The organism is Mucilaginibacter sp. 320_HR, from assembly GCF_059691875.1.
Genome location: NZ_JCAWAI010000002.1, coordinates 1 through 57,671 on the forward strand (window position 1 = coordinate 1; position 57,671 = coordinate 57,671).

Below are 57,671 nucleotides of genomic sequence, written 5' to 3' on the forward strand. Positions count from 1 at the left end.
CATCAATGATCTTTTGCTCCTTACTTCTTTTCATCGTTTACTCCTTTTACCGTGTAAACTCATTCCAGGACAAGTCAGATGATGTTACAGTGGTTCTTGCAGCTCCTGCTCAACTTGATAGAGGTCGGCAGCTAAATTTTGTTCCTTATTAAAATAATACATTAACAGCAGGCCCGCACAAACCGCGCAGCACACCGCCACCAGCAGCCACCACAATAATGTAAAGCCGCCAAGTCCGATAACCTGCGCGCCCACAGCTGGTGCTACTACCTGCGCTGCGGCCCAGCTCATGGCGTACAAGGCAGCATACTGCCCACGATTATGCTCCTGGGACCGCGCCACCCAATAAGCATTCATAAAAGGCATGCTCAGCATTTCTCCAAGCGTGATGATCAACACGATTGCGATACCTGCAATAGCACCTGGCGGCAGAACATTCAGCAGCGAAAAACCAGCGCCGGTAACCAGCACACCAATGCTGATGAATATCAGCGGGTGCCGCTTTCCTTCCAGCTGATTGATCATCACCATCTCCACAAGTGCGATGAAGATACCGTTCAGTGCAAGCAGGGCGCCAATAAAACGCTCGTTAAAGTGCCACTCTAACTTATAAAATACGGGCTCCATTACAAAGAACTGGAAAAAGCAGATGTTGAACAGCGTGATCAGTACAATAAAGGTGACGAAAATCTTATCCCGGTAAGGAGATGATTTACGCGTGGTTGACTTTGCTGCGCTTACGGGTTTAATGAATTGTGATCTTGGCATTAGTTTAAGCAGGATGAGCGCAGCTAATATATTGGTGCAGCCATCTACCCAAAAAAGCAAATGATAGTTAATAGATGCCAGGAAACCGCCAGTAGCAGCCCCAACTGCCCAGCCCAGGTTTACCGCCAGCCGGTGAAGCGAGTAGGAGCGGGTTTTATTCTCGGGCTTGCTGTAGTAAGCTATTGCCGTTGAGTTGGCCGGCCTAAAAGCTTCGTTGCATAAGCTTAAGATAAAGGTACCTGCACCCAGCGTAGTAAAGGTGTGCTGAAAACCCAAAACAATGAACATAATGCCGCCGCTTAGGAGTGTGCCTGTCTGCATGTCGTAAAAGCCGATACGATCCGACAGTTTTCCACCTATGAAGGCCCCGACTATAGCACCAACACCAAACAGCGCCATGATGTAGCCAGCCTGTTCTACACTAAAATGCAGCTGTTTAACGCAGTAAATAGTCAGGAAAGGAACTACCATGGTGCCGCTCCGGTTAATGAGCATAACTATACTCAAATACCAGTTGTTACGGGAGAGGCCGCTGTAGGCGTTTTTATATAGCTGAATGATGGAGGGCATGGCTTGCGATAGTAGGATAAGTCAATGTATAACGGTTTAAGGCCACTGCTTAATTGCGCCCTTAACTTTCCACATTAGTTCGTCCAAATCAAGGGCAAAATCTCCTTCTTTGCGGGTGTTCACCATTACTGCCCAACAAAAGTTTTGGTTAATGCGCGCAGCTAGCGCCTGCTCGCCGGGTAGGCTGCCGTTGTGCCAATAGTTATTTGCCGTATTTACCGCCCAGCCTTTTGCATAGTCCGGACTTACTACAGGTGCCATAAACATTGTATTAAGCGTTTCCATTTTCAGGATGTCGGGCTGCTGCGGGAATTTGTCCACCCGGATCAGGAACTTAACCAAATCCGTAGGTGTAGCTATCCATCCGCCGTGACTGTCCATCCGGCGCTGGTCCATTGTGTAAGGGTCTTCAGCTTTATCATAGTAAAGTACTTCTTTGGGCTTCCTTTCAGCAAGTGTATTTCCGCCTGTTTCCATTGTGGTAATGCCGCAGGGCTGCAGTATGTTCTTTTGCACGTAATCGGCGTATTTCATTCCGCTTACTTTTTCTATAACGCGGCCAAGCAGGCAGTAACCAAAGTTGGAGTATTCGAAATTAGTTCCGGGCTGATGGCCAAGCGGTTGATTGTCCAGCGTCCAACTGATCAGTTTTGACTGGCTCATTTCCGGGTGCATAAACATAGGGTCTTGGCTACTGTTGCCCCAGCCGCCGCCCAAATGTTCCAGCAGGTTCTCAACCGTTATTGCTTTTACACGATCGGAATAAGGTTTGCTGCCGTATGTGGTGCCCAATAATGCCCCTTTACCAAAAATGCGGTCGGTAAGCTTTAGCTTTCCCCGCTCTACAAGCTGCATAATAGCGGCTGATGTAAATGGTTTGCTCACGCTTGCGATTCTAAAGCGGCTGTCCGGATCAACTTGTTGCTTTTTAGCGGAATCGGCAAAACCATACGTGCGCAGCAATTTGATAGTGTCCCGCTGGGCTATAACTAATGATAGTCCCGGAACATCATACTTGCGCATAAAGGTGTTTACGATGCTATCTGCCGCTTGGATATCTTTGGAACGAAAGCCAACAGGAGCGGGTTGATTGGCGAAGGTCTGGGCAAAGCAGCCGGCAGTCAGGATAAAGCATGAAAATAAAAGCAGGGACAACTTCATGGCGATAAGTTACTATGGACAGGTAAAGTAAAGATATGAAGTAGCCCGGTATTATTAATCCAGCCGTACGGTTTTATTCCGCAGCCAATGGTCGGCAATAACCAGGGCAGCCATTGCTTCTACAATTGGTACTGCGCGTGGCACTACACAAGGATCGTGACGCCCCTTGCCGGATATTTCGGCCGAGTTGCCTTCGCTGTTTACCGTTTGCTGGTTATGCATAATGGTGGCAACGGGTTTAAATGCAACCTTAAACTCTATAGGCATACCATTGCTGATACCGCCTTGTATACCACCGGAGAAATTTGTACGGGTGGCAACCTCTCCATCAGCGTTCTTTATAAAAATGTCATTATGTTCAGATCCCCGCATCTCGCTGCCGCTAAAACCGGAGCCAAATTCAAAGCCATGTACGGCATTTATGCTCAGCATAGCCTTTCCCAGGTCTGCGTGCAATTTGTCAAAAACCGGGTCGCCTAACCCAACAGGGCAGTTTTTAATATAGCAGCTTACTTTGCCGCCAACCGTATCACCATCCTTACGTACACTGTCTATAAAGGCTATCATTTCCTCTGCAGTAGCAGGGTCTGCACAACGGACAATGTTCTTCTCGCGCTCGGCAATAAATTGCTCCGCGTCATTTATAAATACATTTGGCGCATCTATCCGGCCTACGCTGCTTACGTGGGCCACAATGTATATACCTTGTGTTTTGAGTAACAGCTTGGCTAACGCGCCTGCAGCAACCCTGGCGGCAGTTTCGCGTGCAGAAGAGCGGCCGCCGCCGCGGTGATCGCGGATGCCGTATTTACTAAAGTAAGTATAATCTGCATGCGAAGGGCGAAACACATCTACGTTGTGGCCGTAATCTTTTGATCGCTGATCTTCGTTAGGGATCAGCATCATTATAGGCGTGCCGGTGGTTTTTCCTTCAAACGTTCCGGAGAGGATCTTAAAGGTATCGCTTTCCTTGCGTTGAGTAGTGATTTTACTTTGGCCGGGCTTGCGTTTATCCAATTCGCCCTGTATGTAATCCAGGTCTACGCTGAGCCCTGCCGGGCAGCCATCTATAATAACGCCAATAGCCTCGCCATGCGATTCGCCAAAAGTTGTTATCCTGAATAATTGCCCGAATGAGTTACCTGCCATGCCCCCTGACCCCCTGAAGGGGGAATTTAAAATTTAAAAGTAATAAATATTTATTGCTGAAGCCCTTCTGCTCCCCCTTCAGGGGGGCGGGGGGTAAATCCCACGCTTTTAAGATCGTCCCAGAATGCAGGATACGATTTTTCTACCACGTCGGCGTCTTCTATTTCCAGTTGTGGTATTACACTTGCAAGCGGTGCAAACGCCATTGCCATGCGGTGATCATCATAAGTGTTGATGAATACGCTCTCGGGAATATGCTTTTCGCTGCAGTCCAGTTTATACACCTGGCCTTTTTCTATCAACTTTACGCCAATCTTTGCCAGTTCGGTTTGCAGTGCCAGTACACGGTCCGTCTCTTTAATCTTTAAAGTTTCCAGCCCTGTGAACGTAGCCTCGTGCCCCAATGCAGCGCAAACAACAATTACGGTTTGTGCCAAATCGGGGCACTCCTTCATGTCGAATATTTTGCGGAAGACTGGTTTAACTTCCTTAGTAAGGTATACGCCTCCATCCTTAAATTGTGAAGTGATGCCGAAGTTGGCCATTATCTCTGTAATGACGCTATCGCCTTGCAGGCTGTATGGCGTTAGTCCCGGCAGAAAAAGCTCAGCCTCGTTGCTCAGTGCTGCTATAGCATACCAGTACGAAGCCGCGCTCCAGTCCGGTTCTGTGTAAAGGGATGTTTCTGCAAACTCCTGGTGCGCTATTGATATCACATTTCCTTGCCAGCTGTGCTGTATGCCGGCTTGCTTAAGCATAGCAAGGGTCATTTCTACATACGGGCGTGAGGTAAGCTCACCTTCTATTTCCAGTGTTAAGCCCTGGGGTAACGTTGATGCGATAAGCAGCAAAGCTGTAATATACTGGCTGCTGATATCACCCTTAATGCTTATACGGTTTGCCTGCTGCTTAAAACCGCTGTGGATTTTAATAGGAGGGTAACCCTCGTTATTCACATACTCTATCTCCGCACCCAGTTTGCGCATAGCATCTACCAGCACACCTATTGGGCGCTGCTGCATCCGCTCAGAACCTGTAAGGGTTACCGTAGCGTCTTGCAGTGGAAGAAAAGCCGTTAAAAAGCGCATGGCTGTGCCTGCCGGACCGATGTTTATCACTGATTGTGAATCGTGACCGGTGAGTGGTGAGTGATTGCCGTGCAATTGCTCACTTGTTGAATCGACCTCATATAACTCGCCTGCGCCAACTGCCAATTGTACGCTGCCAACTCCTGCACTTAACACCTTTTGCAAGGTCACCGTATCCGCAGCATCAGATATATTTTCTACTTTAACCTTGCCTTTGCTTAGCGCCTGTATCATGAGCGCGCGGTTGCATTCGCTTTTAGATCCGGTGAGCTGCACCGTTCCTTTAAGCGTTTTGCCCGGCCGGGTAAGTATAATGTTATGTTTTGCCATAATTAAACCGATCAGTTAACGATTGCACTGACAGCTTGTAAGATTAGCGGTATCGGGTATGCTAATCTGATCGCTTATCAACCAATCACTAATAATTTAATTTACGCGTGTGTTAGTTTTTCTTCTGCCTGGCCTGCTTCAGCGTTCATGATCTCGGTTTGTTTACGGATCGATTCGCTGTGCATCAATTCTAATAGCTTCTCGGTAAACTCCGTGCTCAGTTTAAGCGCTTTGGCGTAACCGGTACGTTTATGCAGGATTTCGTCCCAACGGTTTACCTGTAAAATGGTTATGCCGTTATCTTTTTTGTAGTTGCCAATTTTCTCAACAATCTGCATGCGCTCTGCCATTTTCTGGATAACCAGGTCGTCAATCTTATCTATCTGGTTGCGCAGTTCTGCAAGTTTATCATTTACAGCAGCGTTGCGCACTTCCGGCTTACGTAATGCCAGGTGATCAATAATCTCCGACAAAGCAGCAGGAGTAACCTGTTGTTTAGCGTCTGTCCAGGCAACGGTAGGGTCAATATGCGACTCTATCATCAGTCCCTGCATATCAAGGTCAAGCGCTTTTTGAGAGATGTAACCGATCAGGTCGCGGTTACCGGTAATGTGGCTTGGATCGTTTATGATAGGCAGTTCAGGCGCGATGGTTTTCAAGCCGATTGCCAAATCCCACATTGGTTCGTTACGGAAAGCCGATTTCTCGTATGATGAGAAGCCACGGTGAATAGCTGCTAATTTAGTTATACCTGCATTGTTTATACGCTCTAACGCGCCAATCCATAACGACAAGTCTGGGTTTACCGGGTTTTTTACCATAACCGGTACATCAACGCCGCGTAGCGCATCAGCAATTTCCTGTACGGTGAACGGGTTAACGGTAGAACGTGCACCTACCCAAAGGATATCTACACCTGCAGCAAGGGCTTCTTCTACGTGTTTAGCAGTAGCTACTTCTACAGCGGTTGGCAAGCCGGTTTCTTCTTTAGCACGTTTAAGCCACTCCAGGCCGATGCTGCCAATGCCTTCAAACTCACCCGGACGGGTACGTGGTTTCCAGATGCCTGCACGCAAAGCGCTTATTTTACCGGTTTTTGCCAGCAAGTGGGCAGTTGCTACTAATTGGTCCTCGGTTTCGGCGCTGCAAGGGCCGGCGATTACCAAAGGTTCTTTGCCCGATTTGTTAATCCAGGTGTTCAGTGGTTGTATGTTCAAGTTAAGTTTCATGATCTTGTTTTTAGGCCGGAAGTCGGAAAGACCGAAAGTCCGGAAGATTTTTGTTTGTTGTGTTATGTAATTGTTATATTCTGTTTTCTATGTCTTCCGGACCTACCAACTTTCGGTCTTTCCGGACTAGCATTATTCTATTCTTTTCATAGTAATGTACTTTCGGGGGCGCTGTGCTTTAGGCAATAACACCGCTGTTTCTTCTTCCCAGCGCTCATACTCGCCAAGTATGTTGAAATTGTGCGTATATTTTAATATCTGGCGGATTGCAGCATCGTAGTGCTTGGTTTCCGTCCATTCAATATCTACGTAAAAGTTGTATTCGTTACGTTTGCCCAGCACCGGCATGCTCTGTATTTTGCTCATGTTCACATTTTCCTGGGCAAAAATATTGAGCACCTTGGCAAGCGAACCCACCTCATTACTTACCTGGAAACATAGCGATGCTTTATTGCCCGGTTTCTTTTTAGCGTTCTCGTGCGTGGTAAGAATAAGGAAACGCGTGTAGTTCTTTTTATTGGATTCAATGCGGCGTTCGATGATATCCAGCCCATAAAGCTGGGCGGCCAGTGAATTGGCAATCGCAACCGTATCGGTAAGTTGCTCATCGCGGATTCGTTTGGCGCAAGCTGCAGTATCGCTGCTTTCTACAATCTTGAGGTCCGGGTATTCATCAAAGAAATCCACACACTGGCGTATCGCAATAGGGTGCGACGTTACAGTTTTGATGTTCTCGAACTTAACACCAGGCAACGCCATTAAATGTAACTGAATAGGAACATACACCTCGCCCACAACCGGGAAGCTGTAATTCATCAGCAGCGAGTAGTTGGGCAGTATGCTGCCGGCTATGCTGTTCTCTATAGCCATTACAATATAATCTGCCTCCTGGCGCTGTAACGCTTCAAAGGTTTGTTTAAAAGAGTTGCACTCAACGGTGATTATCTTTTCGCCAAAGAACTTAAATGCGGCCTCTTCGTGGAAGGAAGCGCGGATCCCCTGTATGGCAACTCTTGGCAGTTCGTTCTTTATCATAGTGGTAAAGCAAAAAGTCCCGGCTTATTGGGCCGGGACTTTTTTGATTTTGTATGTTTTGTTAGTACATATCAGTCCCGGCTCTTACTGCTAAAGTAAAAGTAGAAACCATAAAAATATGCACGTGATGTATTCATGTTTTTGTTATGCTGTAAATGTACAAGTAAAAAACAAATTGTCAATAGATAATTTTATTTTTTGCAAATATTGTTGAGTGAACCAAATTTAGTTTGGTAAATGCAACTGAAAACAAATTAGGGGTTAAATCCAAAAGCTTTGAAGCCACCTTAGGAAACTTTCTTATACTCTCTTTGCAAAGCTCTCGCTGTTTGTGTGCTGCCATCATGGCTCCATCCGGGGGGATTGATTATGTAGCCGAGTTTATTGCGCAGGCCAGGAGCTTTCTTTACATCCTGTATTAGTGCTTTCCATTCATGAAAGAGGATATTTACGGGTCCCAGCTTCTCCGGCTGCTTGGTTAAACCATATTTTACAGGCTCTGCAGGGTCCTCGTCATGGAAGGTGCCAAACATACGGTCCCAGATGATGAACATCATACCCATATTTTTGTCCAGGTAGCGCAGGTTTGAGGCATGGTGTACCCGGTGATGTGCCGGCGTGACAAAAATGAATGAATACCACCTTGGCAGATTTATTTTGTACTGCGTATGTACAATATTGCCGTATAGCTGGGTGATAAGGTAAGCGTAAAGCACGTCTACAGCGTTGAAACCCATAAGCGCCAGTGGCAAATAAAAGAAGGTGCGGTAAAGTGGTTCGAAAACAGTAGAGCGAAAGCCGGTTGTTAAATTAAACTTTTCTGACGAGTGATGCGTTACATGCACTGCCCAAAATAAGCGGCAGTAATGCCCGGTGTAATGTAGTACCCAGTAGAGGAAATCCTGAACAGTAACCAGCACCAACCAGTATACAACTCCGTTACTTATCTCAAATAAACGATACTGGTAAGTGAAATTAAGCAGATAAAACGCTGCACCATTTACCGCCAGGTTCATGATGAAGGCTAGGGTAGTAAGGTAAATGTTGGTAAGGGTATCCCGCTTCTCGTAGTACTGCCTGTTCTCGCGATAGCTAAGGTACATCTCCACAAGGGTGAGTATTACCAGTAAGGAAATAAGTAAAGCAACAGCTTCGCTTCGCGGTGTTATGAGCATGTTAAAGTGCAGCGTAGTATCTCAGACTAGCGCAAAGTTCGTCCTCCGTACAAATATTATCAATACTAAAGCAGCCGATCTTGGTCAGCAATGTGCAATTAATTTGTTTTTCGGTGTTCTTCTTGTCTTTTTGCATCAACTCGTAAAGCACATTATGACAGGTATCCGGCACGGGATATTTAGGATACAGTCCGTTGAGAACAGTGCTTATCTCGTGCAGCTGCTCTTCAGGCAATCCGGCTTTTTTATGGGATAACCAGGCTTCGCATATCATGCCAATAGCTATCGCCTCGCCATGGGTAAGCGGCCGTTCATCGTTCAGGATAGAGTTAGTCTCTACAGCGTGGCCAATGGTGTGGCCAAAGTTGAGCGCCTTACGAATGCTCTTCTCCTGCGGATCTTCTATTACCACGGCGTTTTTTATCTCTACCGAACGGTATATCAGTTCTACAGACGGAAGGGTAAGATCGCTGTTCTTTAATTCTTTCCAGTAGTCGGCATCGCATATCAGGCCATGTTTAAGCATTTCCGCCAGGCCGGATAATATCTGGCGCTCCGGCAGAGTCTTTAAAAAAGCAGCAGACATAAACACCGCCTTCGGCTGGGTAAACGTCCCTATGATGTTCTTGATGCCGTCCATGTCTACTCCGGTCTTACCGCCAACAGAAGCGTCGACCTGTGATAACAGCGTAGTGGGAACCTGCACGAAGTCTATCCCGCGTTTATAAGTAGATGCGACAAAGCCGCCAAGGTCTGTTACCACACCGCCGCCGAGGTTTACCATTAAAGCTTTGCGGTCGGCACCAAAGTCAATCAGCATTTTCCAAACGCCTACGCAAAAGTCAATGTTCTTGCTTTCCTCGCCAGCGTTTATCTCGATCAGGTCGTAATTGTCCAGCTCAGCTAAAAGTGGCTCCAGGAGGGGCAAACACTGTGCAGATGTATTTTCATCTGTAAGTACAAACGTACGCGAGTACTTGCCCTGCTTTATAAAAGTAATAAGTTCAGAAAGGCTGTCATCAAAAAAAATAGGGTAGCTGTCGCTTTGAATAGTATCCATTGTGTATCAGGTCACGTTGATCTTTTTACCGCGGAATTCTACAACATCGCCTGGTTTTACTTTAAGGCGTTTGCGGTAATCTACCTGGCCATTGTATTTCACCTCGCCATCTTCCACCACAATTTGCGCTTCGCCGCCTGTTTGTACCAGGTTAACAGCTTTAAGCAGTTGTATCATTGGGATATAGTCGCCGGTTACTTTAAATTCGATCATGATGGGCAAAAATAAACTATTCGTGTGATAATGGTTATCATTTTATAATTTTGCGGCTGGTTCATAGTTTATGGATTATAGTTCATGAGTTTGCTTGCCCACTATTAATTGCTAATGGTCTGCAACTGCCATGATCCCACAAACAATTACTTGTGAACGTTTCAGCATGAATAATAAACTATCTTTCGAAGATACCGAGATTGCCTTTAAACATTCTTCTAATACCGATCTTAACCGCGCTTACTGGCTTTTCAGGGCTATAAACGTTAACTTTTTGGTGAAGATTGGCCCGCCGATCACTAACTTTTTCATGAAGGTAGGCCTGCCTATAAAAAGCCTGATTAAAGCCACCATCTTTAAACATTTTTGCGGCGGGGAAACTATTGATGAGTGCAACCCAACCATAAGAAATTTGGCTGTTGGCGGCGTGGGTACCATTTTAGATTACTCGGTAGAAGGGGAGGATGAAGAAAGCGTATTTGATAATACCCGCGACGAGATTATCCGTACTGTAATAAAGGCATCGAAAGACAAAGCTATTCCGCTTACTGTATTTAAGGTTACCGGTGTTGGCCGTTTCGCACTGCTGGAAAAGTTGGATGAGGGGCTTAAGCTGAGTGTAGACGAGCAGATAGAGTGGCAGAAAGTACAGGACCGTGTGCTGGCAATTTGCGAGATGGCACATTCTGAAGGGGTACCGGTGATGATTGATGCTGAAGAAAGTTGGATCCAGAAAACGATTGATGACCTGGCGCTTAATATGATGCGTTTCTTTAATAAAGAAACGAACATAGTATATAATACCTACCAGATGTACCGCCACGATAAGCTGGCATCGTTAATAAACGACTTTGCCGTTGCGGAGGACGAAGGGTTTATCCTTGGTGCTAAAATAGTACGTGGTGCCTACATGGAAAAGGAAAGGAAGCGCGCGGAAGAGCGTGGCTATACTTCGCCTATACAACCGGATAAGGCCTCAACCGATCGTGATTACAACGACGCGCTGGTTTTTTGTGTTGATCATGTAGATAAAATAGCTTTTGTAGCAGGTACCCACAACGAAGAAAGTTCGCGCCTGCTGGCAGAGTTGCTGAACGGCAAGAAAGTGCCGCATAACCACCCTCACGTTTATTTTTCGCAATTACTTGGCATGAGCGATAACCTAAGCTTTAATCTGGCAGATGCTAAATACAATGTAGCTAAGTACGTGCCTTATGGTCCCATAAAAGCAGTTCTGCCATACTTGTTCCGCCGGGCGCAGGAAAATACCGCTATAGCCGGGCAAATGAGCCGCGAGTTGGGGTTAATTGTTAAGGAGAAAAAAAGAAGAGGCATTTAATCAGCCAAAGCTATTGATTGAGTTTAATTGTAATATAACTAACTGTCCACATCCGCTTTATTCTCTAACCACATCACTATCTACAGGGATGTAACCTAGCTGCCGGCTCATGTTAACCACCTGGCCTTTGTGATGAAATTCATGCGTTATAACATGGGTGAAAATTTCGAAAGGCGACCGCAAGAGTGTGCTGCCGTCCGGCCGGGTAATAACCTGCTGTTCCTGAAGCGAGTTGGCGAATTGGCGCAGGAACTCATTCACAATTAAATCTACCTGCCCGTACGCTCTTTTTATAGCTTCCAAATCTTGGTGGTCTTCAACTACAAACTCAGGCCGTTGCTCCTGCATAAGGCTTTTTGACAACCAAAAAACATAACAGTTAGCCACATGTATCAGTTGGGTGATCATGCTCTCATTATTAAACGATGGCAAGGGAGTAAGTAAATGCTCTTTAGACACGGTTTCACAATAATTAAGAAGTGAACTACGTGCCGACAGAATTAATTGATATTGTTGCAAAAGAGTAGTATACATAGCCGCGGATAATATTAAAAGGTACAAGCAGCCGCATTATCTTGCTTACAGCTACATAAATTAAATTAGGTGTTCGCGTTTTGCAAACGCCTGCAGTGTGTCCGGGGCAGTCATCAAAAACGTTTGTATCCCTAGTGTTTTTGCCGCCTCCAAATGTTGGGGGCTATCATCAATAAACAGCGTTTCTTGCGGGATCAGGTTATTTTCATCCAGTACCTGCTGAAAAAAGTTGATCTCCGGTTTACGTTTGCCCTGCAGGTGCGAGTAATAGGTACGTTCGAAAAGGTGCTCGTTATTGTCGAAGTTAAACTCATCCTTTAGGTACTTCATTATGTAGTTGTAGTGGATGTCGTTAATGTTGCTCAATAAAAAAGTACGATATTTACTTTTCAACTGCAGCAATAAATCATGGGTACCCGGTGCTATGCCCAGTAGCAAACTGTTCCAGGCATGATCAATCTGCTTATTAGTAACATTAGGGTCGCCTATAACCTGCCTGATGTAGGTACGGAACTCATCACCGGAAACTTCGCCACGATCGAACTTGTCAAATATTTGGTCTTGCTGCCGGTGCCCGTAGAATTCTTCGGCGTTGGTTAAACCCAATTTTGCAAATGCCTGCTGCGCATTACGAAAGTCGATGTTAAAAATAACGTTGCCATAATCGAAGATGATGTTTTTTACGTTCTGCATAAGTGAGATTGAACGCAAATATGCCAAATTGATGTGAAACTAAGCCGATTAAATTGCTGATTACAGGGTAGGAGAGTGTTGGTCTAAGTTGCTTATTTCAAATTCTTCCTGATGTGAAAACATCCGGCCGTCATGTTCCCAGTCAAGTGTTAACTTCCATTTTCCCTTGCCGCAATCATCCACCGGTATCTCTAGTGAATTATCGTTCAAACTTGTTACTTTCAGACGTTGGCACGAGCTGCCGGTGCAGGTTATAGGGGTTAAAACTGCGTTGCCGTTTACCGGATGGTTGAAGTTGAAGCGTATAGTTTTCATATCGGCCTGATTTAATTACATAAATGTACCATAAGTTAAAAGTCAAAAAAATGACAGGCATCACAACTTACTAGATGATAGCTGGGTAAGATTATTTAGTAATGCACTTTCAAGAAAGTTAAGTTGGTCTTTCAGTTCTGCTGCTGAAATAAAATTGTCTGTAAATAAATTCTTATAGTAGTTTATCCCGCTTAACAGTTGCTCTTTAAAAGCCTGTAATTGATTAGCCTTTTTCTGGGTGAGCTTGTTGATATGCTTTTGTAAGTCTTTTTGCAGATAATTTATATAGAGCTCAAGTTCTTTGATGAAAAAGTGCGGACGTTTATTGTCGGTAAGCAGATTAATTTTTCCGTAGATATGGCCAATCATTTCCTCCAGCGAAAAAGTTTTATGAAAATAGGCCAGGTTTGGACCGGGGCATATTGCAACCGCGGTATTTTCCTTCGGTTTGGTAATATTGTACTTCAGGTAAGCCGATGCGCACAACCCCTCGCACAGACAAATTTTCTCAGTGATTTCGTTAAAGGCAGCCTGGTGTTCTGTATCTGCTAAGTGCAAATTGTTAAGTTGTTTAATTTTAAGGCTTTGATACTCGCGGGAAGCTGTACAAATAGCTTCGTCAGTAAATTCGGTATTGCTGCACAAAAACTTTTTAGTACAGGGGCTGCCCGGGCGGTTAAGCGCAATGCGCTGAAGCCTTTGTTGCTCTACAGTACTTTGCTTAAAATTACTGAACAAAATGCCCAAAGGCGAGGAGTCACTTAAGTAGTAATCCTCTTCTGCAGCACTCGTTAGTTTAGCCAGGGTCTCGTCATCTACGTTTGTTGCTTCGGGTACCAGTAGGAAGGGGCTGCCCCAACCGGTGGCATCTACATGATAATACTGCCTTAAAAAGTTGTTCTCCTCGGCTGTCCCAATGCCCCCCTGCACGGTTATTCTTAGTGACTGAGGTTTCGCTCCAAGGAGTCCTTTCTGTAATAACGCGTTAATATATAAGTTGCAAAGTTCAGCATGCATTTCCGCGCGCCGGTCTTTAAACTCCTGCAAAATGGGGCCGAGCAAATAACCTTCAGTTGCAAACGCATGGCCGCCACAGTTAAGTCCTGATTCTACCCTGAACTCAGAAACCCATATTCCTTTTTTTGCCAGAAACTTCGCCTGGATAAAGGCTGAGCGAAAATCACTCACTTTAAGAATTACTCTCTTATTTATTTCCCCACTTTCGTTAGGATAGAAGGCGGCAAAGTTCTCAAGATGACTATATAGCTTAGGGTTCATACCTGCGGACAGGATTACAGCAGAGTGCAGGTCACTCTCTGCAAATCCCCGTAATGCGGCAAGCGCATCTGTGTTTTCAGCCCCTAAATACGTACCATCCGCAGCAAAATTCATTTTGTCTACTTTGGCCATAATATTTACATCAATAGATCCCTTGGTTATACTATTACGCAGTACAAGCTGAAACATCTGTTTTTGTGGACCTTCCGGATATTCAAGCATCAGGTCGTACCCTTGTTTAAGGGGAGAGGTGTCGGGCAAGAGCTCAAAATAGCGGCATAAATCGTTACCAGGCACGAAATTTTGCTTTTTTAATGCCGTAAACTGCTCATTTACCAAGTCATTCACCAGATTAAGGTAAGCGGTGATCCGCTTGGCACGATGATCTGCTTCTGTCTTCTTGATAGGTATAAATGGTTTGTTATTCTCTTTGGAATGGAACTCGCGCATTCGCTCTACCAGTTCATCATCAACAATAGACATTACTGACGAAATACCGTACCGCGCTACCTTAAGCGGCGTATCTATAGAAAAACCTAATCCTAAAACAGGGATGTGAAATGTATGGCTCATGTGTCAAAAGTAAGCCGGTGGCAAGCGCCAAAAACTGACCACCGTCACATTCTGCTAAAACGATGATCATTATTTAAGCGGTCGAAAGCAGGGAGTTTTGAATGATCAACATTAACAAATGACTGAAAGCATTTTTACTCAAAAAACACTCTGCTATCATTGCGGCGATGAATGTTTAACAACCAGGTACACCCTTGAAGAAAAATCATTTTGTTGCCACGGCTGTAAAACAGTTTATACTATACTGGCCGAAAATAACTTGTGCAGCTACTACTCCTTCAATGATCACCCGGGCTTAACACGTGCACGTACAGATAAGCGCTTTGACTACCTGAACGAACCGGCAATTATAAAGGAACTGGTAGACTATACAGATGATAACCTTACCATAATAACCTTTTACATCCCGCATATCCATTGCAGTTCATGTATCTGGCTGCTGGAAAAGCTTAATAGGTTTAACGCTGGTGTTTTATATAGCCGCATAGATTTTTTAAAGAAACAGCTTAACGTTAAATATGATCCTCAAAAAATAAGCCTAAGGGAACTTGTTGAGCTGCTTTTTGATATCGGCTACGAACCGTTGATCAGCTTGCAGGATGTTATCAAAAAACAAAATCGCGCTAATGAGAAAGATAATCTCATACAGCGCATAGCAGTTGCAGGTTTTTGCTTTGGCAATGTGATGCTTTTAAGCTTTCCGGAGTATTTAGGGCTGTCTTCATTAGAGTCCTCGTTTAAACATTTCTTCGGCTGGCTAAATGTACTGTTCTCGTTACCGGTGGTCTTTTATAGTGGCCGGGAGTACTTTGTGTCAGCATGGCAAAATTTGAAGAACAAAATCCTTAACATAGATTTTCCGCTGGCACTTGGCATTGCGGTATTGTTTGCGCGTACGGTTGCCGAAGTGCTTACCAAATCGGGAGCCGGCTTTGCGGATACGCTTTGTGGCCTAGTGTTTTTCTTGCTTGTGGGCAAGTTTGTACAACGCAAAACTTATCATCACATATCGTTCGAGCGCGATTACCGTTCCTTTTTCCCTGTTGCCGTACAGGTTATTACCGATGGAGTGGAAAAGCCGGTGCCATTAGCCGACCTGAAGGTTGGCGAGCGCATCGTACTTCGGCATAACGAAATTATCCCGGCAGATGCTATTTTACTAAAAGGGGAGGCGTTGATTGATTTTAGCTTTGTAACCGGCGAATCTATCCCTGTAAGCAAAACCCTGGGCGAGATTATTTATGCCGGTGGCCGGCAAACAAGCGAAGCTATTGAGTTGGAAGTGGTAAAGCCCGTATCACAAAGTTACCTTACCCAACTTTGGAACAACGAGGCGTTCACCCGCTTACAACATAACCGCATGCAAACTTTTAATGAGCGGGTGAGCAAGCATTTTACAATAGTGCTATTAATTATTGCTTTTGGTGCGCTTTTATTTTGGTTACCGACCAGTTTAAACCGCGGTTTGGCTGCCTTTACAGCCGTGTTAATAGTTGCCTGTCCCTGCGCTTTAGCTTTAAGTACGCCGTTTACCATGTCGGCAGCGTTAAGCATTTTTGACAGAAACTTGTTCTACCTGAAGAATACAGCGGTTGTTGAGCAACTGGCGAAAATAGACACAATTGTATTTGATAAAACAGGCACAATAACTACAGGCACCGACAATAACATAACACTTAGTGGCAGCCTAACGACATCAGAGCTGCAGTTAGTTTATAGCGCCTGTATAAATTCCAATCACCCCTTATCCCGAATGATATGCCAATACCTTGGTAAAATTGATAAGCTTGAATTAAAATATTATAGAGAAACACCAGGACAAGGTATAAACGCCCTTGTAGGGGGGCATGATGTGCGGATTGGAAGCGGCAAGTTTGTGTTTGGCGAGTTTGAGGAAACTGGTAATCAAACCCGTGTGCACTTACTTATTGAAGGAAAGTACTGCGGGTACTTTGCCTTCAAACAAAACTATCGTGCGGGGCTACGCCAAACGGTAACCGAACTTTCAAATTATCAAGCCTTCCTGATTTCGGGAGACAGTGATCATGAAAAAGATGAGTTATTGCCGGTATTTAAAAGTTTCGACCGGATGAACTTTAGTCAGTCTCCACATAAAAAGCTGGAGTTTATACAGCTATTGCAACGATTGAAGGGGAAGGTAATGATGATGGGGGATGGCCTTAATGATGCCGGTGCCCTGCGCCAAAGCGATCTGGGTATCGCCGTTACGGATAACATAAACAACTTTTCGCCTGGTTGTGATGCTATACTGGATGGGCGGTCGTTTAACAAACTCCCTGCTTTTTTAAAGTTTTCCAAAAGCACCGTCAGCATAATACATTGTTCCTTTTTGATATCGCTTACCTATAATTTGATAGGCCTCAGCTATGCGGTTACAGGCAAACTTTCGCCGTTAACAGCTGCCATATTAATGCCGCTAAGCACGGCTACAATCATTTCTTTTACTACTGTAGCTACACACTTTGCTGCAAAAAAACGGGGATTATAATGAGCATAATTTACTTTCTAATTGGTTGCAGTGTAGTACTGGCACTAGCGTTCTTGCTGGCCTTTTTTTGGTCGCAGCGTACGGGTCAAAATGATGATCTGTATACCCCATCAGTGCGCATACTGATTGACGACGAACCGGATACTAACGACAAAAAGTGACGGTCGTCACTCTTTCCTGCAATTAGCATCATTCTTGGCCCGCCCGGCTTGAAATACTTTTACAACATCATTTAAACAACATTATGCAGCCCGAAAAATTTTACTATGATAACAAGATCGTCAGGAATTTTGGTATTGCCACCATTGTATGGGGCATTATCGGAATGACAGTTGGACTTATTGCAGCAATCCAATTATTTAAGCCCGGCATGAATATGGGCAACCAGTACACCACCTTTGGCCGTATACGCCCGCTGCACACCAACGCGGTGATATTTGCTTTTGTTGGCAACGCCATATTTATGGGCGTATACTATTCACTGCAACGCCTGCTAAAGGCCCGCATGTTCAGCACATTTTTAAGCAATTTACATTTCTGGGGATGGCAGCTTATCATCGTATCGGCAGTTATTACACTACCGTTAGGACTTACCACATCACATGAGTATGCCGAGCTGGAATGGCCAATAGATATTGCTATTACAATTATATGGGTAGTGTTCGGCGTTAATATGTTTGGCACCATTTTCAAGCGGCGCGAAAGGCACCTGTACGTAGCTATTTGGTTCTACATCGCAACATTTGTAACTATTGCCGTGCTGCACATTGTTAACTCATTTGAGTTGCCGGTATCTGCATTTAAAAGCTATATGGTTTATGCCGGTGTGCAGGACGCGCTGGTGCAATGGTGGTATGGGCACAATGCGGTTGCATTTTTCCTTACAACTCCATACCTGGGCATGATGTACTACTTTTTGCCCAAAATGGCTAATCGCCCTATCTATTCGTATAAACTCAGCATCCTGCATTTTTGGGCATTGATATTTATCTATATCTGGGCCGGACCGCATCATTTGTTATATACCACGTTACCTGGTTGGGCACAGTCATTAGGGATAGTATTTTCTATCATGCTGATAGCGCCAAGCTGGGGTGGTATGATTAACGGTTTGTTAACGCTGCGCGGCGCGTGGGACAAGGTGCGTGACGATGTAGTTCTTAAGTTTATGGTAGTTGGTTTAACTGCCTATGGCATGGCCACGTTTGAAGGCCCGATGCTCTCCCTTAAACAAATAAACGGACTTGCGCACTTTACGGATTGGATTGTAGCCCACGTACACGTTGGCGCGCTCGGTTGGAATGGGTTCCTGACGTTTGCTATACTCTACTGGCTAATACCACGCATTTATAAAACAGAGCTTTATTCTAAAAAACTCGCGTCTTTCCACTTTTGGATTGGCACCCTGGGTATACTGTTTTACGCTATACCTATGTATTGGGCCGGCTTTACTCAGGGGCTTATGCTTAAGGAGTTTACCGCCGAGGGCATGCTGAAGTATCCAAACTTTTTGGAAACAACACTGCGTATTATCCCGATGCATGTAATGCGTTCAATCGGCGGTACGTTTTACCTGTTGGGCGTAATTGTAATGGCTTATAACATAGCCCGCACTATGAAGCAGGGGAAACTTGTAGCTGATGAAGCAACGGAAGCTATGCCGTTAGAACCTCTAAACGAGCTAGCTGAGAGCGGCTGGCACCGTAAACTCGAAAGAAGGCCTATACAGCTAATGGTTGGTGCACTTATAGTGATCTTGATAGGCACCGTAATAGAGTTGATGCCAACCATGACAATTTCATCAAACGTGCCCACAATAGCCAGTGTTAAGCCTTACACTCCGCTTGAATTGCAGGGTAGGGACATTTACATACGCGAAGGCTGTTCAAACTGCCATTCACAAACAGTAAGGCCCTTCCGGTCAGAAACTGAACGTTATGGCGAGTACAGTAAAGCCGGAGAGTTCGTTTATGATCACCCATTCCTCTGGGGATCTAAACGTACCGGACCCGATCTGGCCCGGGAAGGTCAAAAGTATGGGAACGCATGGCATTATAATCACATGATGGATCCTCGACTGATGTCGCCGGGAAGCATAATGCCAAACTACGATTGGTTGTTAACTCAAAAGTTAGATAGTACCACCACCCGTACCAAAATTAACGCTATGCGCACTTTGGGTGTTCCATACGCTGCGGGTTATGAAAACAAGGCTAATTATGAGTTGAATAAACAAGCCGAAGAAATAGCGCAAAGCCTTTCGAAAGATAAGATCAAAGTAAAAAGTGATAAAGAGATCATTGCCGTTATTGCTTATCTGCAAAGATTGGGTACTGATATTAAAGCAAATAAAACCGCCAACAAATAACAACCATGTTTAAACAATTTACCGAGAACATAAACGGGCACCAGGTTTACCTGCTTAGTTCGCTGGGCATATTTCTGATATTTTTTATTGTAGTAGCTATAATACTATTCAAGTTGGGCAAAAGCCATGTAGAGCACATGAGCGAGCTTCCACTTAGTGATAGCGATATCCATTCATCAGAAAAAGCTTTACAATGAAAAGACGGCTATTTATCACAACAACAATTGTAATAGCAGCGCAGCAAAGCTTTGCACAGGGCGATGGCATGTTGTCTGATGAAATGAAAAATTACATTGGCTATGGTGCCATTGTAACCATGCTGCTGTTGTTTTTGGGAGTTATGCTGGTTTTGCTACGCACCTTCAAAGTACTTACCCGCGTAGTTTTAAAATCGCAGGGCTACACCTCTCAGCAAATAGAAGCTGAACTACAACCAGCGAGAAAAGAAAAGAAGCCGAAAGGTGAGGTATGGAACAAACTGCTGTCTCTTAAGCCTTTATCGGAAGAGAAAAGCTTGCTCATACCGCATGAATATGATGGTATACAGGAGTTAAATAACCCGACGCCCGCATGGTTCATGTATCTGTTTTACAGTACCATCTTTTTTGCAGTAGCCTATTTACTTATCTATCATGTGTTTGACATTGGCCAATCGCAATATGCAGAGTACAAGACGGAAATTGTGCAGGCCGAAATTGAGAAAAAGATTTACCTGAGTAAGGCCGCAAACCGTGTTGATGAAAGTACTGTGAAGGTTAGTACAGACCCAAGCGTATTAGCCGGGGGAAAGGGTGTGTTTAAGCAAAGCTGCGCTCCTTGCCATGGCGACAATGGGCAAGGTGTTGTTGGCCCTAACCTTACAGATGAATACTGGCTGCATGGCAACAAAATTTCAGATGTATTTAAAACGATCAAATATGGCGTGTTGGCTAAAGGTATGCCAACCTGGGAAAAACAGCTGACGCCTAAGCAAATTGCAGATGTAGCCAACTATATCCTGTCCTTAAAGGGTACACACCCGGCGGGTGCTAAAGAGCCGCAGGGCGAAAAAGAGGTTACAGAAAAATTAGTTGCTAAGAAATAAAACGTTATGGATACGGTCATAAGTGATGCTGGTGTAGAGAAAAGGAGATGGCTGTATCCGGCACTGCGTAAAGGACAGTTGTACAGGTGGCGGGCTGCTGTTAGTTATGTGTATTTGCTGTTCTTTTTTGCAGGACCCTTTCTAAGGATTGGCGGACAGCCTTTTCTGTTGCTGAACGTTATAGAGCGCAAGTTTGTGATTCTTGGACAGGTGTTTTGGCCGCAGGATATCTTCTTGTTTGTAATAGCAACACTGATATTTGTTGTTTTTGTTACGCTATTCACTATAGCTTTTGGCCGGATATTCTGCGGATGGATATGCCCGCAAACCATTTTTATGGAAATGGTTTTTCGCAGGATTGAAATATGGATTGAGGGTGATGCCAACAAACGCCGAAAGTTGGATGCAAGCGAATGGACGAACGAGAAGATCCTAAAAAAAGGAGCTAAGCATTTAATATTTATTCTGCTTTCATTCTTTATAGCCAATACATTCCTCGCTTACGTTATTGGTAGTGAAAACCTGGTTAAGATTATAACCGAGCCGGTTACCGCCCATGTGGTTGGCTTTATAAGCATATGGATTTTCACAGTAGTCTTTTACCTGGTATATAGCCAGGTGCGCGAGCTTGTTTGCACCGTTATATGCCCTTATGGCCGCCTGCAAGGGGTGTTAATAGATAAGGATACGGTTGTAGTGGCCTATAATGAGGTAAGGGGAGAGCCGCGTGGTAAGTTAAAGAAGGATAGCGCCGACAATCCAAAAGGTGATTGTGTAGACTGCAACCTGTGCGTTGCAGTTTGTCCCACCGGTATCGATATCCGGAAAGGTACCCAATTAGAGTGTATAAACTGCACTGCTTGTATTGATGCTTGTAACTATGTTATGGATAAGATAAACAAGCCTCCTGCCCTTATCGGTCACTATTCTGAGAACATGATTGTAAACAATCAGAAGCCAGCTTTTACGTGGCGAATGGCAGGGTACAGCGCCATTATGTTAGTGCTTATGTGTGTAATGGGCTATTTTGTATTCAGCCGCAGCGAGGTTGACATAACAGTTATGCGTGGCGCAGGCATGCTATACCAGGAGCAGCCGGGAGGCTATATTAGCAATATATACAACGCCGAGATCATCAATAAATCTAACCAGCCAAAAAGGATAATTATTAAACCTACAGACCCGGCAGTTAAGATAAAATATATTCAGGCGCCGGCTGTAATTGAAAAAGGAAGTTCGCTAAAGGTGGTGTTCTTTGTAATGATGCCCGCGGCTGCTATTCAATCGCCTAAAACCACGGTAACGCTACAGTTGCTAACTGGCAACAAAGTGCTGGAAACCAAAAGTACGTCCTTTATAGGACCTGTAAACGACTAATAAGCAACACTATGAACTGGGGAAAAGGATTAGTTATCGGCATGCTGCTCTTTATGAGTTTTATTGTGGGCATGAGCTGCTATATGTTTAAACTACCGGCAGACGATTATGACCGTGAGTACTATGAGAAAGGCTTAACTTTTAACAATGATTTTAAAAAAGAACGGCAAGTGGTAATTGATAAGGCGCAACCGCATATGAGTGTAAACGCTGAAAGTATCATGATCCGGTTTACTGCGCCGGCAACGGGTACAGTTAGATTTATAGATCCCTCCAGCCAAAACAGGGACAAAATCTATCGGGTCGAAACAAATGGTGATGTTACTATGGCCTTACCTAAAGGGGCGCTTACGAACGGCAAATGGAATGTAACGATCAACTGGAAAAGTGGCGCGCACCAGTATTTGTATAAACAAGATATTAATATACATGGGCAATAACCAGGTAGCATTTTTTATAGGCTTGCTTGGTAGCGTACATTGCGTTGGCATGTGTGGTCCGCTAGCCTTCAGCATCCCTTCGTTACAAAAGAATTGGCTTTCAATAGTCGCTGATAAATTGCTTTATAATCTTGGACGGGTTTTAACTTATGCTACTTTAGGGCTTCTGCTTGGTTACCTTGGTAAACTGCTTTGGCTGGCCGGAGCGCAGCAAATAATTAGCGTTACAAGTGGGATTGTTATAATTGCTGTGGGGCTGGTTAGAGTATTTAAGTACAAAAACAATAAACTAAAGATTAGCCAGTCGTTACCCTTTTATAAACTCATTAATTTTGCTCTTAAACATCATGCAGGGCACTTTGCTTTGGGCATGCTTAATGGCCTTCTTCCGTGCGGCTTTGTATATGTTGCGCTGTTTGGTGCGCTTAATACTAACTCCGCAGCAGAAGCCGCAACATTTATGTTTTGGTTTGGCATAGGTACGGTTCCGTTGATGCTTACTGCAGCATTGAGTTTTAAACTGTTAGGCCCGCTGGTGCGTCGCCGTATAAACTTCGCAATGCCCTATTTGATGATTGTGTTGGGTTGCTGGTTTGTTTTGCGCGGAGCGGGTTTGGATTTGCCGTACCTCAGTCCGCTTATTAAAGCTTCAGGGGCAAGCGTTTGTCATTAAATAAAAATGTGCTGAACGTCACCTTTTTTGCCGCTTTCGGTCATGTCCCGGGCGGCCATATCAATGCACTTTTGTGGTATAAATTAATTGATATGGCAACTCTAACAAATACCACAGCTCAATGGAGCGACGTCTCTTTAACCAACACCAACCCCAGTCTAATCAGCAAAATAACAGCTTGGGCAGATAAACAAGCTGCAAACCGTACACTTTGGTTTATGGTATCTTTAATTGCGCAAGGCGTACTGTTTTTGCCCGTGCCTGCAGTTCTACTGTATTACTTTCACGCGCCACTTTTTGTTCTTGCGGTAACCCTAGGATTGTTCTTCTCAAACATTATAGCTGGTATGGGTGGGGCAGGTATCCGTGCAATGCTGGGTCTTTTTGCCTTTAGTATAATTGTCCACTTGTTAATGATCATCACCTTTATCATCTGATATGATACCAAAAATGATGAAAGCGGCGGTTGTTCAAGAGTTTGGACAGCCGCTTTTGATTAAAGACGTACCTGTACCCAGCCCTGCGCAAAACCAAATACTTGTAAAGGTGATAGCTTGCGGCGTATGCCACACAGACCTGCATGCTGCTAATGGCGACTGGCCTGTAAAACCTCAGTTGCCACTCATTCCCGGTCACGAAGCAATAGGCTATGTGGTAGCCTTAGGACCGAGCGTTGAGCGCGTAAAGATTGGCGACATTGTAGGCGCTCCGTGGCTGCACAGTGCTTGCGGGTGTTGCGAATATTGTATTACCGGATGGGAAACCCTTTGCGGAGAACAAAAAAATGGCGGGTATAGCGTAAACGGTGGTTTTGCCGAGTATGTTGTAGCTGATGCAAGGTATGTGGCTCAACTACCGGCGGGAATAAACTTAGCGGAAATGGCTCCTATAATTTGCGCCGGAGTAACAGTTTATAAAGGATTGAAGGAGACGGAAGTAAAGCCTGGTGAGTGGGTGGCCATATCCGGTATTGGAGGGCTGGGGCACCTTGCGGTGCAGTATGCAAAAGCCATGGGCATGCATGTTGCTGCTATTGACGTAGCAGATGACAAGCTGGAGCTAGCCAAACAGATGGGGGCAGAGATAACCGTTAACGCTCTTAATCAGGATCCCGCAACTGCAATCAAGAGTGCGACAAGCGGTATGCATGGTGTGCTGGTTACTGCGGTTTCGCCGATAGCTTTTGAGCAGGGAATAGGAATGTTGAGGCGAATGGGTACAATAGCTTTGGTTGGCCTGCCAAAAGGCAGTTTTGATCTGCCGATATTTGAAACCGTACTAAACCGTTATACTGTTCGTGGTTCTATTGTTGGAACTCGTAAGGATATGCAGGAAGCCGTTGCTTTTGCAGTGGAAGGGAAAGTTAAAGCTGCTATCCATACAGCAAAGCTGGAAGATATTAATCACGTATTTGACATGATGCGTAAAGGCGACATTAATGGCCGGATAGTACTGGAGATAGGAACACCATAATTACCAGGTGTTCTCAACAAAAAGGCTCCTAATCAGGAGCCTTTTTGTTGTCTTAAATAGCCATACTAAATAGCTGCGTAGCGGGTTTGTCGTTCCAAAGCCTGGTATCAAGCGCCATGCAAATGTTGCGCAGGTATCGTTTGCCGGTGTTTGTTACCTGCAGCCCCCAGGAGCATAAATCTATCAAGCCGTCTTCTGCAAGCGGCTCTAAACGTTCGATGCCTTTAAGCAAGCCTTCAAATGGCTCGTTGTGGTAGTTCCATGTGGTTTTGCCGGTGCACATTATCTCTAAAATATGTTTGCGGATAACAATGTCTTCATCGGTTAATAAATGGCCTTTAAATATTGGCAGCGCGCCAAGTTCAATGGTGTTGATGTAGTCCTCAAGCTTTTTTTCATTTTGAGCAAATGCGTACCAACTGTCACTTATTGCCGATACGCCCAAACCTATAAGCAATTGAGTATGCTGATGCGTATACCCCATAAAGTTACGGTGCAATTCACCTGTTTTTTCAGCGGCAACCAGCTGGTCATCAGGCAATGCGAAGTGATCCATGCCAACTTCAACATAGTCGTAGTTTTTTAAAAGGCTGCGGCCAATTTCATAAAGCTTTACCTTCGTTGGTGCATCTGGCAAATCTGCTTCCGTAAATTTGCGCTGGCCGGGTTTTATCCAGGGTACATGAGCGTAACTGTAAAAAGCTATTCTGTCAGGCACCAGTTCACTTACCAGGTGCATTGTTTTCACCAGGCTGTCCGTTGTTTGTAGCGGTAAGCCGTAGATGAGATCATAGTTTACCGAAGTATAACCAATTTTTCGTGCTTTGTAGGTAACAGTGCGTACCTGCTCCAGCGTTTGATGACGGTTGATGATCAGCTGCACGGCAGGATCAAAGTCTTGTATGCCAAGGCTCAGGCGCCTGAAGCCAAGGTCAAATAAAGTCTGAAGATGCTCTGCAGTTGTATTACCCGGATGTGCCTCAAAACTAAATTCCGCATCGGGGTGAATGTTTACCCAACTTAATAGTCCGGTGATTAGCTTTTGCAGGTTAGCAGGACTAAAAAAGGTTGGTGTACCACCACCCAAATGAAGTTCGCGTATTACCGGAGCGGTATCCATTAAAGAGCGGTACATGTTCCATTCCTTGAGTACAGCGTTTATATACGGCTCTTCTACATTATGGTTTTTGGTAATACGGGTATTGCAGCCGCAATAGGTGCACAGGCTTTCGCAAAATGGCAAATGCACGTACAGGCTGATGCCATCTTTTTCGTTAGTTTGGGAGAACGAGCTCTTTACCGAATCCTCCCATCGTGCCACAGAGAAATGATCAGTGTCCCAGTAGGGCATAGTTGGATAGCTGGTATAACGCGGCGCTGCTACATTATACTTTGCTTGTAAATATTTGTCCATTATGGGTTATTGATTTAAAGTTGATGCAACAGGAACGCGGCAATTTTTGGCGCAGGCACATGCTTTGCCCACGCATTTATTTTGTTGCCATTTGTCCAGATTGCCAATGGTTTGGTCTGCTATGCTTTGCAAGGCTTCACGTGTAAGATAAGCCTGATGGGGTGTTAAAAGCACCTGCTCAAACTGCATCAGCTCCTGTAGCATCTTATCTTTATTAACATCATGTTCATGATCTTCAAAAAACAATCCTTTCTCAAATTCATAAACATCCAAGCCCAGGTAGCCTATTTTGCCGGCGTAAAGTGCCTGGATAACATCGGTTGTTTTAACAAGAGCACCGCGGGAGGTATTAATAAGCATTACACCATCTTTCATTTGCGTTAAAGCATCCCAGTTGATGATGTGCCGGGTGCCCGGGGTTAATGGCACGTGTAGAGAAATAATGTCTGATTGGGCGTAAAGCTCAGGTAAAGACACATGCTTTATTGATGTTTCGTTGTTCGGGAACTGCAGGTCGTACCCAATAACGTTACAACCAAGTCCTTTAAAAATGGAAGCTGACGCTAAACCAGTATTTCCCAGTCCTACTATCCCGACTGTTTTACCTGAAAAATTAAATCCTAAAAGGCCATTGTTGGTGAAATTAAATTTGTGGCCCTGCTCATTAGCTTTAATAAGTTTACGGTTGAGCGCAAAAGCTAATGCAACGGCATGTTCCGCAATTGCCTCTGGGGAATAATAGGGAACGTTGGCTACTTTTATTCCAAACTTGGCAGCTGCTTCTCTGTCAATGTGATCTGTGCCGGCAGAGCGGGTGGATACATATTTAACCCCTAAAGTAGCCAGGCGCTCTACAACTGGCGCCGAAACTTCATCGTTGGTAAACACAACAACCGCGTCCTTCCCTTCAGCGTAAATAGCAGTGTCTAAGCCAAGCGGATTTGATATAAGTGTTATATCGTGCTTTTTTTGATTAGCTTTTGAAAGAAATTCCTTCTCAAACGGTTTAATGCTGTATGCCACTACTTTCATTCGCGATATTTTTTATCAAAATTATCACGAATACAGAAAGCTATAGTTGAGCCATGTCAGCTCCAAGAATGATCTTCGTCAGTTTTTCATTTTTCCCAGCCGGGTTTCATCAAGGATCGTTATCAGGCTGCCTTTCTTTTCTATCAGGCCTTCGTCTTTAAAATCTGATAAAGTGCGGCTTACTGTTTCAGAGGCCATGCCTGCAAGGGCCGCAAGATCTTCGCGGCTAATCTTGATACTATTGTTGTCGTTACCTTGCTTCTGCAGCTTTAATAATGAACCCGCCATGCGTTTACGTACCGAATTATAAGCGAGATGCAGGAGTTGTTCTTCCTTATCTCTTACGTCGTTGGCCAGTATCCGTATAAATTCGCGTGCCACATCGGGGTACTGTCCAATTAAATTATCCAGTTGTTCTTTAGGTATTAAACAAAGTTGCGAATCTTCTAAAGCTGTAGCAGTATCCGCATACGGCTCATTGGCAAGCATCGCGTTTATACCCAGGTAATCATCAGCTGAATATATACCGGTCATTAATTCACGGCCGTCATCAGCAAGCTTTGCTGTCTTTATTCTTCCGCTTAGAACGATAAACAAGCCATTGCCTCTATCACCATCATAATATATAACCTGATTTTTTTTGACAGGCCTGCTTTTACGTTCGGCCACAATTTTTTTGAGTTCAGCAAGCCCATTGTTTTTAGCCAGCAAGCCCGTTAGCTTATCGAGTGTGTTGCTGTAAAAACTCTCCTGAACTTGCCGTTTTTTTAACCGGCTTTCTATAGCGGTAAGTAATTCTATGTCATCAAACGGCTTGGTAAGGTAATCATCGGCACCCATTTCCATGCCTTTTCGCAGATCTACGCGCTCTGCTTTGGCAGTTAAGAAGATAAATGGTATGGCAGCGGTTTCAACATTTTTGTTAAGCATATAAAGCACACCGTAACCATCCAGGTCAGGCATCATAATGTCGCAAAGAATAATGTCCGGCTTGTGCTTCATAGCAAGTTCTACACCAACCTTGCCGTTATCTGCCTGTAAAACGCCAAAGTCTGCTAATTCAAGTATCTCAACTATATTTTCGCGAATATCCGTGTTGTCTTCAATTATTAATACTTGCTTGCTCATAATCGGTTAAATGAAATTTTAAATGATGTACCCTGGTTTATAACGCTCTTGAATTCGATATGACCATTCATCAGCCTGGTGTACCGTTCCACAATGTTTAGCCCAAGCCCTGTTCCCGGAATGTTACCTGTATTATGCGCCCTAAAGAAAGGTTCGAACAAATGCTTTTGATCTTTCTCGGGTATGCCAATACCATTATCTTTTATCATTATAGTACACCCTGAGTCGCTAACCTCGGTGTTAAACTCAATAAAAGTGTTTTCGCCGGAATATTTTATAGCATTGGCTATCAGATTGAAGATGCAGTTCTTTAGAAGATTTTGGTCGAGGTTGACTACGCTTTCCTTGCCAGTGTGCTGATAGATAATATGCTGATTTTGCTTTGCTATTATCTGCATTTCTTCTGTTATCTCTTCAGAAAGTTTTACAAGATCAAACGTGGAGAACGCCGGGTTAACCTTGCCGGCCTCTAGCTTTTCTAAGGATAAAAAATCGTTAAGTATGGTGGTAAGGTTGCCTACAGCATTTTTAATTTTACCTACGTGTTTGGCTATATTATCGCTATTGAAAGCCTGCGCATATTTGTCAACCAGAGACGCGGATAGCTGTATGGCGCTTAGTGGTGTACGAAACTCGTGGGATGCCATAGATACAAAACGGCTTTTCAGCTGGCTTAATTCTTTTTCCTTTTCTAAGGACAGGCTTACTTCTTCTTTCGCGTTTTGCAACGCCATTACCGATTCTTTTAAAGATTGCGTCCGTTCTTCCACCAGCTCTTCCAGGTGTGCAGCATAATCTTTAAGTTGTTCCTCAGCCTCTTTTTGTTTGCTTAGATCATGTATAAAACCGGTATAAATTTTTCGACCAGAAAATGCCACTTCGCTCACAGCCAATCTGAAAGGAAATGTACTGCCATCTTTTCGCAGACCGACGACTTCGCGGCCAATACCTATTATATGAGGTACGCCGGTGTGCTGATATCGCCTTATATATTCATCATGTTGCCCACGGTCTGGCGGTGGCATTAAATAAGAAACATTTTTGCCGATAACCTCTTCCGGATTATATTGAAAAAGCGAGCATGCAGCAGGATTAATAGTTTCAATAAGGCCTCTTCCGTCTATAGTTACAATGCCATCTATAGCATTTTGAATTATAGCATTTAAGAGTGCCGCGTTTTCCATAGCCTAAGTTATTGTTGTATAAACATTGCAAATATGGTGACCATAGTTTGCTTTTATATAAGTATAGCTTATATAAAAGTAACAAAAGTCACTTTTTTCAAAAGTCAGGAGTTTCGTAAACAAGTAATTTGACTTGCGTTGTTTTTTGATGTGATCTTCGTCATTTATCAGCGGTTGTAAAGTAGGCATCTTTATAGCAAACAGAAAATTTAATGGGCAGCACAGAAATACAGTTCCTGGACGGGCCGCACTCCAGATTAAAAGAGCTAAAGTTTACTATACAGACAATGCTGGACCTTATACGAGGCTTGCGGGCATTACACTTTGTAGGCCCATGTATTACCTTTTTTGGTTCGGCCCGCTTTAAGGAGGATCATCCGTACTATGAACTAACACGCAATGCAGCTGCTGCATTTGCAAGGTTGGGGTTTACTATTATAACAGGTGGAGGGCCAGGCTTAATGGAAGCGGCTAATCGTGGTGCTAAAGATGCAGGAGGATATTCTGTAGGGTGTAATATTCAATTACCGGTAGAACAAATGCCCAATCCATACCTGGATAAATGGGTTTACATGAGCCATTTTTTTCTAAGAAAGGTATTGTTGGTTAAATACTCCTTTGCTTTTGTGGTGATGCCGGGTGGTTATGGGACACTGGATGAATACTTTGAAGCGTTGACCCTTATTCAAACCCATAAAATAAAGGATTTCCCCATCATTATTTTTGGTAAAGAGTACCACAAAGAATTAATTGATCACATAGCAGTGATGAAGCGGGACGGAACAATAGGCTTTAACGATGAAAAGTACTTTTTGGTAACTGATGATATTAATGAAGCTAAAGCTTTAATTGAAGATAAAAGCATAAAGAAGTTTGGTTTAAAGCCTAAAATAAAGTATCAGCCATTTGGCTGGTTATTTGAAAAAAAATAAATATTTATGGACATTAAAAAAACACTATCGGCGCGCTCTCTGCAATACTATGTTATGGCGAGACATTGGGAATCTGATCTGGAATTTTTCAGGATCGAGACGGATTTTTTGAGCCATCTAATCAATTATAACTTAAAGCTGGTAAAAGCAATTTTTGACACAAGTACTCTACGTTCACTTTTAGGTAAAATTAACCGGCTGAAACAAGATGAGCAAGCAGTAGCAAAGTTGCTTGCAGCGCAGCTGCAGCAACTGGAACTTATGGCTGAAGACATTATTCCGGAGAACGTTGATGAGGTTAAAGGTAAACAGGTGCATTTGGAGTGCAAAGTTGCCGGTTTATTAAAGGAATACCAGGCTGTAAAAAAAAGCCTGTTCGCAGCAATTGAATATACTTTAAAAGAGAACAGAACAACCGTGGCCTAATACCCCCTATATATAACAATTGAAGTGAGGCGCCATAAGTATATGTGCGCCTTTTTTATTGCCGGCTTACATCAACTATTTGCGTGATGTGTATCATTATTTTCAAGTATCCCTTGACAGACCTTTACATCATCTAAATTCAAGATGATGAAAAAGCAAATGAACATCGATAATTATCACGGCATAAACAAACAAGTTGATACGTTGCTGCTGGTATGCTTGTTCCTGGTAAGTTTAATGCTTACGTTAGTGGTAAGTACGACAGCTCGTGCTAACGGCTCTGATAAAATAGCAGATAAAGAACTTTCCGCTGAGATAGCTGCGCAGTTAGGCAGCGGAAAACTGCCTTTAAACTTTCCTCAGTCTGTAAAGAGATTTTATCAGCAGCGTCAATTTGCTGTTAACTGGCTGGTTTCTGAAAAAGATGCTGACCAAACATGGGCGGCCGTGTTAATGTTGGATTGTGTGTTGCAGTTTGGTCTTAATCAAGCCGATTATCACCCCAATGAATTGGTAGCCAGCAAACTGCACGACATATTGGAACGGCGCGCTGATGTGCCGCTGGTTCAAAAGGGCAGATATGAAATTATGCTTACGGATGCCGTATTGTCATTTGTCAATAACCTGCACTTTGGTAAATACAATCCCGACTATCCGGCTTCAAAAATTGACAAGGGTGTACTGCCGTTTGATGCAATAGGCGTGCTTAACAACGCCGTTTTAAGCAAAGACTTTATGGTAACCATCGTTAGCGCTCAACCTCAAAACCAACTTTACCAAAATCTTCAGGAACGGATGCATAAAGTAGCAGGGTTACAGGTAGGAGATTGTTACGAATTCCCCGAAGCAGAAGTGCGCAAAATGGCTCTTAACATGGAACGGTTAAGGTGGGCCGCATTGGATAGCAGCAATTTCATCCATGTTAATGTGCCATCTTACAAGCTCAGTTTTTACCATCAGCAAGCGGTGGATACATTTCGGGTAGTTGTAGGTAAGCCTGGAAACCCTACACCAACCTTAAAAAGTGTTGTTAAGTATTTTACCACCGCACCGGAATGGAAAGTGCCGCAAAAAATATTCAGAAATGAATTGTTGACAAAGGCAATACGGGACACCGCCTATTTAACAAACAACCACTATGCTATTTACAACAATGCCGGAATGCTGATAACTCCTAACAAAACCTATCTTTTAAAAATTAAGCAAAACCCGGCACGATACCATGCTACCCAGTCTGCCGGGTGCGATAACGCTCTTGGGCAGATCGTATTCAGATTCCCAAACATTTATGAGATCTACATGCATGATACGCCGCAACAAGAGCTGTTTAAGAAGGATGCCCGCGCTTACAGTCACGGCTGTATTCGTGTGCAGCAAGCGGCCAAACTGGCCCGGCTTTTATTAGTGAATGATGGCCAGCAAGCAATGGTCAACAAAATGCTAACAGCAATAAACCAGGGTAACAGGAAGAACTTCAAATTAACTAAACCTGTACCAATAGCAGTAACATACCTAACCTGCGAGGTGATTGACGGAGAATTCATTGCATATAGCGATATATACAACCTGGACAATAGCCTTGATATGCTTATGTATAAAAAGGATGATAAAACGCTTAAATTAAGTCAAAACTAGTACGATCTACACGCATACCGGCCAATGATTGAGGCATATACAGGTGGGTTAATAGTATCTGTATTATTCAGATTGGAGCCAGCTATGTTGCGTAGTTGCACAAGTTTCAGAAGTGATGTATATCACCCCAATTTAAACGTGGTATATGACGGGCGTCATTATTTAACAGGAATTTTAGCAGCATCTTCGGAACGTAATTATCATTAACATGAAAACGATACTTGTGCCAACAGATTTCTCTCCGTCAGCCACTAACGCCGCAAATTATGCGTTGGAAGTTGCCAGGAGAGTTAAGGCCAATATAAAGCTTTGTAACGCCATAAAAGTACCGGGGGAAGCTGTTATGGCTGCACAGGTAGTATGGCCAATGCCAGACGCAGACGATCTGAAAGATAAATCTGACGCCGAACTCAATTACTTAGTTACAACCCTGGAAAAGCAATTGGATGGCCAGGAACAAGTATTTAGGCCGCACATTCATCATACGACGGGGTTTGGGGATGTAACCGACTTTGTGAGGAACCTGGTAAGCGACGATAATGCTAATTTAGTAGTAATGGGTATGTCGGGTGCAAATGTTTTTTCGAGATTTGCGCTTGGGAGCAATAGCCGTGAGTTAATTAGTAAAGCCAGTTTTCCGTTGCTGCTGGTTCCTAAAGCCTACAAATACCGCCCGATAAAGAAGATTGCGTTTGCAACGGACCTAAGCGAAGCCGACATTGACATCTTGCACAGTCTGGCCGGCTTTGCAAGATATTATAATGCTGAAATACTAATCAGCCACGTGTTGCACGTACCCGACCAGGACCAAAAGCTAATCGATTCTTTTTTGAGCGATGTAACCTGTAAGGTAGACTATCCCAACATCTACTACAGAAGCTTGCAAAGTACCGGTGTAAACGAAGGGCTGCAATGGTTAACAGAAAACGGTATTATAGACATGATAGTAGTGGTGCATCGCAACAACAGCTTTTTTAATAGTCATTCCCAAAAACTTGCTGTAAATACCAAAGTTCCACTTATGGTACTGCCAGGTGGATTTAACAAGTTTTTGCTGTAAATTTTAGAGGCAAATATCCGGTAACTAATTTGTTGTTGCTCTGTTTGGGTCAAGTCTTATCGCGCAGTTCCTGGTTAGTACATCCCTGTTTATAGTCGTTTTTTGGAATGCCGGCGACTATCGGTTGTAACGTGAAGGCAGTTGTTTAAAAAAAAATTATCTTAGCAGCGTAACCCATAAAAATAGTTTATGAAATATACACTGCACCAACTACAAGTTTTCTCTAAAGTAGTTCAGGCGCAAAGTATTACCAAAGCAGCAGAAGAGCTTTTTCTTACTCAACCGGGCGTATCCATACAGCTGAAAAATTTTCAAGATCAATTTGATATACCTTTAACAGAAGTTATTGGCCGACAATTATATGTGACTGATTTTGGGAAAGAAATAGCTGAGTTGGCCCAGCAGATACTTAACCAGGTAGAAGAAATTGACTACCGTACCAGCGCATTTAAGGGGAGGTTATATGGCCGGCTGAAAATGGCTGTTGTATCTACGGGTAAGTACGTGATGCCTTATTTCTTATCTGCTTTCATCAATGATAATCCTTCAATAGAGCTCACAATGGATGTGACTAACAGGGCAGCAGTTATAAAAGCACTTGAAAACAATGAAGCAGATTTTGGTTTAGTTTCCGTATTGCCCGATAAACTGAAGATAGAAGAGGAGCTGCTGCTTGAAAACAAGCTTTTTTTAGTTGGTGATGCGGAAAGCAAGTTAGAGGTTCCGGCTAAAAATATACAATTACTGGAGCAACTGCCCATGATTTATCGGGAGGAAGGTTCGGCCACCCGAATGGTAATGGAAAAGTTTTTGGAAAAGAAGAAAATACATCTGAAAAAGCGATTAGAACTTACCTCTAACGAAGCTGTTAAACAAGCGGTTATAGCTGGCCTGGGTTATTCGGTAATGCCGCTTATTGGTATCAGAAATGAGGTGCAGGATGGCGATTTAAAGATTATCCCAGTGGCTGATTTTCCGATCAGATCCCGCTGGCGGTTAATTTGGCTGAAAAACAAAAAATTGCCGCCCGTAGCTTCTGCGTACCTGGAACACGTACGCCAGCACAAGGCGGCAATAATAGAGAAGCACTTTTCCTGGATAGAAACAGTTTAACACTCCTGCGTTAGCACGCTTCCGGTTGGTTTACTATTTCCCAGATGTAATTCCCGGTGTAGCGGTGCGAAACCTTACCTTCTGTATCCATCGCAAGTAGGTATATCCAGTTATTGTCACAAAGGTTTCGGACAGAGGCGTGCTTTTTCAAGACATCATTCATTGCTTCCAGAGGAGCTTCGATAACCACACTTAACCGCAATGGCTCATGCTGATATTGAGCACCGTCATGCACAGACTGCCACGGCAGGCCAATCCTTAAATCACCTGAGCTGCCTTCTACTACACCTACGCCTGCTGTTATGTTATGTAGTGCCTTGTTACCTGACCCGAAATGTTTGTTATCTGTGGTAGAGGCATAATACTGCAGATTTATCCAGCTGGTTACTACCATAGGAGCGGTCATAATCAGTTCAAGAACCTTAAAGTCATGATCCTGTTCCCATTCGTAAGAATGAAGAAAAGATTTTCCGCCGAGGTTTATTCCTTTTGTTCTTGAGCGCGGCGCCACCACAAAGGCCGAACAACCCGCTAAACCCCATTCCGGGCGTATCTGCGACCAATCTTTGCTCCGGGCTATTATTGCATCGTCTGCATTCTGATTAGAATTGACAGCCATTCTTAACAGCCTTTCTGCACGGCAAGCTTTGCCGGCAAGTTCGAGTGATTTTTTTACATCGTTCCACTCTGCAACGCGGTCTGCAGGAAGGATGTATTCATTGTAAACTGTGACCTTGTCTGTTGTTGTATCATGCAGGCAGGCCATAAACATGGTCTTTTCCGGGATGTAAATTTCTGACTTATTTAGCTGTTTTCTAACTAATTCGTCGTTAAGTATTTCTGCAGCCACTTTAACGTTAGCTTCACCCGTGTGCCCGCCACAAGCACCACAATCCAGCCCTGTTGCGTGGGGGTTATTTACACTTGTTGAGCCGTGCCCCACAATCAACACAAAAGGAGCGAAGTTGGAGGTTAAAGACATTGCCGTTAACGCATTTTTCGCCATTTCCACTTGTTGGTCCAATGGTATTCCTAATGTGTCTTTTCCATGCCTGGCATAGGATAAACTTACACGCCTTTTTGCGGAATTCGCCGCTGTTAACCCGGTGCTATCCGGATGGGGAACTGGTCTTGTAAGGCCAAATGAGTCGGTAAACAGTTTTGGCAGGTAAAACAACCCCATTGGGCTTACAAAACTAAAGCAGCTTACCGCACCAGATTTAAAGGACTTCCATAGTTGATTTACCTGGTGTGTTAATATCCTTTTTGTTACTGCTTGTTTATGCAGCATATTTTCAGGGATTTCTTCAGCAATCACTGGCCCTGTTTTCAACAACACCGGGCATTGCGCCTGCCCCTCCTGTTGCCCTAGTGGAATATACTTTACAGGAAATGCAAAAAAGCCGGCAAAACCCAGCGTCTCAATGGCATTATCTACCAGCTCCATGTTTCTCCTGAACACCTCCGAGCGTACATCTATGCAGAAAATGGCTTGTGCTTTCGGGGCGATAGTATACGGCCTTGCTGCTTGTTGTGAAGACTGCAACCTGGCTATCAATTTATTTTGCATGGCCAAGTCAAAAGCTTCCTGTAAAATAAGTTTCCGGGTTAAGCTGCTGTCAAGCTCACCCTTTATTGGCGCTAACGCAAGGTTAGCGCACACATCTCTCCATTGTAGTTGTATCTCGGTATCCTTTATTGTATTAAGCAAACATGCTTCCCAGCATATCAATATTGCAAGGAATTCAACCAGCTTTTCGTCTGTCTTGCCATATAGTTTGTTGTCAAAATCAATACGGGCAATATATGCCGCCCAGCCACCAACGCGCAATAGCAGGCGATGAAGGTATATAGAGAGTCCTTCTTCTGGTATGCCAAGGGTGCCCAGCGCAAATTGGGCTGCCTGCAGTGGGTTATCGGGTAAACCTTTTACAAATTTCCTAAAGCCGGCTAGTCCCATAATCTCCGGATTAAAATCCCATGCAGCTTCCTTTCTCCAGGAGGTGTATATACTTTCATCCGGATTGGTAGTGGCCCAAATAGCCTGCCCCTGGTCAAAGTAAGTTGCAGCCCACGCCGCCACTCTCGTGGTAGCAAAGCGGCCCCAATCTTTTCCGGTAGCCTTACAAGCCGTATCAGCTACCGTTAAAATTATGTCTGATTGCTTTTCTGTATCATCAAAGTCCAGCAGCTTATTAAGAAAAACGTTTACATCTAACTTTTCATTTGGGTACTTTTTATTTAAAACTACCGCTACATCATTAATTGTTATCTGCTGTTCCTCCAGCTTTTTAAGATAGAAGCTTACTGGTAAGGTCATTTGTATACCTGCTGCTACAGCAAGGTCCTTAGCAGCGTTCGTAAATTTTAAGTCGGTTAACCCCAGGTAAGGGTTCACCGCAACAAAATGCTCTAACGGCCATGCCGGGGCAATTTTTTTGCAAGCGACGTTTAAAGCGTTAAACAAAGCTGTGGGTGTGTTCTTCTGTAGTTCTGCTACATTATCTTCCATTATATTATTCATTGTTGTTGCAGTTAATGTTAAGGCTTATGCCGATTATTTAAGCGGGTATTGTTTGCAGCTCGTGCTATTGCTTTTTACCCCTTGTCACCTCCGATGATGTTTTCCCGTTAGAATAGATGGTTAATGACCCAATCAGGCGGTCAAAAGCAGAGTTGACATATAATCCATTCCTGATGTGCAGCGCAATTGAGCGATAGGAATTTCGATTAGGGATTATGGGTGCAAGTATCTGTATAAGTACTGCGGCAGCAAACGCGCAGAGCAAAATGCTCATAAAGAGTTTTTGTGTGGCTGTATTTGCTCCGGTCTCTGGAACTTCTGCTGCAATCAGATGATTGCTCAAAGCCTCAAGGCTAAAAAAAGCTGCTGAAATCAACATCGTGATAAACCCTGCTCTTAACAGCAAGGCTGCACTCCCGTTTGAATCTGTTACGGAGGTTAAAAGCCTGGATAGCCCAAGTACCATAATTGCTCCTATTGCAAAGAGTGAGAAGTGTTTAGTTGTATCTACACCCAACATGCCCGCAAAACCTGTGTAAATAACTAAGGCAAGCGTCATCCCTATAATAATCTTAACTGGATTTCCTGTCCTTTTAACCGACTCGAATTTTGAAGCCCGCAGCACATCTATAGTACTGCCTGATGATAAAAAGGCATGGGCTTTGTAAAATGAATGTGCCACAAGGTGAAGCATTGCTGCCGGGAATACGCCAAGGCCGCATACGAGTAAACTAAAGCCCATATGCGCAACGCTGGAGTAGCTTAACGCTGTTTTTATGGAGGTTTGGGTGAGGTACACCGCCGACGCAAACAATGCTGTAAAGCCTCCTATGCTTATGAGTAAAAGCGGAGCGTAGGTACTTGCGTGAATGATGAAGGCCATCCTGATGATTAAAAAAGGGCCTGCATTTAATAGGCCCGCATGTAGCAGGGCGGATACCGGCGTGGGTGTTTCCATCACTTCTATCAGCCAGCTATGTGTAGGGAATTGCGCAGATTTTAACATTGCAGCTAAGGCCAGAAAAACAGCAGCCGCTTCTACTTCACCGGGCAATGTACCATGGGCGAAATGTGCTTTAACCTGCCCGGATATGTAGTTGAGGTTGCCAGTTCCAAACTCTTTATATAACAGTGCAATAGCAATTATTAAACAAGCGTCACCTACACGCGCTATGATAAATTTTTTCCGGGCGGCAATAATTGCACCCGGCCTGTCAGGATAAAACAGTAATAGCCGGTGTAAAAACACACTTGTTAATACCCAGCTAACTAAAAGTATCCCCAAATTACCCGAGAGAACCAAAAATTGAACGGAAGCGATGGTTGCCGAAAGCCTGCCGATAAAAATACCCTGCCTTGCGTCGCCATCAAGGTAATTAAAGCTAAACTTTACTACCACGAAACTAATAAGCGCAATCATTGTGAACATGATAACACTCAGGGGATCAAAGCGCAAACTAATACCTAAACCTTCTGCCACAAACAAGTTGCTTTCCGCAGAGCCGGTTATTGTTGTTGTAATTGCAATAAACGCAGCGATAATTATAACCAGCGTTGTTGCTATAAGGCTCATACGTTTAATTAACGTTAAGCTGGCGCTAAATTGCCGGTTAGCTACCAGTGCCGTCGCCAGAAACATTGCAGGCGAAACAATAACTACATTTAGTAAGAGTCCGTTCATTGCAGGTTGTTTTTAGGGGCGTTATCAATAATTTCAATAAAAATTTCAGAACTTATCCGCAGGGTGCTGCCTTGTTCCTGTGCTTGCCGTACGATGAGCTTTATAGACTCAGAAGCTCTATTTAGTTCTTGTATTCGCCTCAGCGAGTAAATATCAGGCTCGCCAGAGCGCTCTCTAATACTAAAGTTGCGTAGGGTATGGAAGTTTATCTTACCGGAAATAAGATTGTTCATTACCTCCATAGCGTCACCGGGAGAAAAATCGCCTTTGATCAATTGATAGCGTTGGTCGGTTTTGGTTAAGTTTTCTAATTCTTCAGTTGTCATAAATTTTATTTTATGCAAAAGAGTAGAATTAAACACATAAGTTTTTATTTATGTTTTTAATGCCACATATAATATAATTTTATGACTATCAATATGGTACTAATATAACATCAATAATCATCAGAGATGTAATATGTATTTAATATGTTTATGGATGGTATAATAAACATAAATTAAAGCAAATGCTTTGATAGGCGTATTTTTGCCGCAGATAAGGAACCAGATAGCAAGCGCATTTTTTGCTTGCTACATATTTTAAATACTTATCTTTTTTCAGATTTTAACTGAACGCAATAGAAAGAGTGAAAAACCGGAAACACCCTGAAGTTAATAGGCATTGGAATTGTTTGATTCAATTAAATTGCCGTTTATGGGCTAACCAAGTTTTCATTGCAAAGCTTAATTTAATTGAAATTACCAATGGCTGAGAGCACATCTGTATCCGTAAAAAGCGCAACAAAAAAGCTATTGCAGCTGGTTAATCTGGAACGCAAAGAAGTAAGCTACATATATTTTTTTGCAGCGCTTGGTGGTATAATACAACTATCGCTGCCTTTGGGCATTCAGGCCATCATAGGTTTACTGTTTGGGGGGATACTTTCGGCATCGTTAATTGTACTAATTTGCTTTGTAGTGCTTGGCGTAATGCTTGCAGGTATTTTGCAGGTAATGCAAATGAGGGTGTCTGAGCGCATACAGCAGCGTATATTTGCACGGCTTACATTTGCATATGCCTACCGCATTCCAAAAATTGATTTACTCAGTGTAGATAACTACTATTTGCCGGAGCTGGTGAACAGGTTTTTCGATACCGCAAGCTTGCAAAAAGGGCTGTCCAAATTGTTGCTTGACATTCCTGCGGCATCTATCCAGATATTGTTCGGTCTTATATTACTTAGTTTTTACCACCCCATATTTATTGTATTTGGCATTGTGCTGTTGGCAGTGGTATTAATTATATTTTATTTAACCAGCCCTAAAGGTTTACGAAGCAGTATTGAAGAAAGTGATTACAAATACCAGGTTGCACATTGGCTGGAAGAAATTTCAAGGGCAGTCAAGACCTTTAAGTTTTCGCAAAACTTCGGATTGCATCTTAAAAAAACAGACAAATTAACCGCCGGATACCTGGACGCGCGTACCGAGCATTTTAACGTGCTGATTTTACAATACCGTGTGCTCATCGCTTTTAAAGTGACTATTACTGCAGCTATGCTTATCATTGGTTCTTTGCTGCTTATTCGCCAGCAAATTAACCTTGGTCAGTTTGTGGCCGCCGAGATTATTATTATCGGAACGCTAAGCTCGGTAGAAAAGCTGATCGTAAGCCTGGAAACGGTTTATGATGTAATGACATCTATAGAAAAACTGGATAAGGTTTTGCAGAAACCTCATGATCCTGAAAGTAGCAAATTGAACATTACCGACGCGGACATGAGCCAATCTGTGGATATAAGCGTAGCCAATTTAAGCTTTGCTTACCAGGAAGGTAAGCAGGTGATAAACAATCTGTCTTTTGCTGTTAAACCAGGAGAAAAGGTGTGCATACGCGGAACCGAAGGTAGCGGTAAAACAACTTTACTGCGGGTACTGGCAGGATTGTACGGCAGTTACAAGGGCCAGATCTTAGTTAACGGAGTGCCGTTACAAAATTTACCGGCTGAGCAATGGCGCACTAAAGTAGCTGTGTATTTTGCACGTGAAGAGCTATTTAGCGGCACGTTTTGGGAAAACCTTACCTTGGGGAACGAGAAAATAAGCATCTCTACGGTAACTGAGGTTTGCAACCTGGTGGGCCTGGCAGACTACATCTCGTCAAGAGAGCACGGTTATCAATCCATACTTGATCCATTAGGGCAGAAGCTGTCTGACACGGTGGTACAAAAAATATTGATTGCACGTTGCATATTAGCAAAGCCAAACCTGCTGCTGCTGGAAAGCGGATGGCAAAACATAGAAGAGCCTTACAGAAGGTTAATTACGGAAAAGTTGATGAATGATAGAACATTTACCGTGATGGCGATAACCGACAATCCGGAGTTTATTGAAAGATGCGACAAGGTTATTGATCTGTCAACCACCCAAAAAGCTTAGTTATGTTTTTAGAAAAGAATATCAACGTAGAATCCATTTCGGGTTATAGGTCCTTTCAGATGGCTATGCAGAACAATCATAGCCAAAACAAAATAAAATGGCTTGCCGCTTTCATCATTTTGGTACTGGTTATCCTATTTCTGCCCTGGACACAAAACATACAATCAAAAGGGGAAGTTTCGGCGCTTGACCCGCAGCAACGGCCGCAAGAGGTCAATAGCATTATACCGGGCCGTATAGTTAAGTGGTACGTTAAAGACGGCAGTTTTGTAAAGCGGGGCGATACGCTGGCACAAATAACCGAAGTTAAAGATGATTACCTGGACCCTGAGCTAACCGACCGTACTGCAGAGCAGCTAAAGGCTAAAAACGAAGCGGCTGGTTTTTATCAAAGTAAAGTGTTAACGGCCGACAAACAGCTAGCGGCGTTAGGGCAAGCTTTACAGTTAAAGTTAGCGCAGCTGAATAATAAATTGAAGCAGTACAACCTGCAGGTACAGTCTGACAGCATTAGCATGCTGGCTGCTAGTAACCAGTTTACCATAGCAGATGCGCAATTAAAACGGCAAAAAGAGCTCTATACTGCCGGGTTAAAGTCGCTAACCGAGCTGGAGCAGCGGCAGCAATATTACCAGGATGCACTGGCAAAAAAAATCAGCAGCGAGAATAAATACTATAACAGTAAAAATGAGCTGCTTAACATTCGCCTGGAGCTATCGTCGGTAGAACAGGATTATACCGAGAAGTTGTCCAAAACCAACGGCGAACGGTTTGCCGCCTTGTCTCAGGCTGCCACCGGTACAGGCGAAGCCGCCAAGTTGCGCAATCAGCTTACTAATTACCGTACCCGGCAAGGTTTCCATTATATCCTCGCGCCACAAAGCGGGCAGATTTTACGCAGCATTAAGGCGGGTATAGGTGAGATATTAAAAGACGGTGAAAAGCTGTTAACTATTGTACCTGCAACATTTAGTAAAGCAGTAGAAATAAGTGTTGATCCTAACGACTTGCCGCTGGTACATGCAGGTCAACTGGTGCGCATCCAGTTCGACGGCTTCCCGGCAATTGTATTTTCCGGATGGCCACAAGCATCTTACGGCCTCTTTAGCGGGCGTGTTGTGGCCGTAGATAACAGCATAGATGCTATGGGTAAATTTAAGGTTTGGGTAAAGCCAGATGAAACTACAAAGGCCTGGCCCGCAAATGTACGTTATGGTACCGGCTGCCAGGCTATTGCACTGCTAAACAATGTGCCTATTTGGTACGAGTTATGGCGGAAAATAAACGGATTCCCGGCAGACTTTTACAAGCCAGCGGCTGGTGATAACGCTGAATCAAAGACGAAGAAAAAATGAAGCGACTTATTATAACGGCGTTGCTTTGCCTTCACATCTTCGGTTCCCTGGCACAAGAAAAATTACTTACCCTGGACGAATACCTGGCCATTGTAAAACAATACCATCCGCTGGCCTTACAAGCACAATTGAATACAGAAAAGGCAAGGCTGACCAAACGCCAGGCCCTGGGCGGCCTTGACCCAAAATTGGAAGTAGACGGCGACCGTAAAATATTCGGAGGTAAAACCTATTACGATTATTTAACACCCGAAGTAAAGGTGCCACTTTGGTACGGTGTCGATTTAAAAGGGAGCTATTCTAAAGTTACCGGCGACTTTGTAAATCCGGAGAATAAAACTCCTAAAGATGGTTTAGGCTATTTTGGCCTGAATGTGCCGCTTGGCAAGGGACTGTTTATTGATGAGCGCCGGGCAGCCTTAAAGCAGGCCGGTATTTACGCAACGGTAGCAGCTAACGAACAGCAACAGATGATGAACGATCTGTTTATATCAGCCACCAACGCCTATGCCGAGTGGCTTAACACGTACCTGAATACCAGGGTTTATGAAGATGCGGTAAAATTGGCCGAAGTTCGTTTAAACGGAACACGCTTACTGTATAAAAATGGTGATAAGCCGGCAATTGATACAATAGAGGCATTAACACTGCTGCAAAGTCGTCAACAAAAGCTTAACGAATACCAGGTGCTGCTTACCAACCGTACCAACGAGTTAAGCAGTTTTATGTGGCAGCAAAATCTTACACCGGTAGATTTGGCTAATGTGCGCCTCAGGCCGGATACCCTGCTATTGCAAGTAAGGCCGCCTGATAGTTTGTTGCAAAAAGAGGCACAAGCTATTGTTAGCCAGAATCCGGATGTGAAACTTTATGGGTTAAAGCTTGATCAGCTGGAAATAGAACGGCGGCTTAAAATGGAAGAGGTAAAGCCAACGTTAAACCTTAACCTGGGCATCCTGAACACCGGGCGAAATATCTTCCAGAATTTTAATAGCGATTGGTTTTCCAGTAATCAAAAAATTGGGTTTACCATAGCCATACCGCTTACTTTTACCAAGCAACGGGCAGCTTATAGTTTAAGCAAGATAAAACTTCAGGAGACACGATTTTTGTTACTTGATAAACAAAATCAGGTAGCGGTAAAGTGGAATAATTACAGGAACGATTATTATAATCTGGACAGGCAAATCAACCTGAACACGCAATTGCAGAAAAATAACCGCGCTTTGCTGAATGGGGAAGAATACAAATTCCGTTTAGGAGAGAGTTCATTGTTCCTCGTAAACTCACGCGAACAAAAGGTGCTGGATACCCAGGAGAAGTTAAATGACTACTATACAAAAAGAATAAAGGCCATACAGTACCTCAAGTGGCTATCAAATACCTTTTGAGCAGCGTTTGCATACAATTACTTTAGGGTGTTTACTAAGCTAAACTGCAGCCTTGTGATTACATGTCAAAAAGCCTTTTCTAACTAATATTTATAATACCTTGCCTGATTAGTACAAGCATCGCCCGCTTTTGTCCATGTTCATTGGAATACCCTTGTTGTATATTTGATATATAAAGCAGGGGGTAAACATGAATTACAGTAAGATCGCGTTTTCTGATGCAGCAAAGGAATTACAGCACCAATTTGGAAGCCGTCAAGCTTATGACAGGCGGGAGAAATTTCAGGTTGTTGATGGCCTGACAGAAAATGAAATTGACTTTATTGCTGATCAGGACCATTTTTATATGGCTAGTATTGGTGAAAGCGGATTTCCGTATATTCAGCATAGGGGAGGCCCCAAGGGTTTTGTTAAGGTGCTGGATAACCATACCGTGGGTTTTGTTGATTTCTCTGGTAACAAGCAGTATATAACCGTTGGAAACTTAGAAACCAACGCTAAGGTTTCATTAATCATGGTTTCGTATCCTCATAAGGCGAGATTAAAACTTTACGCTACCGCGAAGATCGTGTTGCCTGACGAAGATCCACAATTGTTCTCTAGGGTAGATGTATCTGGCTACAAGCACCATGCTGAACGTATAATAATATTAGACGTTGCGGCTTATGATTGGAATTGTCCTCAACACATTACGCCGAGATACACCACAGAAGAAATAGAACATGCATTTGAGCCGCAACGGCAATATATAGCTCAGCTCGAGGCTAAAAACAAAAAGCTGGAATTTGAATTAAAAAACCATCAAAAAGATTAACATGATAACTATATATCATCAGAGCAACGATAATGACATTGTTGCCTGGAAAGATCGATTAGAACAGCTTATTGTTAAACACGAATTTGTTGTGCAGGATCAAATTGACGCCTCAACTTTAGTCGACGATGAAAAAATTATAAAGGGAAAGCAAGCTATTGACAGTTATCTTGAGGGGCTGGAGCAATTTGTTAACGGTTGGTATGAAGATCGCTGCGACATGTATAATTTTGATGCTTAACCTAATAGACTGCAGCCGCTAACGGACATTAGATGGGGAACCCCAAAAGTAATTTTGAACGTTTGCAAAAATTAATATAGATATTAAGTCACCCGTTACGGCACCCACTTGCTACAAAAAGGTAACTCTTACTACACAACATGGTTAGCGGGGGGGCTCTGATAGGAGATGGTGAAAATTGCTAATCGTTATTAAAGTTTGTGCTTGCAGTCCCTGCGCAAAGTTCAACCTCCAGACCCGATAGTTATTTATAACAATTCTAAATAGCACATATCCCTTGTAATAAACATTATTCGCTTTGCGTTTTGTATTTTTGCAAACCGGATTTAAACAGGCATAAGTTAATGAAGAAAAGCGCTATACTCGGTATTGTTGTTATTGCTGTAGCAATTGCTGTTATCATCAGTACCTATTCAAATACAAGTACTTACGGGTCTTTTAAAGATGCACGCCAAAGCGAAAGCGAATTGCACGTGGTAGGCAAGCTAAATAAACAAAAAGATTTGTTTTACGATCCTACCAAGGATGCCAATTATTTTTCGTTTTACATGACGGATAATAAGGGAGCGGAGTGCAAGGTAATTTTTACCGGTACCAAGCCCGAAGATTTCGAACGGTCTGAACAGATTGTGCTTACCGGCAAAATGATTGGTAACGAGTTCCACGCATCACATATCCTGATGAAATGCCCCTCTAAATACACGCAGAATAAGTTAGAAACACAGGAATATAAGGCCAATAAACAGGCCAGTTTATAAAATTTAATGGATATAGCATTTAAAGGCGAGCACCTTTTACAGGGGCAGATAGGGCAGTTTTTCATCATCTTATCTTTCGGATCGGCCCTGCTTTCGTTCCTCAGTTATTACTTCTCTACTACAGACGATGCCGGGAAAGTCGACAGCAGCTGGCAAAAGATAGGCCGCTGGGCCTTTTATGCCAATGTGTTGTCTATCATTGGTATAGGTGTTTGCCTGTTCAACATCATCTACAACCATTACTTCGAGTACCATTACGTTTGGGCGTATACATCGCGCTCGTTACCTACACGCTACATCATATCGGCATTCTGGAATGGACAGGAAGGCGGCTTTTTACTGTGGCTGTTCTGGGAAGCGTTATTAGGCTTGTTCCTGATTTTTAAGGCCGGTACATGGGAACGTCCCGTGATGACGGTTGTTGCACTGTCGCAAGTTGTTTTAGCTTCTATGGTATTGGGTGTTGAGATATTTGGCATGAAGCTGGGTAGTTCTCCATTCCTGCTGCTGCGCGACTCGATGGAAGGCCCTATTTTCTCCAGGCCAGACTACCTTTCTTTCATAAAAGACGGGCAGGGGATGGTACCCTCGTTACAGAACTATTGGATGATCATTCACCCGCCGACATTATTCCTGGGCTTTGCTTCTATTGTAGTGCCGTTTGCTTATTCAGTTGCAGGTTTGTGGCAAAAGAGGTACCAGGAATGGATAGCACCCGCAATACCTTATGCGCTGTTTGGTTGCATGATACTGGGTACCGGCGTCGTTATGGGTTCGTTCTGGGCATACGAGTCGCTTAACTTTGGTGGTTTTTGGGCCTGGGACCCGGTAGAGAATGCATCTATTTTCCCATGGCTTACCTTAGTTGGCGCAGTGCACGTGCTTGTTGTTTACAAAAATACAGGCCACTCATACTTCACCGCAACCATGCTTACCATGATAAGCTTTGTGCTGGTTTGGTATTCATCGTTCCTTAACCGCAGCGGTATCCTTGGCGAAACATCGGTACACTCTTTTACAGACCTGGGCATGTTTTGGCAGCTGGTAACGGGCGTGGTTATTTTCCTGGTTATTATGGTTTACCTGTTGGTAAAGCATTTTAAAACTATGCCGATAACTAAAAAGGACGAGGAGACCTATTCGCGCGAGTTCTGGATGTTTGTTGGTTCGGTGTTCCTGGGGCTTTCCTGCTTTCACCTTATTGTTGTAACATCCGTACCTGTATGGAACGCTATTTTCCACCTCAATATAGCCCCGCCGGCAGATGCCGCACGCATGAAGCATTACAATGTTGTACAATCATCATTTGTGGTACTGATCACCATACTTACCGCCGTTGCTCAGTTCCTGAAATATAAGCGTACAGATGTGCGCCGGTTTGTTATAACAACCGGTGTTTACCTGTTTTTTGCCGCGGTGGTTACCGCATTAATTGCTTTTGCAACAGGTGTGAACAAAATGCACTTTGTGTACATACTGGCAATGTGGGGTTCTGTTTACTCGGTTACCGCGAACGGTAAAATGCTGGCAGATGCCTTTAAAGGAAAAATTAAACTGGCCGGTGCAGCTGTTGCACATATTGGCTTTGCATTGATGCTGGTAGGCGCTTTGATAGCCGCCGGTACAAGCGATGTTATTTCTATAAACAACACGGGCGAAGGCTTTACGGCTGATTTCGCCAAAGAGAACAACCCGCGGGAGAATATCTTGGTTTATCGTAACGAACCATTAAAAATGGGCGATTACATGGTGACCTATTTAGGCGATTCCATTGCCGCTCCGGAGCACTTTTACAAGGTGAATTACAAAAAGGTAGATGCTGCTGGTAAAGTAGCCGAAGACTTTACGTTGTGGCCTAAAGTGCAGGTAAACAAAGGATCACTGGCTTCTTCTCCTGATACTAAACACTACCTTTTTCATGACCTGTATACCCACATCACCATGACCAATTCTATCAGCGAGTCTGAAGAACCTGGTGCTGAAAAAGATGGTACACAGGCAGATGAAGATGATGAAAAGAGCTACGATGCGCCAATACCACACGAGGTTTCTATTGGTGATACTATAAACTTTCGCGAAGGTTTTATGGTGTTAAAGAAACTGAACAAGGGCGTGAAGGTGCAAAACATACCTTTAAAGGACAATGATATATCTGTTGGTGCTGAGTTGGAAGTGGTAAGCCACGGTAAAAAGTACACAGCCGAACCTATCTACCTGATAAAAGATGGCGGTGTTTACGACTTTTCCAAGAAGGTTGCAGATGCCGGCCTTAAGCTGCGTTTCTCTAAGATAATCCCTGAAAAGAACAAGGTGGAGATAACCGTTCTGCAGCAGAAAGAAAGCGCCAAAAAATATATTGTAATGCGAGCTATAACGTTCCCTTACATCAACTTCTTTTGGGGTGGCAGCATCATTATGGTAATTGGCTTTATCCTCTCTATCTTCCGCAGGAATAAAGAGTTGAAGGTAGTTCCTGTAGCTGTAAAGCAAGGCACCACAAAGGGCGCAGGTAAAAGACAGCCGGTGAGCTTAAAATAAGAGCGTCAAAAACTTGTGGAGCATCAAAAGCAACTTATAGCTGAAAACGGTTACGTTGTTGTTGACGGTGTATACAGTGATGCAGAGATGGCCGCCATTCAGCTTGCAATCCAAGAAGCAGATACCTCAAAAAATACTTTCCGGAAAACGGACGATCTGTTCGCCATAAGGCAGTTTTTAAAAGAAGTGCCAGCCGCAGCTAGCCTTGTATTAACAGATAAGCTAAAACTGCTGGTTAGAAAACTTTTTGGTAGTGACTTCTTTGTGGTAAAGTCGATATATTTTGATAAACCCGTAGCCTCAAATTGGTTTGTTGCCTGGCACCAGGATCTTACTATATCTGTTAAAGGTAAACTAATTGCTGATGGTTATGGCCCATGGACAGTTAAACAAGGGCAATTTGCAGTACAGCCCCCTTTAAGTATACTGGAAAGCAATTTCACGATACGCATTCATCTGGATGATGCTGATGAGGGGAACGGTGCATTAAAAGTTATCCCTGGTTCGCATAGAAAAGGTATTTACCGGGCCGATCAGATCAATTTGAGAACCGAATCGGCTGCTGTATGTGATGTGAAATCTGGCCGAGTTATGGTAATGCGTCCGCTATTGATGCATGCATCGGGAAGAACCACCAACAACAAACCACGGAAGGTTATACACATTGAATTTAGCAGAGATGACCTGCCTAAGGGCCTAAGCTGGGCAGAAAAGCTGTCCTTGTTTAACTGATACAATCCAGACCCTCCGGGCATATAGTGTCACGTACTACGCTTCAAACTCGTGAAAAAGTAATCTTTAAAAATTGTCACACTGCTGGCAACGATCTACCTAAAAGCTCATTTTAAAACTGTAACACGGCACTAAAAGTGTATCATGATTACAAAAAGTGTAACATGTTTAAACATGTAAAATTCGTAAGTTATTGATATATAACACGTTTAGGAAAAGCGACCAGATTTAAGTGTATCAACTGTAACACGTCCACGTGTTACAGTTGATACACTTGTAGTTACGCGCTAGCGCTGTCGTCATTGAGTGCCGACGACTTCAAGAGGCCTTCACTAACCTTTAGTTCCCCGGTGTGGAAGTCGATGATGCCGTTCTGTTCATCCTCAATATTGGTAGCCTGGGTGTAAACGTCACCTGCTATTGGCCGTTTGCGCAATTCCTGCTTAAACAGCGCTATTTGCTTGTTTCTTTCCTCGTTGTCCTGCGGTCCGCCATAATCCGAAAAGCCGAAACCACCCCATTCACTCACAATAAGCGGCACCTGCTTTCTAAAGAAGAATGGATCGCCCACAATAAGAGGGAACGCAGCAACACTTGTTTGTTTGCCTTCTACCAGGTCGTCCAGCATTTCCTGCCAACGTTTAAGTTCCGGCGTGTATAAGTGAACGGTAAGCAGGTCGCTCTTCAGCTTGCCTTCAAAGGAGATATGCTGCCAGCCGTCGTTATCTACCACCAGGAACTGCGGGTGAGAGATCTGCATGTAATGGTACATATTGATGATGTACTGTCGCGTTTCCTGGTTGGTTGCAATGTCCTGCGCGCCCCAGTCCTCGTTGTACAAGCTCCAGATAATCACTGAAGGGTGGGTGGAGATGAGGCTCAGCATGCGTAAAAGTTCAGCCTTGTGGTTTGCCCGGCTCTTTTTGGTGGAGCGGTGCGGGCTTGGTACTTCTACCCACAGTAGCATGCCCATTTTATCAGCAAGGTGGTAAATGCGTGGGTCTACGCCGGCAATGTGTATGCGCACCAGGTTACAGCCTAGTGCCTTCATCGCGTACATGTGCCGTTTTATTTCTTCGTAATTAGCAATCCCCGGTTGGTACAGGATGCCATCGATATAGATCTTTTTGTTGTTAAGATAAACCGAACTGCCCCGTGCCTCAATCTTACGTAAGCCGAAGTACGATTCTATTTCCGCAACGTAGCCGGTACTGTCTATCAGTTGGGCTACCAAACGGTAGCGGTGCGGGTTCTCAGGTGACCATAGCTGCGCGTCGGGTATGTTAACCACCAGGCGCTGCTGCTTTTGGCCCGCCTCTAACAGCAGCTGGTATTCATCAGTTACCACAGGTTCATCAATTTCCTGGTGTCGGTTATAAACTTTCAGCCGAATGGTATATGGTCCGGGATCATGTATGCGGGTAGTAAGGTTAAAGCGTACCAGGTTGTCCTCAACAATACTTACCACACCAAGCCTCGAGCGTAACCGGTTGCGCTCCACTGTTTCCAGCCATACACTGCGTACCGCGCCGGTGTAGGTTTGATACCATATGCCGCCTCTCTTGTAAATGGTGGACTCCTGCTTTCCCCTAGTAGTATCAGCATCCATTGAGTTAGCTATGCGAACAGTAAGCCGGTTATTCGGTTGAAGCATCTTCTCGTCCAGTTCAAACGAGAATGATGTGTATTCGCCCAGGTGAAAATCTTCTCCTTCAATAGTCTTAAGAGGAAAGCCGTTCAGCCATACCCTTGTCTCGTAGCCGCATGCACCAAAGGTAAGCTGCAGCAGCGAGTTAGGCGAGCGGTGACCACCTTCCAGTTCGGGCATCGGGAATTCACGTTCGTACCACACAACAATTTTGTCGCGCCAGGTATGTTCGGGTTGTATACGGGCCATCTGTGCCTCTACACTGCCGGGCCAATGGGCTGTGTCGGTGTAATCATGGGCCAGGAACCAGTTATTTGCAAGTCCCTTATCTTCCTGGTCTACGGCAAACTTCCATTCGCCATCTAACAACAGGAACGAATTTGGCCGCATTACCGCCCTCGGGAGGGGGTTAAGGGGTTCGTCCTGCGCGGAATCTTCGGGCCTGCTTTTGGTAAGATTATAGTTTGCGTGCGCGGTCTCAGCATCTGGGTTAAAAATCATAGTCGGTATCAGTTGATGAAATTACTTCAAAGTAAATTACTTTAATTACGTAAATAATGTTTTGATTGATTTAAAATGAACATTATGGTTTAAAATTGACATAAAAAAAGCGGCTTAGTGGTAGCTAAGCCGCTTATGGTATATAACCGTAAATTATTAAAGGTTCTCGCCGCTTGGACCTTTTCCTTTGTTTGAAGAGTCGCCGCCTCCGTTATCATCTGATGATGAACTACCGTCATTTGATTTGGCAATGCTTTCAGCATCATTATCCGGGGTTACGGTTTCTATCTCCGGCGCTTCATCTGTGCCGGTGTTTTGACCTAATGTATTGTTGTCGGCATTTGCAACGTTTCCTGCAGTATCATGATTTTGGCCTTGTCCGTTAGCCCTGTCAAATCCTTCTGGTTTGTTTTCCATGGTGTTTAGTTTTAAGTATGTTATTGTTCGTCTTTTGCTGTTACCCATTTTACCGCATCGTCCAGTTGGCTTAGAGAATAGCCCTTTGATTTTCCGGGTATAAAAAAGCGGAATGCATCTGTAAACCACTCAACCCCTTTTTGATCGCTTACTACGGCTATTCTATTCCATTTAGTAAAGTTTTTGATGCCCATCTTAACATCGTCCAGCCAGGCGCCTGCTGTCCAATTTTTAACATCGGTCTCTAACACGAGCAGGTAATTTATTTCACCTTGTCGCTGTACCAGTTCGTCTATCCTTGGCAGTAAAACAGTATCGATATCTTGTTTGGTAACCTCACCTATGGCATGTATGCCAACTACGTGTGGCTCCAGATCGTTAATGAATTGTAACATAAGAGCAGATGTTTTTAAGTTATAAGAAAAAATCATACCATTAACTCGGAGCGTACACAACACACGTAAAAATAGATGTAACCGCATAGGTTGACGTAAAAACGTCTTATAAAGTGTTCAATGTGTTTTCAACGGTCAATCATATTAACCTTATCTTTGTGAAATGCAGCAGAACCGCCAGGCATATTCTCAATTAATAAAGGACGAGGCAAAAGCGCTCGGCTTTATGTTCTGCGGCATATCTAAGGCAGAGTTCCTGGAAGAAGAAGCGCCACGACTTGAAGCATGGCTAAACAAGGGCATGCAAGGAGAAATGCGTTACATGGAGAATTACTTTGATAAGCGGCTCGATCCACGGTTATTGGTAGATGACGCTAAGTCGGTGATCTCAGTTGGATTAAACTACTATACAGAAACCGTTCAGTTAGACCCCGAAGCGCCTAAAATATCAAAGTATGCGTATGGCGCAGATTACCACACGGTGATAAAAGAAAAACTGAAGCTGCTGATGCACACTATTAACGAGAAAATAGGGGAGGTTGGCGGCCGTGCTTTTGTCGATTCTGCACCTGTATTAGATAAAGCCTGGGCAAAAAAAGCAGGGTTGGGTTGGATAGGCAAAAACAGTAATCTGCTTAACAAGAAGGCAGGCTCGTTTTTTTTTCTGGCAGAGTTGATTGTAGATATTGAACTGAACTACGATGTTGAGCCTACTGCCGACCATTGTGGCAGCTGCACCAGGTGTATAGATGCCTGCCCTACAGATGCAATTGTAGCCCCGTATATTGTGGACGGCAGTAGGTGTATTTCTTACCTGACTATAGAGTTAAAGAACGAAATTCCGCAGGAATTTGAAGGTAAAATGGACAACTGGATGTTTGGCTGTGACGTTTGCCAGGATGTTTGCCCATGGAACAAGTTCTCAGTGTTACATAACGAACCAGCTTTCGATCCCCACCCTGATTTGCATGGAATAACAAAGCGCGACTGGGAAGACATTACCCGGGACGTGTTCCAAAAGGTATTTAAGAATTCTGCCGTAAAGCGCACTAAATTTGAAGGTTTGCAGCGAAATATTAAGTTTTTGACTCTTCAATCTACTGAGAAGGATACAAAAGTAATATTCAACACAAATTTAGGCGATTAGATAATTACCCCTTCTTGAACTTTTCGGACAAGGCTTTTAACATGTCATCATTCACCGGCTTGGCTGGTTCCTGTTTCTTTTGGAAAGGCTTATTATAATGCTGGTTATTGTTGTTTATCTGCGGCGAAGACTTTGGCGCATTATTTTGGAATGAAGGCTTAGATGCTTCCTGCTGATTGTTTTGCGGCTGAGCTTGCTGTGGTTGTGCCTGCCTGTTTGCCTGGCGTTCTGCCACACGTTTTGCATTCCATCGCTTGTATATTTCTTCCAGTTTGCGTTTGGTATATAGCGGGAAGTCGCCTTGCATCATCCATGAATAGTAGCTTGGTTCCATCGAGAACACGTCTTCTACCTTGCGGCCTTTGTGCTTTCCAAAGTTTATCAGCTCCTCGCCATCTTCGTTATACACCATTCGACCGGCGAAATCCACAGGGCGGCTTAGGTTAGTAAACTGGTGCAAGGCTTCTACATCGCCAACAACGGGTTTACTGCGGTTGCCTTTTTTGTCCTCCCATTCCATGTCTGCGTAGCGCTCTATCTGGGCCAACAACACCTCCATGGTAGCACGGGTATCTGCCTCTGCAGAGTGCGCGTTGATGATCTGTTTATTGCAATAAAATTGATAGGCGGCTTTTAAGGTACGCTGCTCCATCTGGTGGAATATATTCTGCACATCAACAAAGTGACGTTTCTCCAATTCAAAGTTTACACCAGCGCGCAGGAATTCTTCCATCAGCATTGGTATATCAAACTTGTTGCTGTTGTAACCAGCCAGATCAGCATCGCCGATGAATGCAGCAATCTGTTCGCCCAGCTCATGAAAAAGCTTTTCCTCCCTTATGTGTTCCTCGTAAATACCATGCACAAGCGACGATTCCAGCGGAATAGGTATACCGGGGTTTATACGCCAGGTCATCACTTCTTCGCTGCCGTCAGGGTTGAGCTTTATTACAGATATTTCAACTATACGGTCCGCGCCGATGTTTGTGCCGGTGGTTTCCAGGTCGAAGAAGGCTAAAGGGCGCTTTAAAACTAATTTCATGTTGCTTGTAAAAGATTGCAAAGGTGGCAAAAAGTCTTGCAATATTATGGCCTGCCACTTTTTTATGATAATTAATTAATAATTATTACTTTCATGGCACCTGATTAACTAAACCTGATATATGAATAAATTTTTACCCGGCTTGTTTATCTCACTGCTTGCCGGAGTCGGCGCATCCGCGCAAAACTTCCCTTACGGAACTTTCTCTCAAGAAGAACTTGCAGCAAAAAAATACGTTAAGGATACCTCTGCACATGCTTATGTTATAAGCGAATACGGCACGTCAAGAATTGATGTAACCAGCGACGATAACATCAAAGTAATACACGACTACCACGTTAAAATTAAGATACTAGATAGTAAAGCTTTTGATAAAGGTACCGTAGAAGTTAGTTATTATACCAAAGGAGATAACCCTGAGTCTGTTGAGGACATTGAAGGCGTAACAATTTACATAGACGAGAATGGATCGGCAAAGCAATCGGTACTTGACCGCTCACAGGTTTACAGGAGCAAAGAGAACGTTTATTACAGCAAAGCAAAATTTGCAATGCCCAATGTTAAGGCTGGCAGTATAATAGAGTATAAATACCGTTTGGTGTCGCCTTATATATACCAGTTTCCCTCATGGCAGTTTCAGGATGATATACCCAAAATGGTATCAACTTATGAGGTGCATATTCCGGCTTTCTGGACGTACAATGCATCGCTTCGCGGCGCTCTAAAGCTTACCAGTAACACTGCGGAAGTTGAGCGTGCTTGCTTCACAACGCATGGCGCGAGCTGCGATTGTTCACATATAACTTATGGCATGAATGACATCCCTGCTTTTATCGAAGAGGATTACATGACCTCTCCCAAAAATTTCGTTTCAGCTATCTATTATCAACTGTCGGACTATGTTAATCCTTACAATAGCCAAAAAGTAAAAGTAACCAAAGAGTGGAGGGATATTGATTACAACTTGAAAAAGGCAGACTACTTTGGTGCGCAGATTCGAAAAAAGGATTTGCTAAAAAAATATATTGATCCGGTAATTGAAGGCAAAGCCGACGATCTTGCCAAAGCAAAAGCAGTATATGCTTATATTCAAAAGAATATCAAGTGGAATAATGTGCGCGCTCGCGGGAGCGAGGACGGTATACGCAAGGCGCTGGAAAGCCACACGGGATCGGTAGGTGATATTAACCTTGCACTGGTTGCTGCACTTGGGTCGGCAGGGCTCAATGCAGAAGCAGTGATGCTGAGCACCCGTACTAACGGGCTTATTAATAAACTATATCCTGTGGAAGACGAGTTTGACTATGTGGTTGCCAAACTTAACATCGACGAGAAAAGCTATATGCTTGATGCGTCAGACCCGTTATTGTCTTTTGATATGCTTCCGTTAAAATGCCTGAACGACCAAGGCCGTGTAATGAGTTTGGACAAACCATCATACTGGGTAGACCTCACGGCAAGGCAGCCTAAAAGAAGCACCAGTTCCTATGAACTTACCCTGCAGAGCAATGGTAAAATGAAGGGCACCGTCACAAATTATTCTATCGGTTACGAAGCATACGAAAAACGAAAAGCAATACGCAAGTTTAACACCACAGATGAGTATGTAGAAAACCTTGATGAAAGGCTTGCTAAGGTAAAAATATTAAACTCGCAGATATCCAATTTGGATAGCCTTGACCTACCAGTAGTTGAAAAGTACGAGGTGGAGATAGATGCTTTTAATTCGGTTAATGGAGGGCGGCTGGCCTTTAACCCCTTCTTTTTTGACAGGATAGCGGTGAATCCGTTTAAGTTACAGGATCGCGCGTACCCTGTAGATTGGGGTATGCCATCTGATGAAAGATTTGTACTGAACATGACTTTGCCGGCAGAATACATGGTTGAAAGCGCTCCGCAACCTAACGCCATAAGTTTGCCAAATTCCGGAGGAAAGTTTATAACAGACTTTAACAGCGACGGAAACAGGTTTACCTTCTCCAACGTGGTACAGTTTAGTAAATCGGTTTACGAGAGCGAGGAGTACCCTTATTTAAAAGAATTTTATAACAAAATGATAGCTGCGGAAAAGGCGGAAATTGTGTTCAGGAAAAAGTGATGAAATCAGCTTTTATATTTTTGTTTTTGCTTTTAAGAGCGGCGTTAGGTTACGCGCAGCCAAACTATGATGCATCTTTAATAAGCAAAGACCTGCTGCCTTACGCAAGCGCAGTTATTCGCAACCAGGAGGTAACTGTAGAGGTGAAAGACCTGGATAATACACAATACCATTTTAAACAAGCAATTACAGTGCTCAACAAAAATGGCGACGACATTGCCCGCATTGTTATATGGCACAACAAAAGCAACATACTGCGTAATGTAAGAGGGATTGTTTATAACGAATTTGGTAAGCCGACAGCGAAGTTTGGTGAAAAGGACTTTAAAGACCAAAATGCAGCAAACGATTATTCACTTTTTGAGGATTCGCGTGTGCAGTATTATACTCCGTCGGCAGGTGCATACCCGTACACTATCGAGTACGAATATGAAACTAAGTCTAAACAATCGCTCAATTTTGATGATTGGAAGCCTAACTATGAGGATGGCCTGGCTGTAGAAAGAGCAAGCTATACCTTTACCTGCAAGCCCGATTTTAAAATAAGGTATAAAGAGGTGAACATGCCAACAAGCGCGAGCATAGGCAGCACCAAAGAAGGGCTTAAAACATATACCTGGCAGCTTAATAACCTGAAAGCTATACGTACCGAGCCTTACAGCCCTAATCCTGAGCAATATCTTAGTTCGGTTAAAATAGCGCCGCAAAGCTTTAAGTATGAAGGTTTAACAGGGTCGTTTGCGAGTTGGACTGAACTGGGCAAATGGACGTATGATAAACTGCTGGCCAGCCGTCGTGTGTTACCGATGGAGACTGTACAGCGAATTAAGGAGATTACCGCCAACATTACCGACCCAAAAGCTAAGGCAAAAAAGATATACGAGTTTATGCAAGGGAAAACCCGGTACATAAGTGTGCAGGTTGGTATCGGTGGTTATCAGCCCTTTCCTGCTTCGGAGGTAGACCGTCTTAGTTACGGCGACTGTAAAGCGCTGGTGAACTATACTCAGGCGCTGCTGAAAGCTGTTGACATAGAGTCGTGGTATTGCGTGGTACAGGCGGGTACACGTAAAGTAAGTATGATGAATGATTTCCCGAGTATGGGTCAGGGTAACCACGTAATTTTGTGCCTCCCTTTTAAAAACGACACTACATTCCTGGAATGCACCAGCCAGAAAATACCCTTTGGGTTCTTGAGTGATTTTACAGATGATCGTACGGTTTTGGCCTGTACTCCGGAAGGTGGTAAATTGCTGCATACGCCCAAATACACATCAGCAATAAACCTGCAAAAGCGTAAAGCAGAGTTTGAAATTGCGCAGGATGGGAGTTTAAAAGGTGATATCAAAACTACCTTTAAAGGTACACAGTACGATAATGTTGAGGAGATGATTGGCGAACCGCCCAGTGAGCAAATTAAAATGTTGCAGAAGGAGTATACGGCCATTAGTAATCTTAATATCGGAAAATTTGACCTAAAGCAAGAAAAAGGAGCAGACCCAGTAACAACAGAAACTATCCAGGTGAACTCGCGTGAATATGCCAGCGCAGATGGCAGCAAGCTTTACTTTTACCTTAACCCGCTTAACAGGATGCAGCGCGCTCCCAGGG

The 57,671-nt window shown here is 43.8% G+C and carries 51 protein-coding genes (1 of these 51 running past the window's edge); 27 read left to right on the plus strand and 24 right to left on the minus strand.

Annotated features, from left to right (window positions below; all coding sequences use genetic code 11):
- Nucleotides 1-84: 84 nt before the first annotated feature.
- The 9 genes from AC59GT_RS05555 to AC59GT_RS05595 form a co-directional block, all read right to left on the minus strand.
- Complete coding sequence (locus tag AC59GT_RS05555; protein ID WP_497236709.1) at nucleotides 85-1,338, minus strand: MFS transporter; 1,254 nt, start codon at nucleotides 1,336-1,338, stop codon at nucleotides 85-87.
- A 36-nt stretch (nucleotides 1,339-1,374) separates the two neighbouring features.
- Nucleotides 1,375-2,499 (minus strand): serine hydrolase domain-containing protein, encoded by a 1,125-nt coding sequence (locus tag AC59GT_RS05560; RefSeq protein WP_497236710.1) that lies wholly within the window; start codon nucleotides 2,497-2,499, stop codon nucleotides 1,375-1,377.
- A gap of 54 nt (nucleotides 2,500-2,553) precedes the next feature.
- Entirely contained in the window at nucleotides 2,554-3,648 is a 1,095-nt protein-coding gene (gene aroC / locus AC59GT_RS05565) for a chorismate synthase (protein WP_497236711.1), read from the minus strand.
- Nucleotides 3,649-3,698: 50 nt separating this feature from the next.
- Nucleotides 3,699-5,066 carry a 3-phosphoshikimate 1-carboxyvinyltransferase gene (gene aroA, locus AC59GT_RS05570; RefSeq protein ID WP_497236712.1) on the minus strand — a complete coding sequence of 456 codons (1,368 nt, stop codon included), beginning with the start codon at nucleotides 5,064-5,066 and terminating at the stop codon, nucleotides 3,699-3,701.
- A 101-nt stretch (nucleotides 5,067-5,167) separates the two neighbouring features.
- Entirely contained in the window at nucleotides 5,168-6,295 is a 1,128-nt protein-coding gene (locus tag AC59GT_RS05575) for a chorismate mutase (RefSeq protein WP_497236713.1), read from the minus strand.
- Nucleotides 6,296-6,427: 132 nt separating this feature from the next.
- On the minus strand, nucleotides 6,428-7,330 hold the full coding sequence (locus tag AC59GT_RS05580; protein ID WP_497236714.1) for a prephenate dehydratase: 903 nt from the start codon (nucleotides 7,328-7,330) through the stop codon (nucleotides 6,428-6,430).
- A gap of 287 nt (nucleotides 7,331-7,617) precedes the next feature.
- The gene (locus AC59GT_RS05585) at nucleotides 7,618-8,505 is read right to left on the minus strand and encodes a sterol desaturase family protein (RefSeq protein WP_497236715.1); all 888 of its coding nucleotides are present in this window, start codon (nucleotides 8,503-8,505) and stop codon (nucleotides 7,618-7,620) included.
- A 1-nt stretch (nucleotide 8,506) separates the two neighbouring features.
- Entirely contained in the window at nucleotides 8,507-9,565 is a 1,059-nt protein-coding gene (aroB, locus tag AC59GT_RS05590) for a 3-dehydroquinate synthase (RefSeq protein WP_497236716.1), read from the minus strand.
- 6 nt (nucleotides 9,566-9,571) lie between these two features.
- Entirely contained in the window at nucleotides 9,572-9,778 is a 207-nt protein-coding gene (locus tag AC59GT_RS05595) for an RNA-binding S4 domain-containing protein (RefSeq protein ID WP_117382231.1), read from the minus strand.
- A 166-nt stretch (nucleotides 9,779-9,944) separates the two neighbouring features.
- On the opposite strand from AC59GT_RS05595, the gene AC59GT_RS05600 reads away from it, so the two are divergent.
- Nucleotides 9,945-11,117, plus strand: coding sequence for a proline dehydrogenase family protein (locus AC59GT_RS05600; RefSeq protein WP_497236717.1), 1,173 nt, complete (start codon nucleotides 9,945-9,947; stop codon nucleotides 11,115-11,117).
- A gap of 57 nt (nucleotides 11,118-11,174) precedes the next feature.
- Here the strand turns inward: AC59GT_RS05600 and AC59GT_RS05605 are convergent, their stop codons facing one another.
- From AC59GT_RS05605 to AC59GT_RS05620, 4 genes are read right to left on the minus strand one after another with little or no spacing between them, the layout of a single operon-like run.
- Nucleotides 11,175-11,651 carry a DinB family protein gene (locus AC59GT_RS05605; RefSeq protein ID WP_497236718.1) on the minus strand — a complete coding sequence of 159 codons (477 nt, stop codon included), beginning with the start codon at nucleotides 11,649-11,651 and terminating at the stop codon, nucleotides 11,175-11,177.
- 60 nt (nucleotides 11,652-11,711) lie between these two features.
- Nucleotides 11,712-12,344 carry an HAD family hydrolase gene (locus AC59GT_RS05610; protein ID WP_497236719.1) on the minus strand — a complete coding sequence of 211 codons (633 nt, stop codon included), beginning with the start codon at nucleotides 12,342-12,344 and terminating at the stop codon, nucleotides 11,712-11,714.
- A 60-nt stretch (nucleotides 12,345-12,404) separates the two neighbouring features.
- A complete protein-coding gene (locus tag AC59GT_RS05615) occupies nucleotides 12,405-12,659 on the minus strand; it encodes a hypothetical protein (RefSeq protein ID WP_497236720.1) in 255 nt (84 codons plus the stop codon).
- Between the two features lie 60 nt (nucleotides 12,660-12,719).
- On the minus strand, nucleotides 12,720-14,510 hold the full coding sequence (locus tag AC59GT_RS05620; RefSeq protein WP_497236721.1) for a hypothetical protein: 1,791 nt from the start codon (nucleotides 14,508-14,510) through the stop codon (nucleotides 12,720-12,722).
- Nucleotides 14,511-14,628: 118 nt separating this feature from the next.
- Between AC59GT_RS05620 and AC59GT_RS05625 the strand changes: the two genes are divergently transcribed.
- From AC59GT_RS05625 to adhP, 10 genes are all read left to right on the plus strand, one after another.
- Nucleotides 14,629-17,019, plus strand: a complete 2,391-nt coding sequence (locus AC59GT_RS05625; protein WP_497236722.1) for a heavy metal translocating P-type ATPase — start codon at nucleotides 14,629-14,631, stop codon at nucleotides 17,017-17,019.
- Nucleotides 17,019-17,180 (plus strand): cbb3-type cytochrome oxidase assembly protein CcoS, encoded by a 162-nt coding sequence (ccoS, locus tag AC59GT_RS05630; protein ID WP_117382224.1) that lies wholly within the window; start codon nucleotides 17,019-17,021, stop codon nucleotides 17,178-17,180. Before AC59GT_RS05625 ends, ccoS begins: the two co-directional genes overlap by 1 nt.
- An 83-nt stretch (nucleotides 17,181-17,263) precedes the next feature.
- Nucleotides 17,264-19,387 (plus strand): cytochrome-c oxidase, cbb3-type subunit I, encoded by a 2,124-nt coding sequence (gene ccoN, locus AC59GT_RS05635; protein ID WP_497236723.1) that lies wholly within the window; start codon nucleotides 17,264-17,266, stop codon nucleotides 19,385-19,387.
- 5 nt (nucleotides 19,388-19,392) lie between these two features.
- Nucleotides 19,393-19,584 carry a hypothetical protein gene (locus AC59GT_RS05640; protein WP_117382222.1) on the plus strand — a complete coding sequence of 64 codons (192 nt, stop codon included), beginning with the start codon at nucleotides 19,393-19,395 and terminating at the stop codon, nucleotides 19,582-19,584.
- Nucleotides 19,581-20,471: a cbb3-type cytochrome c oxidase N-terminal domain-containing protein gene (locus AC59GT_RS05645; RefSeq protein WP_497236724.1), complete on the plus strand. Its 891-nt coding sequence runs from the start codon at nucleotides 19,581-19,583 to the stop codon at nucleotides 20,469-20,471. The genes AC59GT_RS05640 and AC59GT_RS05645 overlap by 4 nt, the downstream gene beginning before the upstream one ends.
- Before the next feature lie 6 nt (nucleotides 20,472-20,477).
- Nucleotides 20,478-21,848 carry a cytochrome c oxidase accessory protein CcoG gene (gene ccoG / locus AC59GT_RS05650; protein ID WP_497236725.1) on the plus strand — a complete coding sequence of 457 codons (1,371 nt, stop codon included), beginning with the start codon at nucleotides 20,478-20,480 and terminating at the stop codon, nucleotides 21,846-21,848.
- Between the two features lie 11 nt (nucleotides 21,849-21,859).
- Nucleotides 21,860-22,288 carry a FixH family protein gene (locus tag AC59GT_RS05655; protein WP_497236726.1) on the plus strand — a complete coding sequence of 143 codons (429 nt, stop codon included), beginning with the start codon at nucleotides 21,860-21,862 and terminating at the stop codon, nucleotides 22,286-22,288.
- Nucleotides 22,278-22,961 carry a sulfite exporter TauE/SafE family protein gene (locus tag AC59GT_RS05660; RefSeq protein ID WP_497236727.1) on the plus strand — a complete coding sequence of 228 codons (684 nt, stop codon included), beginning with the start codon at nucleotides 22,278-22,280 and terminating at the stop codon, nucleotides 22,959-22,961. Before AC59GT_RS05655 ends, AC59GT_RS05660 begins: the two co-directional genes overlap by 11 nt.
- Before the next feature lie 92 nt (nucleotides 22,962-23,053).
- Nucleotides 23,054-23,398 (plus strand): hypothetical protein, encoded by a 345-nt coding sequence (locus AC59GT_RS05665; protein ID WP_497236728.1) that lies wholly within the window; start codon nucleotides 23,054-23,056, stop codon nucleotides 23,396-23,398.
- A 1-nt stretch (nucleotide 23,399) separates the two neighbouring features.
- Entirely contained in the window at nucleotides 23,400-24,434 is a 1,035-nt protein-coding gene (adhP, locus tag AC59GT_RS05670; protein WP_497236729.1) for an alcohol dehydrogenase AdhP, read from the plus strand.
- Between the two features lie 52 nt (nucleotides 24,435-24,486).
- Here adhP and hemN read toward each other — a convergent pair whose 3' ends face one another.
- The 4 genes from hemN to AC59GT_RS05690 all read right to left on the minus strand — a co-directional run bounded on the left by hemN (nucleotide 24,487) and on the right by AC59GT_RS05690 (nucleotide 29,192).
- Nucleotides 24,487-25,848 (minus strand): oxygen-independent coproporphyrinogen III oxidase, encoded by a 1,362-nt coding sequence (gene hemN / locus AC59GT_RS05675; protein ID WP_497236730.1) that lies wholly within the window; start codon nucleotides 25,846-25,848, stop codon nucleotides 24,487-24,489.
- Nucleotides 25,849-25,854: 6 nt separating this feature from the next.
- Nucleotides 25,855-26,880: a 2-hydroxyacid dehydrogenase gene (locus AC59GT_RS05680; protein WP_497236731.1), complete on the minus strand. Its 1,026-nt coding sequence runs from the start codon at nucleotides 26,878-26,880 to the stop codon at nucleotides 25,855-25,857.
- 78 nt (nucleotides 26,881-26,958) lie between these two features.
- Entirely contained in the window at nucleotides 26,959-28,008 is a 1,050-nt protein-coding gene (locus AC59GT_RS05685) for a response regulator (RefSeq protein ID WP_497236732.1), read from the minus strand.
- A complete protein-coding gene (locus AC59GT_RS05690) occupies nucleotides 28,005-29,192 on the minus strand; it encodes a PAS domain-containing sensor histidine kinase (protein WP_497236733.1) in 1,188 nt (395 codons plus the stop codon). Before AC59GT_RS05690 ends, AC59GT_RS05685 begins: the two co-directional genes overlap by 4 nt.
- Nucleotides 29,193-29,404: 212 nt before the next feature.
- On the opposite strand from AC59GT_RS05690, the gene AC59GT_RS05695 reads away from it, so the two are divergent.
- The 5 genes from AC59GT_RS05695 to AC59GT_RS05715 all read left to right on the plus strand — a co-directional run bounded on the left by AC59GT_RS05695 (nucleotide 29,405) and on the right by AC59GT_RS05715 (nucleotide 34,358).
- A complete protein-coding gene (locus AC59GT_RS05695) occupies nucleotides 29,405-30,124 on the plus strand; it encodes an LOG family protein (protein ID WP_497236734.1) in 720 nt (239 codons plus the stop codon).
- A gap of 6 nt (nucleotides 30,125-30,130) precedes the next feature.
- Nucleotides 30,131-30,550, plus strand: coding sequence for a hypothetical protein (locus AC59GT_RS05700; protein WP_497236735.1), 420 nt, complete (start codon nucleotides 30,131-30,133; stop codon nucleotides 30,548-30,550).
- Between the two features lie 144 nt (nucleotides 30,551-30,694).
- Nucleotides 30,695-32,185: a L,D-transpeptidase scaffold domain-containing protein gene (locus AC59GT_RS05705; protein WP_497236736.1), complete on the plus strand. Its 1,491-nt coding sequence runs from the start codon at nucleotides 30,695-30,697 to the stop codon at nucleotides 32,183-32,185.
- Nucleotides 32,186-32,393: 208 nt separating this feature from the next.
- The gene (locus AC59GT_RS05710; RefSeq protein WP_497236737.1) at nucleotides 32,394-33,245 is read left to right on the plus strand and encodes a universal stress protein; all 852 of its coding nucleotides are present in this window, start codon (nucleotides 32,394-32,396) and stop codon (nucleotides 33,243-33,245) included.
- 189 nt (nucleotides 33,246-33,434) lie between these two features.
- The gene (locus AC59GT_RS05715) at nucleotides 33,435-34,358 is read left to right on the plus strand and encodes a LysR family transcriptional regulator (RefSeq protein ID WP_497236738.1); all 924 of its coding nucleotides are present in this window, start codon (nucleotides 33,435-33,437) and stop codon (nucleotides 34,356-34,358) included.
- A gap of 10 nt (nucleotides 34,359-34,368) precedes the next feature.
- Here AC59GT_RS05715 and AC59GT_RS05720 read toward each other — a convergent pair whose 3' ends face one another.
- The 3 genes from AC59GT_RS05720 to AC59GT_RS05730 all read right to left on the minus strand — a co-directional run bounded on the left by AC59GT_RS05720 (nucleotide 34,369) and on the right by AC59GT_RS05730 (nucleotide 38,889).
- Entirely contained in the window at nucleotides 34,369-36,882 is a 2,514-nt protein-coding gene (locus AC59GT_RS05720) for a YbcC family protein (RefSeq protein WP_497236739.1), read from the minus strand.
- Between the two features lie 64 nt (nucleotides 36,883-36,946).
- On the minus strand, nucleotides 36,947-38,563 hold the full coding sequence (locus AC59GT_RS05725; protein ID WP_497236740.1) for a proton-conducting transporter transmembrane domain-containing protein: 1,617 nt from the start codon (nucleotides 38,561-38,563) through the stop codon (nucleotides 36,947-36,949).
- Entirely contained in the window at nucleotides 38,560-38,889 is a 330-nt protein-coding gene (locus tag AC59GT_RS05730) for a hypothetical protein (RefSeq protein WP_497236741.1), read from the minus strand. Before AC59GT_RS05730 ends, AC59GT_RS05725 begins: the two co-directional genes overlap by 4 nt.
- A 420-nt stretch (nucleotides 38,890-39,309) precedes the next feature.
- On the opposite strand from AC59GT_RS05730, the gene AC59GT_RS05735 reads away from it, so the two are divergent.
- The 8 genes from AC59GT_RS05735 to AC59GT_RS05770 all read left to right on the plus strand — a co-directional run bounded on the left by AC59GT_RS05735 (nucleotide 39,310) and on the right by AC59GT_RS05770 (nucleotide 48,812).
- Nucleotides 39,310-40,983 carry a peptidase domain-containing ABC transporter gene (locus AC59GT_RS05735; RefSeq protein WP_497236742.1) on the plus strand — a complete coding sequence of 558 codons (1,674 nt, stop codon included), beginning with the start codon at nucleotides 39,310-39,312 and terminating at the stop codon, nucleotides 40,981-40,983.
- Nucleotides 40,984-40,985: 2 nt separating this feature from the next.
- A complete protein-coding gene (locus tag AC59GT_RS05740) occupies nucleotides 40,986-42,338 on the plus strand; it encodes an HlyD family secretion protein (RefSeq protein ID WP_497236743.1) in 1,353 nt (450 codons plus the stop codon).
- Nucleotides 42,335-43,729 (plus strand): TolC family protein, encoded by a 1,395-nt coding sequence (locus tag AC59GT_RS05745; RefSeq protein WP_497236744.1) that lies wholly within the window; start codon nucleotides 42,335-42,337, stop codon nucleotides 43,727-43,729. Before AC59GT_RS05740 ends, AC59GT_RS05745 begins: the two co-directional genes overlap by 4 nt.
- A gap of 190 nt (nucleotides 43,730-43,919) precedes the next feature.
- Nucleotides 43,920-44,543: a pyridoxamine 5'-phosphate oxidase family protein gene (locus AC59GT_RS05750; RefSeq protein WP_497236745.1), complete on the plus strand. Its 624-nt coding sequence runs from the start codon at nucleotides 43,920-43,922 to the stop codon at nucleotides 44,541-44,543.
- A 1-nt stretch (nucleotide 44,544) separates the two neighbouring features.
- Nucleotides 44,545-44,784 (plus strand): hypothetical protein, encoded by a 240-nt coding sequence (locus tag AC59GT_RS05755; RefSeq protein WP_497236746.1) that lies wholly within the window; start codon nucleotides 44,545-44,547, stop codon nucleotides 44,782-44,784.
- A 344-nt stretch (nucleotides 44,785-45,128) separates the two neighbouring features.
- Nucleotides 45,129-45,542: a cytochrome c maturation protein CcmE domain-containing protein gene (locus tag AC59GT_RS05760; protein WP_497236747.1), complete on the plus strand. Its 414-nt coding sequence runs from the start codon at nucleotides 45,129-45,131 to the stop codon at nucleotides 45,540-45,542.
- A 6-nt stretch (nucleotides 45,543-45,548) separates the two neighbouring features.
- Entirely contained in the window at nucleotides 45,549-48,080 is a 2,532-nt protein-coding gene (gene ccsA / locus AC59GT_RS05765; RefSeq protein WP_497236748.1) for a cytochrome c biogenesis protein CcsA, read from the plus strand.
- Nucleotides 48,081-48,095: 15 nt separating this feature from the next.
- Nucleotides 48,096-48,812 (plus strand): phytanoyl-CoA dioxygenase family protein, encoded by a 717-nt coding sequence (locus tag AC59GT_RS05770; protein ID WP_497236749.1) that lies wholly within the window; start codon nucleotides 48,096-48,098, stop codon nucleotides 48,810-48,812.
- Between the two features lie 280 nt (nucleotides 48,813-49,092).
- On the opposite strand, the gene AC59GT_RS05775 is transcribed toward AC59GT_RS05770, so the two are convergent.
- From AC59GT_RS05775 to AC59GT_RS05785, 3 genes are all read right to left on the minus strand, one after another.
- Entirely contained in the window at nucleotides 49,093-50,961 is a 1,869-nt protein-coding gene (locus AC59GT_RS05775; RefSeq protein ID WP_497236750.1) for a glycoside hydrolase family 2 protein, read from the minus strand.
- 156 nt (nucleotides 50,962-51,117) lie between these two features.
- The gene (locus AC59GT_RS05780) at nucleotides 51,118-51,378 is read right to left on the minus strand and encodes a hypothetical protein (RefSeq protein WP_497236751.1); all 261 of its coding nucleotides are present in this window, start codon (nucleotides 51,376-51,378) and stop codon (nucleotides 51,118-51,120) included.
- A 20-nt stretch (nucleotides 51,379-51,398) separates the two neighbouring features.
- Entirely contained in the window at nucleotides 51,399-51,773 is a 375-nt protein-coding gene (locus AC59GT_RS05785; protein WP_497236752.1) for a SpoIIAA family protein, read from the minus strand.
- Nucleotides 51,774-51,936: 163 nt separating this feature from the next.
- Here AC59GT_RS05785 and queG point away from each other — a divergent pair, with 163 nt between their 5' ends.
- Nucleotides 51,937-52,920: a tRNA epoxyqueuosine(34) reductase QueG gene (queG, locus tag AC59GT_RS05790; protein ID WP_497236753.1), complete on the plus strand. Its 984-nt coding sequence runs from the start codon at nucleotides 51,937-51,939 to the stop codon at nucleotides 52,918-52,920.
- A 4-nt stretch (nucleotides 52,921-52,924) separates the two neighbouring features.
- Here the strand turns inward: queG and AC59GT_RS05795 are convergent, their stop codons facing one another.
- The gene (locus tag AC59GT_RS05795; protein WP_497236754.1) at nucleotides 52,925-53,962 is read right to left on the minus strand and encodes an exonuclease domain-containing protein; all 1,038 of its coding nucleotides are present in this window, start codon (nucleotides 53,960-53,962) and stop codon (nucleotides 52,925-52,927) included.
- Between the two features lie 121 nt (nucleotides 53,963-54,083).
- Between AC59GT_RS05795 and AC59GT_RS05800 the strand changes: the two genes are divergently transcribed.
- A complete protein-coding gene (locus tag AC59GT_RS05800; RefSeq protein ID WP_497236755.1) occupies nucleotides 54,084-56,060 on the plus strand; it encodes a DUF3858 domain-containing protein in 1,977 nt (658 codons plus the stop codon).
- Nucleotides 56,060-57,671, plus strand: the 5' portion of a protein-coding gene (locus tag AC59GT_RS05805) for a DUF3857 domain-containing protein (protein ID WP_497236756.1). It continues 299 nt past the right edge of the window; 1,612 of the gene's 1,911 nt are visible here — the first part of the coding sequence; it begins with the start codon at nucleotides 56,060-56,062; its stop codon lies beyond the right edge, outside the window. The genes AC59GT_RS05800 and AC59GT_RS05805 overlap by 1 nt, the downstream gene beginning before the upstream one ends.

Bases quoted from the DNA above. Each gene is read 5' to 3' on its own strand.
- ccoS (WP_117382224.1), top strand. From the start codon at position 17,019: ATGAGCATAATTTACTTTCTAATTGGTTGCAGTGTAGTACTGGCACTA.
- AC59GT_RS05605 (WP_497236718.1), bottom strand. From the start codon at position 11,651: ATGTATACTACTCTTTTGCAACAATATCAATTAATTCTGTCGGCACGT.
- AC59GT_RS05685 (WP_497236732.1), bottom strand. From the start codon at position 28,008: ATGAGCAAGCAAGTATTAATAATTGAAGACAACACGGATATTCGCGAA.
- AC59GT_RS05725 (WP_497236740.1), bottom strand. From the start codon at position 38,563: ATGAACGGACTCTTACTAAATGTAGTTATTGTTTCGCCTGCAATGTTT.
- AC59GT_RS05700 (WP_497236735.1), top strand. From the start codon at position 30,131: ATGGACATTAAAAAAACACTATCGGCGCGCTCTCTGCAATACTATGTT.
- AC59GT_RS05640 (WP_117382222.1), top strand. From the start codon at position 19,393: ATGTTTAAACAATTTACCGAGAACATAAACGGGCACCAGGTTTACCTG.
- AC59GT_RS05745 (WP_497236744.1), top strand. From the start codon at position 42,335: ATGAAGCGACTTATTATAACGGCGTTGCTTTGCCTTCACATCTTCGGT.
- AC59GT_RS05720 (WP_497236739.1), bottom strand. From the start codon at position 36,882: ATGAATAATATAATGGAAGATAATGTAGCAGAACTACAGAAGAACACA.
- AC59GT_RS05555 (WP_497236709.1), bottom strand. From the start codon at position 1,338: ATGCCCTCCATCATTCAGCTATATAAAAACGCCTACAGCGGCCTCTCC.
- AC59GT_RS05655 (WP_497236726.1), top strand. From the start codon at position 21,860: ATGAACTGGGGAAAAGGATTAGTTATCGGCATGCTGCTCTTTATGAGT.
- AC59GT_RS05695 (WP_497236734.1), top strand. From the start codon at position 29,405: ATGGGCAGCACAGAAATACAGTTCCTGGACGGGCCGCACTCCAGATTA.
- AC59GT_RS05585 (WP_497236715.1), bottom strand. From the start codon at position 8,505: ATGCTCATAACACCGCGAAGCGAAGCTGTTGCTTTACTTATTTCCTTA.
- AC59GT_RS05735 (WP_497236742.1), top strand. From the start codon at position 39,310: ATGGCTGAGAGCACATCTGTATCCGTAAAAAGCGCAACAAAAAAGCTA.
- AC59GT_RS05625 (WP_497236722.1), top strand. From the start codon at position 14,629: ATGACTGAAAGCATTTTTACTCAAAAAACACTCTGCTATCATTGCGGC.
- hemN (WP_497236730.1), bottom strand. From the start codon at position 25,848: ATGGACAAATATTTACAAGCAAAGTATAATGTAGCAGCGCCGCGTTAT.
- AC59GT_RS05615 (WP_497236720.1), bottom strand. From the start codon at position 12,659: ATGAAAACTATACGCTTCAACTTCAACCATCCGGTAAACGGCAACGCA.
- ccoG (WP_497236725.1), top strand. From the start codon at position 20,478: ATGGATACGGTCATAAGTGATGCTGGTGTAGAGAAAAGGAGATGGCTG.
- AC59GT_RS05560 (WP_497236710.1), bottom strand. From the start codon at position 2,499: ATGAAGTTGTCCCTGCTTTTATTTTCATGCTTTATCCTGACTGCCGGC.
- AC59GT_RS05780 (WP_497236751.1), bottom strand. From the start codon at position 51,378: ATGGAAAACAAACCAGAAGGATTTGACAGGGCTAACGGACAAGGCCAA.
- AC59GT_RS05775 (WP_497236750.1), bottom strand. From the start codon at position 50,961: ATGATTTTTAACCCAGATGCTGAGACCGCGCACGCAAACTATAATCTT.
- queG (WP_497236753.1), top strand. From the start codon at position 51,937: ATGCAGCAGAACCGCCAGGCATATTCTCAATTAATAAAGGACGAGGCA.
- AC59GT_RS05665 (WP_497236728.1), top strand. From the start codon at position 23,054: ATGGCAACTCTAACAAATACCACAGCTCAATGGAGCGACGTCTCTTTA.
- AC59GT_RS05705 (WP_497236736.1), top strand. From the start codon at position 30,695: ATGATGAAAAAGCAAATGAACATCGATAATTATCACGGCATAAACAAA.
- AC59GT_RS05760 (WP_497236747.1), top strand. From the start codon at position 45,129: ATGAAGAAAAGCGCTATACTCGGTATTGTTGTTATTGCTGTAGCAATT.
- AC59GT_RS05690 (WP_497236733.1), bottom strand. From the start codon at position 29,192: ATGGAAAACGCGGCACTCTTAAATGCTATAATTCAAAATGCTATAGAT.
- aroC (WP_497236711.1), bottom strand. From the start codon at position 3,648: ATGGCAGGTAACTCATTCGGGCAATTATTCAGGATAACAACTTTTGGC.
- AC59GT_RS05800 (WP_497236755.1), top strand. From the start codon at position 54,084: ATGAATAAATTTTTACCCGGCTTGTTTATCTCACTGCTTGCCGGAGTC.
- adhP (WP_497236729.1), top strand. From the start codon at position 23,400: ATGATACCAAAAATGATGAAAGCGGCGGTTGTTCAAGAGTTTGGACAG.
- AC59GT_RS05680 (WP_497236731.1), bottom strand. From the start codon at position 26,880: ATGAAAGTAGTGGCATACAGCATTAAACCGTTTGAGAAGGAATTTCTT.
- AC59GT_RS05660 (WP_497236727.1), top strand. From the start codon at position 22,278: ATGGGCAATAACCAGGTAGCATTTTTTATAGGCTTGCTTGGTAGCGTA.
- AC59GT_RS05600 (WP_497236717.1), top strand. From the start codon at position 9,945: ATGAATAATAAACTATCTTTCGAAGATACCGAGATTGCCTTTAAACAT.
- AC59GT_RS05730 (WP_497236741.1), bottom strand. From the start codon at position 38,889: ATGACAACTGAAGAATTAGAAAACTTAACCAAAACCGACCAACGCTAT.
- AC59GT_RS05595 (WP_117382231.1), bottom strand. From the start codon at position 9,778: ATGATCGAATTTAAAGTAACCGGCGACTATATCCCAATGATACAACTG.
- AC59GT_RS05755 (WP_497236746.1), top strand. From the start codon at position 44,545: ATGATAACTATATATCATCAGAGCAACGATAATGACATTGTTGCCTGG.
- AC59GT_RS05785 (WP_497236752.1), bottom strand. From the start codon at position 51,773: ATGTTACAATTCATTAACGATCTGGAGCCACACGTAGTTGGCATACAT.
- aroB (WP_497236716.1), bottom strand. From the start codon at position 9,565: ATGGATACTATTCAAAGCGACAGCTACCCTATTTTTTTTGATGACAGC.
- AC59GT_RS05575 (WP_497236713.1), bottom strand. From the start codon at position 6,295: ATGAAACTTAACTTGAACATACAACCACTGAACACCTGGATTAACAAA.
- AC59GT_RS05610 (WP_497236719.1), bottom strand. From the start codon at position 12,344: ATGCAGAACGTAAAAAACATCATCTTCGATTATGGCAACGTTATTTTT.
- AC59GT_RS05715 (WP_497236738.1), top strand. From the start codon at position 33,435: ATGAAATATACACTGCACCAACTACAAGTTTTCTCTAAAGTAGTTCAG.
- ccsA (WP_497236748.1), top strand. From the start codon at position 45,549: ATGGATATAGCATTTAAAGGCGAGCACCTTTTACAGGGGCAGATAGGG.
- AC59GT_RS05795 (WP_497236754.1), bottom strand. From the start codon at position 53,962: ATGAAATTAGTTTTAAAGCGCCCTTTAGCCTTCTTCGACCTGGAAACC.
- aroA (WP_497236712.1), bottom strand. From the start codon at position 5,066: ATGGCAAAACATAACATTATACTTACCCGGCCGGGCAAAACGCTTAAA.
- AC59GT_RS05710 (WP_497236737.1), top strand. From the start codon at position 32,394: ATGAAAACGATACTTGTGCCAACAGATTTCTCTCCGTCAGCCACTAAC.
- ccoN (WP_497236723.1), top strand. From the start codon at position 17,264: ATGCAGCCCGAAAAATTTTACTATGATAACAAGATCGTCAGGAATTTT.
- AC59GT_RS05645 (WP_497236724.1), top strand. From the start codon at position 19,581: ATGAAAAGACGGCTATTTATCACAACAACAATTGTAATAGCAGCGCAG.
- AC59GT_RS05740 (WP_497236743.1), top strand. From the start codon at position 40,986: ATGTTTTTAGAAAAGAATATCAACGTAGAATCCATTTCGGGTTATAGG.
- AC59GT_RS05750 (WP_497236745.1), top strand. From the start codon at position 43,920: ATGAATTACAGTAAGATCGCGTTTTCTGATGCAGCAAAGGAATTACAG.
- AC59GT_RS05580 (WP_497236714.1), bottom strand. From the start codon at position 7,330: ATGATAAAGAACGAACTGCCAAGAGTTGCCATACAGGGGATCCGCGCT.
- AC59GT_RS05620 (WP_497236721.1), bottom strand. From the start codon at position 14,510: ATGAGCCATACATTTCACATCCCTGTTTTAGGATTAGGTTTTTCTATA.